Origin of the sequence: Streptomyces sp. BK79 (assembly GCF_044142145.1) — a bacterium.
Classification (GTDB): domain Bacteria; phylum Actinomycetota; class Actinomycetes; order Streptomycetales; family Streptomycetaceae; genus Streptomyces.
This window is the reverse complement of record NZ_JBHVOC010000018.1, coordinates 115,344-173,014: the sequence shown is the minus strand read 5'-3', so window position 1 is coordinate 173,014 and position 57,671 is coordinate 115,344. Positions and strand designations below refer to the sequence as shown.

Below are 57,671 nucleotides of genomic sequence, written 5' to 3'. Positions count from 1 at the left end.
GCGGGTAGCCGGGCCGGGAACGGACCCGGCAGGTCGCCGCGCGGTACCCGCCCCACCCCTTTTCACCGGTCAGCGCACTCCCCGGAGGTCCACCGCGTTGTCGGGCGTCAGCGCGGGTTCTGGAGGAAGGCGATGAGCGCGGCTGTCAGCTCGGCGGGCGCGTCTTCCTGGACGAGATGGCCCGCATCGGCGATTGGTTCGAGTCGCGCTCCCGGGATGCGGGCGGCCAGCTCCCGTCCTTTCGCCACGGGAATCCAGGTGTCGTCCTGGCCCCAGCACACCAGCGTCGGGATGGCGATCTCCCCGTACTTGTCCTGCACCTCGTCGGTGTAGCGCTGGTCGGCCTGGGCGATCTGCCGGTAGAAGGCCGGTTGGCCGAGGTCGCCGAGCCAGGGCCGGACGAGCCGGTCGAGGACTGCCGGGTGCAGGCCAGGGCTGCTGGCCGAAGTGATGTACTCGCGCACCAGGGCGTGATGCAGCGCGGGCGGCAGCTGCTCGAAGACCTCGGAATGCTCGCCGACAAGCCGGAAGAACGGGGACCCCCACGGCGCCAGCGCGACCGGATCGACCAGAGCGAGTGCGCGGTAGCGGGCCCCGTGCAGCAGGTGCGCCCGCAAGGCGACGGCACCGCCGAAGTCGTGGGCGACCACCAGGGGTTCCTCCAGGCCCCAGTGCGCCAGAATCTCGGTGAAGACCCTGCCCTGGGCAGCCAGGGAAACATCCTGGTCGGCGGACATCTCCGATACCCCGTACCCGGGCATGTCCCACACGAACACCTGGTGACGGCGGGCGAGTGAACGGGCGACAGCGCGCCAGACATACGAGGAGAAGGGTGTGCCGTGCAGGAGCACGACCGGATCCTGAGCGTTCTGGCCGAGGCTGCCCCAGCGGACGTCACCCGACGTGCTGCGGAACGTCTCGGCCAGCTGCCATTCACTCACGGGTGTGCTCCTCTCGGTTGTGCTCCCGGCCCAAGCCGCTGCCTCTCCTGATCCGTCAGCCTCCGACTACGACCGGCTCCGCCACCGCACCTCCACGCATCCGATCAGACGTGTCCTCACATCCAACCGGCCGCGAGGTGACTCACGCCACCGAACCGATGCGCCCCGCCGGCGACGACGGGCCGTCATGGTGGATCGGGGTGTGGGCGCCGGTCAAGGAGGCGCCCGTGCCGCCGCGGCGGGTCGCGACGATCTCGGCGGCGATGGACAGGGCCGTCTCCTCGGGCGTGCGGGCGCCGAGGTCGAGGCCGATGGGTGACCTGAGGCGGGACAGCTCCAGGTCGCTCACGCCGACCTCGCGCAGGCGCGCGTTGCGGTCCAGGTGGGTGCGGCGGGAGCCCATCGCGCCCACGTACGCCACCGGCAGGCGCAGCGCCAGCTTCAGCAGGGGTACGTCGAACTTGGCGTCGTGGGTCAGCACGCACAGCACCGTGCGCGCGTCGACCTCGGTGCGCCGCAGGTACTCGTGCGGCCACTCGACGACGATCTCGTCCGCCTCCGGGAAGCGGGTCGTGGTGGCGAAGACGGGGCGGGCGTCGCAGACGGTGACGCGGTAGCCGAGGAACTTGCCGGCGCGGACCAGGGCCGAGGCGAAGTCGATCGCGCCGAAGACGATCATGCGGGGGGCGGGGACGGAGGACTCGATCAGGAGGGTCAGCGGCGCCCCGCAGCGCGAGCCCTGCTCGCCGATCTCCAGGGTGCCGGTGCGGCCGGCGTCCAGGAACGCGCCCGCCTCGGCGGCCACCGTGCGGTCCAGCTCGGGGTGGGCGCCGAATCCGCCCTCGTGGGAGCCGTCCGGGCGGACCAGGAGCGCGCGGCCCGTCAGCTCGGCCGGACCGCTGACGATCCGTGCCACCGCCGCCGCCTTCCCGCGCGCGGCGGTGGCGAGCGCGGCGGCCAGCACCGGACGGGCGGGGTCGTCCGCCCGGACCGGCGTGACGAGGATGTCGATGACGCCGCCGCAGGTCAGGCCCACGGCGAAGGCGTCCTCGTCGCTGTAGCCGAAGCGTTCCAGGACGGTTTCGCCGTCCTCGAGCGCCTGCCGGCACAGCTCGTACACGGCCCCTTCCACACAGCCGCCCGAGACCGAGCCGATCGCCGTGCCGTCGGCGTCCACCGCGAGGGCGGCGCCGGGCAGCCGGGGCGCGCTGCCGCCGACGGCCACCACGGTGGCCACGGCGAAGTCGCGTCCCTGCCCGACCCACCGGTCCAGCTCTTCGGCGATGTCCAGCATCTCTCGGTCTCCTTGTACGGCCGTGGTGGAAGGGTTCCCGCAGCAGCGGCTAGTGCACGCCCAGCCAGCTCTCGATCGGGTTGAGGGCGAAGTAGACGATGAAGATCACCGTCAGGGCCCACATGAACGCGCCGATCTCCCGGGCCTTGCCCTGGGCCACCTTGATGGCGACGTAGGAGATGACGCCGGCGGCGACGCCCGCCGTGATGGAGTACGTGAACGGCATCAGGACGACGGTCAGGAAGACCGGGATCGCGGTGGCCCGGTCGGCCCAGTCCACGTGCCGGGCGTTCATCATCATCATCGCGCCGATGACGACCAGGGCGGCGGAGGCGACCTCCTGCGGCACGATCGCGGTGATCGGCGTGAAGAAGAGGCAGGCCGCGAAGAAGAGGCCGGTGACGACCGAGGCGAGGCCCGTGCGGGCGCCCTCCCCGACGCCGGTCGCGGACTCGACGAAGACGGTCTGGCCGGAGCCGCCCGCCACGCCGCCGATCGCGCCGCCGGCGCCGTCGACGAACAGCGCCTTCGACAGGCCCGGCATCCGGCCCTTGTCGTCGGCGAGCTTGGCCTCGGTGCCGACGCCGATGATGGTGGCCATCGCGTCGAAGAACCCGGCCAGCACCAGCGTGAAGACGATCATGCCGACCGTCATCGCGCCGACCTCGCCCCAGCCGCCGAACTCCAGCTCGCCGAAGAGCGAGAAGTCGGGCATCGACACCGCGCTGCCGTGCAGTTCGGGGGCTCCGTTGGCCCACTGCTTGGGGTCGATGACCCCGGTGGCGTTCAGCAGGGCCGCGACGATCGTGCCGGCGATGATGCCGATCAGGATCGCGCCGGGGGTGTTGCGCGCCTGGAGCATGAAGATCAGGAGCAGGGTGCCCGCGAAGAGCAGGACGGGCCAGCCGGCGAGTTCACCGGTGGGGCCGAGGGAGAGCGGGGTCGCCTTGCCCGGGTGGACGAAACCGCCCTTGACCAGGCCGATGATGGCGATGAACAGGCCGATGCCCATGGTGATGCCGTGCTTGAGGGCGAGCGGGATCGCGTTCATGATCATCTCGCGCAGCCCGGTGACCACGAGAAGCATGATCACCACGCCGTACATCACGCACATGCCCATGGCCTGCGGCCACGTCATCTGCGGGACGACCTGCCCCGCGATCACGCCGGACACCGAGAGTCCGGCGGCCAGGGCGAGGGGCACCTTGCCGACGAAGCCCATCAGGAGCGTGGTGACCGCCGCGGCGAGCGCCGTCGCGGTGATCAGGGCCTTCTGGCCCAGGGTGTCCCCCGCCGCGTCCTTGCCGGACAGGATGACGGGGTTGAGCAGGACGATGTACGCCATCGCCATGAAGGTGGTGATGCCGCCGCGCACCTCACGCGCGAAGGTCGATCCTCGGTGGCTGATGTGAAAGTACCGGTCGAGCCAAGACCGTCCGGCGGGGACGCGGGAACCCGCGCCCGCGTCCTCGGCGGTGGTCTTGGGCTCCACTGACTGCTGGGTCATGGTGCCGTCTCCCAAGGTTCACAGGGGCACCCGCGGGGGCCGCCGGGGCGGCTGCGGGATTTGGGATGTGCACGACCCGGGGGACGGCCCGAGACGAACGCATGGGTGGTGGTGCTGCAAGGACCGCGAGCGGTGCGGGACTTGGACTGTGCTCCGGGCGACGCGGAGTGTGTGACGTTCCGTGCGCCGCCCGGAGGGCCTTTCACGCCGTGCCGGTGAGGTGCTCCGGTCGTACCGGCGTGCGGTCGAGGGTCAGCCCGGTCGCGTTGCGGATGGCCGCGAGGACCGCCGGCGTCGACGACAGGGTGGGGGCCTCGCCGATGCCGCGCAGCCCGTACGGGGCGTGGTCGTCGGCGAGTTCGAGCACGTCGACCGGGATGGTCGGCGTGTCGAGGATCGTGGGCAGCAGGTAGTCCGTGAAGGACGGGTTCCTGACCTTGGCGGTCTTCGGGTCGACGACGATCTCCTCCATCACCGCGATGCCCATGCCCTGGAGGGTGCCGCCCTGGATCTGGCCGACCACGGAGAGCGGGTTGAGCGCCTTGCCGACGTCCTGCGCGCAGGCCAGCTCGACGACCTTGACCAGGCCGAGTTCGGTGTCGACCTCGACGACGGCGCGGTGCGCGGCGAAGGAGTACTGGACGTGGCCGTTGCCCTGGCCGGTGCGCAGGTCGAAGGCCTCGGTCGGCCGGTGCCGCCACTCCTCCTCGACCTCGACCGCCTCGCCCTCCAGGACGTCGACCAGGTCGCCGAGGACCTCGCCGCCGTCGGTGACGACCTTGCCGCCCTCCAGCAGGAGTTCGGCGGTCGCCCAGGCGGGGTGGTAGGAGCCGAACTTGCGGCGGCCGATCTCCAGGACCTTCTCGCGCACCAGCTCGCACGCGTTCTTCACGGCGCCGCCGGTGACGTACGTCTGCCGGGAGGCCGAGGTCGAGCCGGCCGAGCCCACCTGGGTGTCCGCCGGGTGGATGGTCACCTGGGTGACGCCCAGCTCGGTGCGGGCGATCTGCGCGTGGACGGTGACGCCGCCCTGGCCGACCTCCGCCATCGCTGTGTGCACGGTGGCGACGGGCTCTCCGTTGATGACCTCCATGCGCACCTTGGCGGTGGAGTAGTCGTCGAAGCCCTCGGAGAAGCCGACGTTCTTGATGCCGACCGCGTAGCCGACCCCGCGGACGACGCCCTCGCCGTGCGTGGTGTTGGACAGGCCGCCGGGCAGCTGCCGTACGTCGGAGCCCTCGCTGGACTCCCACTGGCGCTCGGGCGGCAGCGGCATCGCCTTGACGCGGCGCAGCAGTTCGGCGACCGGTGCCGGCGAGTCGACCGGCTGGCCGGTGGGCATGATCGTGCCCTGCTCCATGGCGTTGATCCGGCGGAACTCCACGGGGTCCATGCCGAGTTCCTTGGCGACCTTGTCCATCTGCGCCTCGTAGGCGAAGCACGCCTGGACCGCGCCGAAGCCGCGCATGGCGCCGCAGGGCGGGTTGTTGGAGTAGAGGGCGATGGCCTCGATGTCCACGTCGTCGATCACGTACGGGCCGACCGACAGCGAGGAGGCGTTGCCGACGACCGCCGGGGAGGCGGAGGCGTAGGCGCCGCCGTCCAGGACGATCCGGCACTTCATGTGCGTGAGCTTGCCGTCCTTGGTGGCGCCGTGCTCGTAGTACAGGCGCGCGGGGTGGCGGTGGACGTGGCCGAAGAAGGACTCGAAGCGGTTGTAGACGATCTTGACGGGCTTGCCGGTGCGCATCGCCAGCAGGCAGGCGTGGATCTGCATCGACAGGTCCTCGCGGCCGCCGAACGCGCCGCCGACGCCGGACAGCGTCATCCGCACCTTGTCCTCGGGCAGGCCGAGGACCGGGGCGATCTGCTTCAGGTCGGAGTGCAGCCACTGGGTGGCGACGTACAGTTCGACGCCGCCGTCCTCGGCGGGCACCGCGAGGCCGGACTCGGGGCCGAGGAAGGCCTGGTCCTGCATGCCGAAGTAGTACTCGCCCTTGACGATCACGTCGGCCCGCTTGGCGGCCTCGTCGGCGTCGCCGCGGACGATCGGCTGGCGGTGCACGATGTTGGGGTGCGGTACGTGGCCGATGTGGTGGTCGTCGCGGTTCTCGTGGACCAGGATCGCGTCGGGGGCGGTCGCGGACGCCTCGTCGGTGATGACGGGCAGCTCCCGGTACTCCACCTTGATCTTGGCGGCGGCGCGGCGCGCGGTCTCCGGGTGGTCGGCGGCGACGATGGCGACCGGCTCGCCGTGGTGGCGGACCTTGCCGTGGGCGAGGACGGGGGTGTCCTGGATCTCCAGGCCGTAGTGGCGCACGTCGGTGGGCAGGTCGTCGTAGGTCATGACGGCGTAGACGCCCGCGGTGGCGAGGGCCTCGCTCGTGTCGATGGAGACGATCTCGGCGTGCGCGACGGTGGAGCGCAGGATCTGGCCCCACAGCATGTCCTCGTGCCACATGTCGGACGAGTACGCGAACTCGCCGGTGACCTTGAGGGTGCCGTCCGGGCGGAGCGTGGACTCGCCGATGCCGCCCTTGGTCTGGGAACCCTGGGTGATTTTGGTGGGTGCGCCGTTGGCTGCCATGTCAGACCCCCTCGGACTGGCGGGCGGCCGCCAGGCGGACCGCGTCCATGATCTTCTCGTAGCCCGTGCAGCGGCACAGGTTGCCCGACAGCGCCTCGCGGATGTCCGCGTCGGACGGGTTCGGGTTGCGCTCCAGCATCTCGTCGGCGGCGACCAGCAGGCCCGGCGTGCAGAAGCCGCACTGGACGGCTCCGGCGTCGATGAACGCCTGCTGGATCGGGGCGAGTTCGGTGCCCTCGCCGGTCTGCGAGTCGGTGCCCTTGGCCTGCCAGCGCTTGGCCTGGTCGAGGGTGGTGCCCCGGCCCTCGCCCGTGTCGCCGCCCTTGCCGTGGCCGGCGCCGCTGCCGCAGGCGCCGGTGGCGCAGCCCTCGGCGCGCTCCTTGGCGAAGTCCGCGAGGCCTTCGACCGTGACGACCTCGCGGCCCTGCGCCTGGCCGGCGGCGACCAGACAGGCGCACACCGGGACGCCGTCCAGGCGGACCGTGCAGGAACCGCACTCGCCCTGTTCGCAGGCGTTCTTGGAGCCGGGCAGGCCCATCCGCTCGCGCAGCACGTACAGCAGGGACTCGCCCTCCCACACGTCGTCGGCTTCCTGCGGGCGTCCGTTGACAGTGAAGTTGACGCGCATTACGCCGCTCCCTCCGTGGTGTGGCGGGCGCCGCGGTACGACTCCCAGGTCCAGGTCAGTGTCCGGCGTGCCATGACGCCGACCGCGTGCCGGCGGTAGCTCGCGGTGCCCCGGACGTCGTCGATCGGGTTGCAGGCGGCGGCGCACAGGTCCGCGAACTGCTTGGCGACGGACGGGGTGACGATCTTCCCGTTGTCCCAGAAGCCGCCCTCCTCCAGCGCCGCGTTCAGGAACTCCTCGGCGGCCGTGGCCCGGATGGGGGTGGGCGCGGCCGAGCCGATGCCGGTGCGGACGGTACGGGTCTCGGGGTGCAGGGCGAGGCCGAAGGCGCACACGGCGATGACCATCGCGTTGCGGGTGCCGACCTTGGAGAACTGCTGCGGCCCGTCGGCCTTCTTGACGTGCACGGCGCGGATCAGCTCGTCCGGCTCCAGCGCGTTGCGCTTCACGCCCGTGTAGAACGCGTCGATCGGGATCATGCGCTTGCCGCGCACCGACTCGGCCTCGACCTGGGCCCCGGCGGCGAGCAGCGCCGGGTGGGCGTCGCCGGCCGGGGAGGCGGTGCCGAGGTTCCCGCCCACGCCGCCGCGGTTACGGATCTGCGGGGAGGCGACCGTGTGCGAGGCGAGGGCGAGACCCGGCAGCTCGGTGCTCAGGTTCTCCATGATCCTGGTGTAGGGCACGGAGGCACCGAGCCGTACGGAGTCCTCGCCGACCTCCCACTCGCCGAGGTCGCCGATGCGGTTCAGGTCCATGAGGTACTCGGGCCGGCGGTGGTCGAAGTTGATCTCGACCATCACATCGGTGCCACCCGCAATCGGCACAGCGGTGGGGTGCTCGGCCTTCGCGGCGAGCGCCTCCTCCCAGCTGGCGGGGCGAAGGAAGTCCATGACCGGCTCTCTTCTTCGTCTACTTGTGGGGCGTACAGATTGAGCCAATCCGTGTGCGGCGGTCCCGGCTCGTTCATGTGCTGTTCACGTGGAGTGACCTCAGTACACCGCCCGGTGCTCCACCAGGGTCAGTCGCAGAAACCATGAAGGAGTTGGCTGGCCAACGCGGGCATCTTGTAGATTCGTATGAAAGGAGGCCCTCAGTACCCTCCTGGTTTTCCTCCGGTCCCTCCGGCAATCGGGCGACACAGCCGCGTGACCTGGAACACTTCGAGACAAAGAACGGCGGCGACGAGAATGCGGCTGCGCGCACTGCTGGACACCGACGCGCTGGGCCTCAGGCTGCTCGGCGGCGAGGACGAGCTGGACCGCTCCGTGCGGGGCGTGATGACCACCGACCTGCGGGACCCCAGCCGCTACCTCTCCGGCGGGGAACTGGTCCTCACCGGCCTGGCCTGGCGCCGGGACGCCGCCGATTCCGAGCCGTTCGTGCGCCTGCTGGTGCAGGCCGGCGTGGCCGCCCTCGCCGCCGGTGAGGCGGAGCTGGGGAGCGTGCCGGAGGACCTGGTGGTGGCGTGCGCGCGGCACCGGCTGCCGCTGTTCGCGGTGCACGAGTCGGTGGCCTTCGCGACCATCACCGAGCACGTGGTGCGCCAGGTCTCCGGCGAGCGCGCGGGGGACCTCGCGGCCGTGGTGGACCGGCACCGCCGGATGATGACCTCCGGCCCGGCGGGCGGCGGCCCCGACGTGGTGCTGGACCTGCTCGGCTCCGACCTGGACCTGCGGGCCTGGGTGCTCTCCCCCACCGGACGGCCGGTCGCCGGCCCGAAGGACGCGGGGCCGGCGCTGGGTACCGAGGTGTGCGCGAAGCTCGCGGCGGAGCACCTCGCCGCCACCCGCGCGGGCCGGCGCGCGCCGCACCGGGTGACGCTGGGCGCGACGACGTACAGCCTCTTCCCGGTACGGGCCTCGGGGCACCGCCCGGTGGCCGGCGCGGCGCGGGTCCCGCAGCCCGCCCGGGACGTGCGCGAGACGGTGCTGTCCGACTGGCTGCTGGTCGTGGAGGCGGACGCCGGGGACTGGGCCGAGGAGCGGCTCGACCTGCTGTACGGCGTCACGCAGCTCATCGCGGTCGAGCGGGACCGCCGGGACGCGGCGCGCACGGTGCGGCGGCGGCTCGCGCAGGAGGTCCTGGAGCTGGTCCAGACGGGGGCCGCGCCCGCCGAGATCGCGGCCCGGCTGCGGGTCGCGGCGCCGGTGCTGCTGCCGGGCCTCGGCGCGGCCCCGCACTGGCAGGTGGTCGTGGCCCGCGTGGAGTGGGAGGACGGCGCGGACGGCGCGGCGCGGACCGGCCCGGTCGCCCAGTCCCTGCTGGAGGAGATCCTCGTCGACCCGCTCGCCACCGGCCCCGAGCACTCCGACCGCATCGCCGTGGCGCACGCGGGCGACGAGGCCGTCGCCCTGGTGCCGCTGCCGGCGGTCTCCAGCGAGCACGACGGCTCCGAGACCGGCATCCTCGCGGACGCGCTGCTGGAGTCGGTGCGGGAACCGCTGTCGGCGGGGCTGGACGGCGACGGGCGGGTCACGCTCGGCGTCAGCGCGGCCGTGCACTCGGCGGAGGGACTGCGCGGCGCGCTGGAGGAGGCCCGGCACGCGCGGCGGGTCGCCGCGGCCCGCCCCGGCCGGGTGTGCGCGGCCGGCCACCAGGAACTGGCCTCGCACGTCCTCCTCCTCCCCTTCGTCCCCGACGACGTCCGCCGGGCCTTCACCGCCCGGCTGCTGGACCCGCTGCGGGACTACGACCGCCGCCACCGCGCCGAGCTGATCCCGACCCTGGAGGCCTTCCTCGACAGCGACGGCTCCTGGACGCGCTGCGCCACCCGGCTCCACCTGCACGTCAACACGCTGCGCTACCGCGTCGGCCGGATCGAGCAGCTGACGGGACGTGACCTCTCGCGCCTGGAGGACAAGCTGGACTTCTTCCTGGCCCTGCGGATGAGCTGAGCCGGGCGGCGCGACGGCGTCCGCCGCCGCTCCCCGGCCCCCTCCCTCCTCCGGTCCCAAACCTGCGGACCGGGAAGTCCCCCACTTTGTGAAATCTTTCACCCATCCTCTTGGCCGGGCCGCCGGATCCGTGCTGAGATGCGGCCACCACTCGCGGGCTCGACGGCGTGCTAAGGGGAGGGCAACGTGGCGCATTCCGCCATGGCTGGTTCTGGTTGGGGAACGACCGAGGGTGACGATCCGCTCCAGACCGCCGTGTGGCGGTTGCGCTCACGCGCCTGCTGGGCCGACGCGGCGGCCCTGCTGGAGCCGGTGACCGCGGCGACCGCGTTGCAGCGGACCGCGCTGCTGGTCGAGCGGTGCCTGTACACGGAGCAGGGCTGGGCGGAGGCCGAGGACGCCCTGCGCACCGCCGAGGCGCTGGCCCACGGCGACGACGAGCGCGGGGCCGCCGCCTGTGAACGCGGGCAGCTCGCCTACGCCGCCACCGTGCACGGGGTGCGCGACCGGTCCGACGAGGCGCGGTCCGCGCTGGGCCGGGCGGCGGCGCTCATCCCGCCGGGGGCCCGGGGGCGGGCGCTGCTGGACTTCCGGCGCGGGCTGGTCGCGGAGAACCTGACCCGGTCGCCGCAGGCCGCCCGGGCCGCGTACCGGCGGGCGCACGCGGGGGCGGCCGCGCACGCCGACCCGCTGCTCCAGTCCTTCACCTGGCGGCACCTGGCCGGACTCGCCCTGCGTGAGGGGGAGTTGGCCGAGGCCCGGCACGGCTTCGCCGAGTCGCTGCGGATCCGCGAGGAACTGGGTTACCTCGTCGGTACGGCCCCGGCGCTGGTGTCGCTCGCGGACGCGGAGTCGGAACCGGAGGCGTCCCGGCTGCGAGAGGAGGCGCGACGGCTGTTCCGGCTGCTCGGCGGGGTGCCGACGTGGCTGGCGCGGCACCTGACACCGCCGGCACCGGACGCGGCGACCGCCTGAGCGACGTCACTGTCCGCTCCAGCGCGGTGCGGTGGCGGCCCACGCGGCGTCCCAGGCGGCGAGGTTGCGGCGTCGCAGCACGAGCCCGGTGACGCCGTGGGCGGCCAGACCGGTCAGGACCACGCCCAGGAAGGCGAGGAGCGCCCAGCCCATCGTGCGGCTGCGGATCTGCTCCGTGCTCAGCGGCGGCCCGGTGATCTCCCCCGCCGGGCCGACCCAGACCAGGACGGTGCTGCCCGCGGGCAGTCCGGGCTCGACGTCGCTCTCACCGGTCCGGGTCGCGCCGTCCGGGCCGGTGAACCGCACCTCGACCGGATACCGGGTCTTCCTCGCCTCGTCCGACCCGGGCTCCGGATGGCGCGGGGCGTCGTGGACGAGGACCGCGGCACGGTGCTCCCGGGTCCGCGCCTCGTGCTCGGCCGCGCTCCGGTAGTGCCGGTGGGCGGCGTCGCCGGCCGCGAACATGGCCGCCGGGGCCGCCGCCGACACGGCGAGCAGCAGCCCGAGCGCGATCCACGCCTCTGCCCGGTCGGTGCGCCGCCGCAGGGGGTTGCGCCGCCACCTCCAGAGCGGGACGTGCGGGTTCCCTCCGGGGGCGGGGCCGGGGGGCGGGGGCTGTGCCTGCGGGATCTGACCGGCCACGGTGTGCCTCCTTCCGGGCTCGGGGCAGCCGGAGCGGGGCCGTCGACGGGGGGCCGCGTCGACGGCGGGGTGGGGTGTGGTGGGACGGCGGGGTGGGGTGGGGCGGCGGGGTGGGGGGCGGGGTGGAGGGGCGGAGGGGAGCGGCGCGCCGCACCGGTGCCGGTGGCCGGGGGCGTCCCCCGAGCAGTGGCCGGCGTCCCCCGAGCAGTGAGGGTGGGCGTCCCGGTCAGTAGGGGTGGGCGTCCCGGTCAGTGGGGGTGGGTGTCCGGTGGGTCCGCACCCGCCGTCGGCGGGTGGCGGTGCGCCGCCCCCAGGAACGTGGCGGCGCCCCGGACCGCGGCCGTGTGCGGGGCCGGTACGGCGCGCAGCGGGGCGTGCAGGCTGTCGGTGAGGTGCCACAGGATCTCGGGGCGCAGGGCACCCCCGCCCGCCAGCAGCGGCCCCCTGCTCAGCGCGTCCACGGTGAGCGTCGTGCGGTCCTGCCGCAGCATCGAGGTCGTCATGTCGGCCACCGCCCCGGCGATCCGGGCCGGCGGGGTCGCGTCGTCGATGTCCCCCGTGCCCAGCGCGGTGCGGCGCGCGTCGAAGACGGCTCCGTCGACCAGCAGCACCACCTCGGTGAGGTGCGCGCCGATGTCCGTCACGAGCAACGGCCGGGACAGGTCCGCGCCCGCCGCCAGGGCCACGGCCCGTGCGCTGGGGACGGTCAGCACGCTGCGCGGGCGCAGCACCTCCACGGCCGTACGGGCCGCGGTCCGGAAGGCGAACCCGTCCAGCACCGGCGCGGTCACCACGACCAGGGGGCGGGTGAAGCGGGGCAGGCGGTGGCCGAGCAGCCGGTCGAGCATCCGGGCCGTGCCCTGGGTGTCCACGATGGTGCCGCGCCGGACGGGGTACACCGCGCCGGCGCCCGCGAAGGTCACCGTCGGCACGTCGAGGACCATCCCCCGCCCGGCGACCCAGGCGCGGGTCCGGGCGCTGCCCAGGTCGAGGGCGATGCCGCCGCCCCGCGGACACCGCGGGCACCGCTGCCACGGCCGGCGCCGGGCGGCCCGGGGCCGGCGGACCGCGGTCATCGGCCGGCCTCCCGCACCTGCTGGCAGCGGGCGCAGTAGCGGGCCTGCGGCACGATCGCCAGGCGCTCGCGGTCGATGGGGCGCCGGCACAGGTGGCAGCGGCCGTAGCGCCCCTCGGCCATGCGGTCGAGCGCCGCTTCCACGTCGGCGAGGACCATGCGCGCGGAGGCCGCGAGCCTGACCCGCACCTCGGTCCGCGCGGCGGAGAGCCGCCGGATCGGCTCCCCGGCGGGGGCGGGGGCGGTCGCGAGCCGCCGCAGTTGCTCCTCGCGGAAGAGCCGTTGCTCGCGCAGGCTCTCCTGGAGCGCGGCGAGGTCCTCGGGCGACAGGAGCGGATCGCGGTCGACGATGGTCTGATGGTTCACCACTTCACCCCTTGGGCAGGGCGGGAGACGGGGCCGGACGGACGGTGCTCAGGCGGCGGCGCGGCGCTGGCAGGCGACGCAGTACCGCGTGTAGGGGAGGATCTCGAGGCGCTCGCCCGGGACGGGCTTGCCGCAGCCCTGGCAGGTGCCGTAGGTGCCGGCCTCGATGCGGCCGAAGGCCTCCTCGATCTCCTTGAGCACCCGCTCGATGGCGGCCTTCTGGGCGACCGTCGGCTGGTCGTCCGCCTGGCCGCTCTCCGCCAGCGCCCGCAACTGGGTGACGCGGGTGTCGCGGGCGTGTGCGAGGCGCCCGCGGGCCTCGTGAGCGGTCAGCCGCTCGGGGCGGGGTTCGATGCGGGAGGTGTCGAGCGACACGGTGGCACCCTCCTCGGAAGGTTCGGCGAAGTCTGAGGTGCGGCGAAGGCCGCGGGTATGACGAACGCCGGGCCGCGTGGACCCGGTCATCCCCCACCCTGGCCGGAAGGCCGGCACAAACCCATCGGGCGCGGGCCCCATTTGCCCGGGGGCCGAGCATCCAGTCGGCGGTGCTCCGCGACGGCCGCATGGGTGTGCCGCGACCCGGAAATGGGGGTCGGCACCCATCGACCCGGCGGTGCCGCGCGGGGCACGCTGGTCGCTTGCTCGGTCGCGATACCTGGGCCGCAGCTCCCACCGAGGGTGCGCGCGATGGCCGACAGTGGAGGCGTACCAGTCGACGCGTCGCAGAAGGAGGCGTACCCCCGGTGTCCCTGTTCTGGCGGATCTTCGGGCTCAACGCGGTGGTGCTGGGCTTCGCCACGGCCCTGCTGCTGTGGGCCCCGGTGACCGTCTCCGTGCCGGTCCTGCTGACCGAGGCCGTCATCCTGGTCGGCGGCCTGGCCGTGATGCTGGTCGCCAACGGCGCCCTGCTGCGCTGGGGCCTGGCGCCGCTGGACCGGCTCACGAGGCTGATGACCACGGTCGACCTGCTGCGCCCCGGCCAGCGGCTGCCGGTGGCCGGCGGCGGTGAGGTCCCCGAGCTGATCCGCACCTTCAACGCCATGCTCGACCGGCTGGAGCACGAGCGGGCCACGAGCAGCGCCCGGGTCCTGTTCGCCCAGGAGGCGGAGCGGCGCCGTATCGCCCAGGAACTGCACGACGAGGTCGGCCAGAGCATGACCGCGATCCTGCTGGTGCTGGGCCGGGCCGCCGACGACGCCGACGAGCCGCTGCGCGACGAGCTCCAGCAGGCGCAGGAGATCACCCGGGAGAGCCTGGACGAGGTCCGGCGCCTGGTGCGGCGGCTGCGGCCCGGCGTGCTGGACGATCTGGGCCTGGTCAGCGCGCTGTCCTCGCTCACGCACGACTTCGCGACCCACACCGGGCTGCGGGTGCTGCGCCGTTTCGAGCCGGACCTGCCCGCCCTGGACGAGGAGACCGAGCTGGTCCTCTACCGCGTGGCGCAGGAGAGCCTGACCAACGCCGCCCGGCACGCGGACGCGTCGCGGGTGGAGGTGAGCCTGACCCGGGCCGACGGCGCGGTGGCGCTCACCGTCGCCGACGACGGCCGCGGCATCGAGGCGGCGTGCGAGGGCGCCGGCATCCGCGGCATGCGCGAGCGGGCGCTGCTCATCGGGGCCGCCCTCGACATCACCTCGGCGCCCGGCGCCGGCACCCGTACGCGGCTCACCGCGCCCGTCCCCAGGAAGCAGCCCTGACCATGCCCGACCCGTCCCTGCCCGACCCGTCCGTGCCCGCGCCGACCGTTCCCGCGGCGGCCCCCGGAGCGTCCGCGTCCGGCCCGCCGAGGATCCGCATCCTGCTCGCCGACGACCACGCGCTGGTACGGCGCGGAGTCCGGCTCATCCTCGACCGGGAGCCGGACCTCGAAGTGGTCGCCGAGGCCGGGGACGGCGCGGAGGCCATCGACATGGCGCGGGCCCACGCCGTCGACCTGGCGGTCCTGGACATCGCGATGCCCCGGCTGACCGGCCTCCAGGCCGCCCGGGAGCTGGCCGCGCTGAAGCCTGGGCTGCGCATCCTGATGCTGACGATGCACGACAACGAGCAGTACCTGTTCCAGGCGCTGAAGTCCGGGGCGTGCGGCTACGTCCTGAAGTCCGTCGCCGACCGCGACCTCGTCGCCGCCTGCCGGGCCGCGATGCGGGACGAGCCCTTCCTGTACCCGGGCGCGGTGACCGCGCTGATCCGCAACTACCTCGACCGGGTCCGGCACGGCGAGGAGAGCGCCGACCACATCCTCACGCCCCGCGAGGAGGAGGTCCTCAAACTCGTCGCCGAGGGCCACTCCTCGAAGGAGATCGCCGAGATCCTCTTCATCAGCGTCAAGACCGTCCAGCGGCACCGGGCCAACCTCCTGCACAAGCTCGGCCTGCGCGACCGCCTGGAACTGACCCGCTACGCCATCCGCGCCGGCCTCATCGAACCCTGACCGGCCCCGAACGACCCCTCCCACACCCACACCACCCGCGAAAGGGGACGGTGCATGCGCCCCGCACACCGCGCCGCCCCCGCACACCGCGCCGCCCCCGCCACGGCACGCCGGCTCGCGGCGACGGTCACCGCGCTGCTAGCCGTCCTGCTGACCCTGGCCCCGGCGGGTCCCGTGGCCGGCGGGGGCCTCGCCGCGGGCCTCGCCGTCCCGGGGCCCCTCACTCCCTCCACGGCGACGAAGCCGCCCCACCCGGCCACCGGGTTCCACGCCGACGACGGCTGTGTCACCCCCTGCGCCGCCCAGGCCCGGGCCCGGCACGACCACCTCGGGGAGCGTCCGGCACCACCGGACCGCCCCGCCACCGCCGCGCGCGCCGCCGGCCCCGTCCCGGCCGTCCTCGGGCGTACTCCGGCGGCGCCCGGCGCCGTACTCGTCTCCCCCGGCCGTACGAGCCACGACCACGGACGCGCGCCTCCGGCCCCCTCCGGCGCCTGAGCACGTCACGGGTCCGTACGCAGGCGTGTGGACCCGCCCTTTCCTCTTCTCTCGTCGCGGCCGCGCAGGCCGCTGCCGCGGCATGCCCGCCGGAGGCCCGTGTTGAACCGTCCCCGTCCCCATCCCCGTCCCCGTCCCCGTCCACCTCACCGGACTCGCCCCCGCCCTCGCGCCCGTCCCGGTGCCCGTGTTCGCGGGCTGCGCGTCCGCGCCCTGTTCGCCCTGGCCGTGATCGCCGGGGCCGTGGCCGTCGCCGTCACCGTCCCGGTGCGCCTCGGACTCGACCTGCGCGGCGGCACCCAGATCGTGCTGGAGACCAGGTCCACCGCCACCACCGAGGCCGACCGCGAGGCCACCGACCGCACCGTGGAGGTGCTGCGCGGCCGTATCGACGCGCTCGGCGTCGCCGAACCGACCATCGTCCGCTCCGGCGACCGGCGCGTCGTCGTCGAGCTGCCCGGCGTACAGGACCCGAAGAAGGCGGCCGACGTGCTGGGCCGCACCGCGCAGCTCACCGTCCACCCGGTGCTCGGCCCGGGCGGGGCCGGTGAGGAGGCGGCGGGGAACGACGCCGGCACCGCGTCCGGCACGGACGGCGAACGGGTGCTGCCGGACGAGTCCGGACAGCCGCTGCGGCTGGCGAAGGCCACGCTGACCGGTCAGGACGTCGAGGACGCCGACGCCCGCTTCGACCAGCAGGGCGGAGCCGGCTGGCACGTCACCGTCGACTTCGGGGACGCGGGCGGCGACCGCTGGGCCGAGGTGACCGGCGAAGCCGCCTGCCACCCGGCCGGCGACCCGCGGCGCCGGGTCGCCATCGTGCTGGACGACGCGATCATCTCCGCGCCCCAGGTCGACCCCTCGGTGGCCTGCGGTGCGGGCATCTCCGGCGGCTCCACGCAGATCACCGGCTCCTTCGACGACGCCGAGGCGCGCGAACTGGCGCTGCTCGTCAAGGGCGGCGCCCTGCCCGTACCGGTCGAGACCATCGAGCAGCGCACCATCGGCGCCACCCTGGGCGACGAGGCCATCTCGGCCGGCGCCTGGGCCGCCGTCATCGGAACCACGCTGACCGGGCTGTTCATCATCCTCGTCTACCGGCTCATGGGCGTCCTCGCGACCGTGGCCCTGCTCTGCTACGGCCTGATCTCCTACGCCCTCCTGGCCGCGATCGGGGCCACCCTGACGCTGCCGGGCCTGGCGGGCTTCGTCCTGGCCATCGGCATGGCGGTGGACGCCAACGTCCTCGTGTTCGAACGCGCCCGCGAGGAACAGGCCGCCCGTACCCGGCCGAGTACGCGTGCGTCGCTGACCGCCGGCTTCCGCGGTGCCCTCAGCGCGATCGCCGACTCCAACATCACCACGCTGATCGCCGCCGCCCTGCTGTTCCTCCTGGCCTCGGGCCCGGTGAAGGGCTTCGGCGTCACCCTGGGCATCGGCGTCCTCGCGTCCATGGTCAGCGCCCTGCTGATCACCCGGGTGCTCGCCGAGTTCGCCGCGAGCCGCCCGTCCGTCTTCCGCCGCCCGCGCCTCACCGGCATCTCGACCACCGGCCCGGTCCGTGACGCCCTGCTGCGCCGCGACCCGTTCCTGATGCGCCGGCCGCGCCGCTGGTTGGCCGCCTCCGCGGTCGTCCTGGTGGCGGCCGGTTCCGGCATCCTGGTCCGCGGCCTCGACTTCGGCATCGAGTTCACCGGCGGTCGGCTCGTCGAGTACTCCACGGCCGCCCCCGTCGACGCCGACCGGGCGCGGGAAGCCCTCGCCGACGCGGGGCTGCCCCGGGCCGTCGTTCAGTCCTCCGGCGACGGCGACCTCACGGTGCGCACCGAGCAGCTGACCGACACCCAGGCGGAGACCGTCACCCGGGCCGTCGGCGAGCTGGGCGGCGGGGCGGAGAAGGTCCGCGACGAGCTGATCGGCCCCAGCCTGGGCGAGGAGCTGCGCAAGGACGCCCTGATCGCCCTGGGTCTGGCCCTGGGCGCCCAGTTGCTGTACCTCGCCGTCCGGTTCCGGTTGCTGTTCGGCACCGCGGCGGTCGGCGCGCTCGCCCACGACGTGGTGATCCTGGTCGGGGTGTTCGCCTGGCTGGGCAAGCCGGTCGACGGGGTCTTCCTGGCCGCGCTGCTGACCGTGATCGGCTACTCGGTCAACGACTCGGTCGTCCTGTTCGACCGCGTCCGGGAGCTGCTCGGCGGTAAGGGCGGGAAGGACGGCGGGGACGGCGGGTCGTCGTTCGCCCGGCTCACCAACCGGGCGATCCTGCAGACCCTGCCCCGCACGGTCAACACGGGCATGGGCGCGGTGCTGATCCTCGCCTCCCTGGCCGTCCTCGCCGACGACTCGCTCACCGACTTCGCCCTCGCCCTGCTGATCGGCGTGGGGGTCGGCACGTACTCCTCGGTGTTCACCGCGTCGCCGCTGGCCATCGAGATGGCCGCACGCGGCGGCGGGTCCCGCCCCGCGCGCCGCACGGGCCGCACGGCGGAGCGGAAGGTGCCCGCGAGCCGGACGGAACCGCGGGAGGTGCCGTAGCCGGGCGGTGGTTCACACCCCGCCGAAGTGCTCCCCCACCAGGGCCCGCACCGCGTCCCGGTCGCCGGCGATCAGCGCGTCCAGCAGCGCCGTGTGCTCGTGCGCGTCGGCGATCAGGTCGGCCCGCCCCCGTACCGCGGGGGCGCCGGCCGGCGGCCACTGGGCGCGGCGGTGCAGGTCGCCGGCGATCCGGACGAGCTGCTCGTTGCCGCCCAGGGCGAGCATCGCGCGGTGGAAGGCGCGGTCGGCCTCGGCGTACGTCGCCGGGCAGCCCGAGGACGCGGCGCGGACGGTGGCCTCGGCGAGGGGGCGCAGCTGGGCCCAGCGCTCGGCGGGCACCGTCCGGGCCAGGCGCAGCAGCACCGGCACCTCGATCAGGGCCCGTACCTCGGCCAGCTCGGCCAGTTCCCGGTCGCCGCGCTCGACGACGCGGAAGCCGCGGTTGGGGACGACCTCGACGGCGCCCTCCTGGGCGAGCTGCTGCATGGCCTCCCGCACGGGGGTCGCGGAGACGCCGAACCGCTCGCCGAGCGCGGGCGCCGAGTAGACCTCGCCGGGCCGCAGCTCGCCCGCCACCAGGGCGGTGCGCAGGGCGTCGAGGACCTGCCCGCGCACGGAGGAGCGCTGGACGAGGGGGCGCGGGCGGGGCGGGGGAGGTTCGCTGTGGGTGTGCTCACCGCGCGCCGGGGCGCCGGCCGGCGCCCCGGCGCCTTGGGCCCTGCCCCGGTCCGCGGGCTCCCCCGCCCCCCGGCCCGGGACCCTGCCCCGGTCCGCGTCCGCGGCGCCGGGCTGGGCCGGAACCCGTGCGGGTGCGGGCGACGGGGCCGGTCCGGCGGCTCGGGTCCCTCCGATGCCCGTCCCGGCGGGACCCTGCGCGCTGGGCTTCACGGGTCCTCCTGCGGGACGTGTCGGTACTTGGGGCCATTACGGCGGCTTGTCGCCTGTCCGTCAAGCACGATAAGGGCACGGGCCGACAGTTCAAATCCCGGGGATCTTGGGTAAGGTAAGGCTTACCTCAAGCACCCCGTTGTTCGGACGTGGATCGGTGGTCCCCGCATGCCTGTCATCCGCTCGGCCTTCACGGACGCCTACGCGCGCCTGTCCGAGGTCCTCCCGGGACTGGGCGTCAGCGAGCTGGGCCCGGACGGCGAGGTCCCGAGCGGCGGCGGATGGGTCGCGGCCGGCGCGCTCGCCGCGGGCGGGACGGAGCTGGAGGCGTTCCTCGCCTGGGACGACGCCCAGGTGGTGCGGGACTACGGGCAGCGCGCCCGGCCGGACGTGGTCGCGAGCTTCGGCCTGCACCGGTACGCGTGGCCGGCCTGCCTGCTGATCACGGTGCCCTGGTTCCTGCACCGCCGGGTGCCCCGCTACCCCGTCACCCACGTCGCCTACGACCGCTCCGCCGCCGGCCTCCCCCTGGGCCGCATGGCCGTCCGGCCCGCCGGTTTCGCCTGCCTGCCCGGCGACCCGGCCGCCGCGCTGCCCGGCGCCCGCGTGGTCGCCGACGAGGAGGCGCTGCGGGCCGAGGTGCGGGCGGCCGTGGCCGAGCACCTGGAACCGGTCCTGGGCGGATTCGGGCCCCGCATGCGGCGGCGCGGGCGCGCCCTGTGGGGCATGGCGACCGACGAGGTCGTCGAGGGCCTGTGGTACGTCGCCCATCTGCTGGGCGAGCAGGAGCGGGGGCGCCGCGAGCTGGAGCTGCTGCTGCCGGGCGCGACCAAGCCGTACGTCGGCACGGCGGCGTTCCGCGAGCTGACCGGGCCGGACGGCGAACCGCTGCACACCCGGGACCGGGCGAGCTGCTGCATGTTCTACACCGTGCGCCCCGAGGACACGTGCGCCACCTGCCCGCGCACCTGTGACGCCGACCGCGTCGGCAGGCTGCTCGCCACGGCGGTCTGAGTCACCGTCACCCCACAAGTGGCGGGAACTTTCCTCGGAACCACTCGTACGGCTAGTCTTCATCGAACTCAACTCCCGCCCCTCGCACGGCGGTTCGAGCAGAACGCCGCCCCGGGCACCCCCTCGCAGTCCCTTGGCGGCCTCTTGCCCCGAAACGCCCGTGAGGGCCGCCGGGTTTGGGCCACCATGGCGGGCGTTACGCCCTATCCCACTGCAAGGGACCCCTGATGAGATTGACCGACATATCGCTGAACTGGCTGCTTCCGGGCGCCGTGCTGCTCCTGGGCATGCTGGCGGCGGTGGCGGTGCTCGCGCGCGGCAAGCGGCCCCCGGGCAAGGACGCGGGCTCGGAAGACTCGTGGGAGCGCATGGAGGAGCGCCGCAGACGCAAGGAGGCCCTGTACGGCACCTTCTCCTACGTCCTGCTCTTCTGCTGCGCGGCGGTCGCCGCGGCGCTCTCCTTCCACGGTCTGGTCGGCTTCGGCGAGCAGAACCTCGGCCTGAGCGGCGGCTGGCAGTACCTGGTCCCGTTCGGGCTGGACGGGGCGGCGATGTTCTGCTCCGTCCTCGCGGTGCGCGAGGCCAGCCACGGTGACGCGGCGCTCGGCTCCCGCATACTCGTGTGGACCTTCGCGTTCGCCGCGGCGTGGTTCAACTGGGTGCACGCGCCGCGCGGCATCGGTCACGCCGGTGCCCCGCACTTCTTCGCGGGCATGTCCCTGTCGGCGGCGGTGCTGTTCGACCGGGCGCTGAAGCAGACCCGCCGGGCCGCGCTGCGCGAGCAGGGCCTGGTGCCGCGCCCGCTGCCGCAGATCCGCATGGTCCGCTGGGTGCGCGCGCCCCGGGAGACGTACCGCGCCTGGTCGCTGATGCTCCTGGAGGGCGTGCGCAGCCTCGACGAGGCGGTCGAGGAGGTGCGCGACGACCGGCGCCAGAAGGAGGAGGCCAAGCAGCGGCGGCGCGAGCAGGAGCGGCTGGAGCGCGCCCAGCTGAAGGCGATCAGCCGGGGCCACGGACACCGGGGCTTCCCCGGCCGCGGCGGCCGGCCGGTCGAGGTCGAGGTGCAGCAGATGGAGCGCGGCTCCGAACGCGCCACCGCGGAGCCTGCCATATCGGCCCCGGAGCCCTTGCCCTCGAGCCGGCGCCCCTCGTTGCAGCCCGTCCGCGGCGCCGCTGATCCGATCACCGTCGACCTCACCGCGGAGGACGACACCCAGGCCCTGCCGCGACTGGACTCCCTGGAGCGCAAGCTCAAGGACCTGGAGCAGCAGTTCGGCTAGGGGCGTCCGGCCGGAACGCGTGAGGCGCCGGGTCCCGGCGCCTCACGCGGCCTCGGCGTCCGCGTCCAGTTCGAACCAGACCGACTTGCCGGCCTCGCACGGCCGCACCCCCCAGTCGTCGGCCAGGGACTGCACCAGGACCAGCCCCCTGCCGTTGGTGCTGTGCTCCGGGTCGGGGACCCGCGGCCGGGGCAGCCGGCCGACGTAGTCCCGTACCTCGACCCGCAACGCCTCGGGTCCGACCGTCGCGGTCAGGACGGCGCCCTCCTCGGTGTGCACGAGCGCGTTGGTGACGAGTTCGCTGGTGAGCAGCTCCGCGATCTCCGACCGTCCGGGCCCTCCCCAGTGCCGCAGCAGTTCCCGCAGGGCCCGCCGGGCCTCGGGCACCGCCCGCAGGTCCGCCCGTCCGAGCCGTCGCCTCAGCTGTGGTGTGGCGTGTCCCTTCATGTCCCCCGTCCGCGTGCTGATGATCCTTCCCCTCCCGTTCGAACACCTTCACGGGGGAAGCCTTGCCCGTTCGGGCGCCGGGCACTCATCCGATTGGGGGCCGATCGCCCGACCGGTCACGGCCGCGGCACGTTCCGCAGGTTCGAGCGGGCCATCTGGAGCATCCGCCCGACCCCGCCGTCCAGCACGATCTTGGAGGCGGACAGGGCGAACCCGGTGACCATGTCGGCGCTGATCTTCGGCGGGATGGACAGCGCGTTGGGGTCGGTGACGACGTCGACGAGGGCCGGTCCCTTGTGCTTGAAGGCGGCCTTCAGCGCCCCGGCCAGCTCCTTCGGCTTCTCCACCCGCACTCCGAAGGCCCCGCACGCCTCGGCGACGGCGGCGAAGTCCGGGTTGGTGTTGGCCACGCCGTGCGAGGGCAGGCCCGCGACCAGCATCTCCAGCTCGACCATGCCGAGCGAGGAGTTGTTGAACAGCACCACCTTCACCGGCAGGTCGTGCTGGACCAGGGTGAGGAAGTCGCCCATCAGCATGGTGAAGCCGCCGTCGCCGGACATCGAGACGACCTGCCGGCGCCGGTCGGTGAACTGGGCGCCGATCGCCATCGGCAGGGCGTTCGCCATCGAGCCGTGCGAGAAGGAACCGATGATGCGGCGGCGGCCGTTGGGCGAGATGTAGCGGGCGGCCCAGACGTTGCACATGCCGGTGTCGACGGTGAACACGGCGTCGTCGTCGGCCATCTCGTCGAGCACGGCGGCGACGTACTCGGGATGGATGGGCACGTGCTTGTCGACCTTGCGGGTGTACGCCTTGACCACGCCCGCCAGGGCGTCCGCGTGCTTCTTCAGCATCCGGTCGAGGAAGCGGCGGCTCTTCTTCTCCTTCACCCGCGGGATCAGGCAGCGCAGGGTCTCCTTCGCGTCGCCCCACACCGCGAGGTCCAGCTTGGAGCGCCGACCGAGGTGCTCGGGCCGGACGTCGATCTGGGCGATCTTCACGTCGTCGGGCAGGAAGGCGTTGTACGGGAAGTCCGTGCCGAGCAGGATCAGCAGGTCGCACTCGTGGGTGGCCTCGTAGGCGGCGCCGTATCCGAGCAGTCCGCTCATCCCGACGTCGTACGGGTTGTCGTACTGGATCCACTCCTTGCCCCGCAGGGCGTGCCCCACCGGGGACTTGATCTTCCCGGCGAACTCCATGACCTCGGCGTGCGCGCCCGCCGTGCCGGCGCCGCAGAAGAGGGTGACCTTGTCGGCGTCGTCGATCAGCCGCACCAGCCGGTCGATCTCCTCGTCGCCGGGCCGCACGGTCGGCCGGGAGGTGACGAGTGCCGTCTCGGCGGCCTTCTCCGGCGCCGGCTCGTCCGCGATGTCGCCGGGCAGGGAGACGACGCTGACGCCGCCCTGCCCGACGGCGTGCTGGATGGCGGTCTGGAGCAGCCGCGGCATCTGCTTCGGGCTGGAGATCAGCTCGCTGTAGTGGCTGCACTCGCGGAACAGCTGGTCGGGGTGGGTCTCCTGGAAGAAGCCGAGGCCGATCTCGCTGGACGGGATCTGCGAGGCGAGGGCGAGGACCGGGGCCATGGACCGGTGGGCGTCGTAGAGCCCGTTGATGAGGTGCAGGTTGCCGGGGCCGCAGGAGCCGGCGCACGCCGTCAGCTTCCCGGTGATCTGGGCCTCCGCGCCGGCGGCGAAGGCGGCGGTCTCCTCGTGCCGGACGTGCACCCAGTCGATGCCGGGGTGGCGGCGCACGGCGTCCACGACCGGGTTGAGGCTGTCGCCGACGACTCCGTAGAGGCGTTCGACGCCGGCGCGGGTGAGGATGTCGACGAACTGTTCCGCGACGTTCTGTTTGGCCATGGCTCCAGCTATGGCACACCTGGCGGCGTCACGCCTCCCATACGGCGGCGGCCGTGCGGTCGTCGGCGTAGCCCTTGACGCGGACGCCGCTGTCGACGAGGAACTCGCCGAGGCCGGGCGGGGCCGCGCCGGACCACCGCCGGGCGAGGTGTCCGCCCAGCGCGGGCTCGTTCCGCAAGGGCTCGGCGAGGCCCGCGGTGCACATCAGGAGCACATCACCCGGGCGGGCTACGGAGGCACGGAAGCGGAAGGGTTCGCGGGGCGGTCCCTCGTGGGGGCCGGGCGGGGTGGTGACGCCCAGGTCCATGGTGAGCCGGTCGCCGTCGGGCGCCCGGTCCGGCGCGGCGCCCCGCGCCGCGCCCGGCGTCGACCCGAACCCGGCCACGGGCGCGCCGGTCACGTCACCGGCACCGGGCTCGATGTCCTGCCAGACACCGTCCCGCAGCCGCAGCAGCCCGCCCGCACCGACGCCGAAGAACACCCGCGTGCGGCAGGCCGGGTCGGCGGGCAGCAGCAGACAGCGCAGGGTCGCCGCGTACTCGTCGGGGGCCAGGCCCTGTTCGGCGGCGCGGGCGCGGAGCCGGCCGAGGCTGCGGTCGGTGAGGCGGTGCAGGCCGGACTTCAGATCGCCGCGCCGGGCGGCCCTCAGGTCCTCGGCGAGCCGCGCGTGACTGCGGCCCACGGCCCGGCCGATCCACTGGCACGCCTCGGCCGCCGCGCGGTGCGCGCCGGTGCTCGCGCGGGCGCCGGTCGCCATCGCGACCAGCACCAGCGCCCGCTCCCCCGCGCCGAAGCGGGCGACGAGCAGCGCGTCGCGGCGCGGGTCGCCCCGGTAGCGCGCGGAGTCCCCGCGTACGGAGACGGCCCGCAGCGTGCAGGTCCCGTACCGGGCGCCGTCCAGGACGGTGTCCGCCACCAGCCCGTCCAGCTCGTCCGGGTCGGCGGGCGGCAGCGCGGTGGGCTCGGCGTCGTAGGTGGGCGGTCCGGAGCCGACGTAGTCGCGCGCGGAGCGCGAGGGGCCACCGGTGCCGTCCCCGGCGGGCTCGGGAGACAGCGAGGGGAGGAACGGGGGCGGCAGCGGGGGCAGCCCGGGAACGGCCCCGGGCGGCGGGAACGCCGGGGCGGGCGGCTCCGTGAGGTCGGCGTCCCCGGTCCCCGACGCCGTACGCCCCCGGGGCCCGCCCGCACGCCCGGCGGGTTCCGCCGCGGGCCACGGGCGCCCGGCCTCAGGCCGCCGGGGCTCCTCCGCAGGGGGCCGCGGAGAGCGGGGCTGCTCCGGAGGCGCGGGTTCCGCCGGAGGCTGGGGCTCCGAAGGCGCGGGTTCCACCGGAGGCGGGGGTTCCGGAGGCGGGGTCACGTCGTCCGCCGGTTGCGGTTCCGGCCGCCGCGGTCCGGGCGGGAAGCCCACCGGTGCGGCGGCGGGGGCGGCGGGCGGTGGTCCGGCGGTGCGGGGGCCCGGGACGCCCGGGGGCTCCGCCGTCGTCCACCACGGGGCGCGGTCACCGGCATCGGAGGACCGGGGCGGCTTCGGCTCGTCCCGGCGGTCCGGGTCCGGCCGGCGGCCGACCGTCCCCGCCGCCGAGGCGAAGCGGTCGTCCAGGGAATCGGGCGCGGCCGTGGGGCCGGTGTCGTCGGTGGAGTCGTCGTACAGCTGCCCCCACCAGTCGTCGTCCTGACCGGTGGGACTTCCCCCCTGCTGACTCATGCTCCCGATTGTCCACCGAGGGAGCCGTGGGGAAACGGGGCATCCGGAAAATCCCGGCGCACCGGCGTGCGCCGGGCGGCGTGTCGGGGGACGTGTCGAACGGTGGTGCGACGTGGGGTCGCCGAGCGGCTCCACCCCCCACGGGAGAACCGCCCGGCGACGCCACCTTGGCAGAGTGACCAGCGGTACGGCGATGATGTGCGACGGCGGGTTTACGCCGTGGCCGTTTCCCGCCACGGACGCCGCGGCGTGGTGGTGAGGTTCGTTCTCGGGGAGGGGAGACGCCTGATGCTGGGAGTTCTGGGGCTGGAGGAGACGCACGAGTCGGCATACCGGGCACTGGTGTCCGTGGGCGCGGCCGACGTGCCCGACCTGGCCCGCCGGCTGGCACTCGGCGAGCAGGACACGGAGCGCGCGCTGCGCCGGCTGGAGCAGAACGGGCTCGCCGCCCAGTCCTCGGCCCGGCCCGGCCGCTGGGTCGCCGCGCCGCCGGGGGTGGCGCTGGGCGCGCTGCTCACCCAGCAGCGGCACGAGCTGGAGCGGGCCGAGCTGGCGGCGGCGCTGCTGGCCGAGGAGTACCGGGCGGCGGCGGCCGAGCCCGCGGTGCACGACCTGGTCGAGGTGGTGACCGGCGCCGCGGCGGTCGCCCAGCGCTTCCTCCAGCTCCAGCTGGGCGCCGCCGAGGAGGTGTGCGCGCTGGTCACCGGCAACCCCGTCGCCGTCACCGGGATGGAGAACGACGCCGAGGAGCAGGCCACCGGACGCGGGGTCCGCTACCGCGTGGTGGTCGAGCGCGCGGTGCTGGACCTGCCGACCGGCATCACCGAGCTGACCGCCGCGCTGGGCCGCGACGAACAGGTACGGGTCGTGGACCGGGTGCCGACCAAGCTGGTCGTCGCCGACCGGTCCCTCGCCCTGGTGCCGCTGACGGCCCACTCCTCGGAGCCGGCCGCGCTGGTCGTGCACGCCAGCGGCCTGCTGGAGCTGCTGTCGGGCCTGTTCGAGGCGGTGTGGCGGGACGCCCTCCCGCTGCGCCTCGGCGCGTCCGGCGTGACCGAGCACGGCCCGGACGGGCCGGACGACACCGACCTGGAGATCCTCTCCCTGCTGCTGGCCGGCCTGACCGACGCGAGCGTCGCCAAGCAGCTCGACCTCGGCCTGCGGACCGTCCAGCGCCGGGTGAAGCGCCTGATGGAACTGACCGGGGTCACCACCCGGCTGCAGCTCGGCTGGCACGCGTACGAACGCGCGTGGGTGGCCCGGGAGCGCTGAGGGCGGCGCTCCCGGCACCGGCCGCCCGCCCGGCATCTGCGGACCGCGCCCGTCTCCTGCACCCTGGACAGATGGGAGCGTGGAACCTCCTGCTGTCCGGCCTGGTCATCCTCCTCGGGCTGTGCGGCGTACTGTTCCCCGGCATGCCCGGATCCTGGCTGGTGTGGGCCGGTGTCCTGTGGTGGGCGCTGGAGGATCCGCGGCCGCTCGCGTGGGCCGTGCTCGTCGGCGCCACCGTCGTCCTGCTGCTGTCCCTGGCGGTGCGCTGGGCGCTGCCGCCGCGGCCCCCGCGTACGGACGAGGCCACCCGCCGGCTCACGGCGTACGCGGGCGCGGGCGCCTTCCTCGGCTTCGTCCTGGTGCCGGTGCTCGGCGCGATCCCCGGCTTCATGGGCGGCATCTACCTCGCCGAGCGGCTGCGGCTGGGCGGGCACGGCGAGGCGATGACGTCGCTGCGGACGGCGATGCGCTCGGGCGGCTCCCGTGTGCTGACCGAGCTGTTCGCCTGCCTGCTGATCACCGGGGCGTGGCTCGGGGCCGTGCTGGCGGGCTGATCCGGGCGCCCTCCAGGGCGAGCAGGCGCGTCTTGCGGTCGAGGCCGCCCGCGTACCCCGTCAGGGAACCGTCGGCGCCGATCACCCGGTGGCAGGGGCGCAGGATCAGCAGCGGGTTGGCGCCGATCGCCCCGCCGACGGCGCGTACCGCGGGCCGGGAGGCGCCGACGCGCGCGGCGATCTCGCCGTACGTCGTGGTCGCCCCGTACGGGACGTCGTCCAGGGCGGCCCACACGCGCTCCCGGAAGGCGGTGCCCTCGGCGCGCAGTGGCAGCCGGAACTCCGTCAGCTCCCCGGCGAAGTAGGCGGCGAGCTGCTCCCCGGCCGCCCGGAAGGGCCCGGCGTCGTGCCGCCAGCCGTCCTGGACGCTCCGGCCGCCCTTCTGCCCGGGCACGGACAGGGAGGTGAGCGCCCCGTCCGGTCCGGCGGTGAGGAGCAGCCGCCCCACGGGGCTGTCCACCTCGGTCCAGTAGGTGGAGGCGGTCGTGGCCGTCGCGGCGGTCGTGATCGTGGTCGTCGTCGGGGTGGTCGCGGTCATCGGTCGTTCTCCCACTCTCCTGCTGCGCGCAGGTGGTTCAGGGCGTACGAGCGCCAGGGGCGCCAGGTGTCGGGCACGGCGCGCCCGGGCGGGGCGACGTCCGGGTCGCCGAGGGCGCGGGTGCGGACGGCGGCGGCCGTCGCCGCGTCCACGCCGGGCACGGCGAGCAGCGCGCGCTCGGCGTCGTCCCGGTCGGCGCCCGGGTCGAGGCGGACCGCTCCGTCGGCGAGAGCGGCGGCGAGCGCGCCCAGGGGGCCGTCCGGTGCGGCGCCGGCGAGGGCGGCCGGTTCGGGGAAGAGGTGGGTGAGGGCGCCGCAGGGCGCGTCCAGCGTCTTCCCGTACCGCTGGACCAGCCGCTCCGCCCCGGCCCGTCCGGTCAGGGCCCGTACGGCGAGTTCCTCGGGGTCGGCGGTGCCCGGTGAGCGCAGCCCGGGGCGGGCGGCGACCAGCGGGGCGAGCCGGGGGTCGGCGCCGAGCCGCTCGTCGACGGCGTACGGGTCGGCGTCCAGGTCGAACAGGCGGCGCAGCCGTTGCACGGCGGTGGTCAGGTCGCGGAGGTCGGTGAGGTGGAGGCGGGCGTCGAGCCAGCCGCCGCCGCTGCCCGCCCGGCCGGTCCGTTCGTGGACGGCGACGATCCCGGTGCCGTACGGCAGGCGCAGGGTGCGCCGGTAGAGGCGGCGGCCCGGGGGCCCGGTCACCTCCTCGACTCCCGTGACGGCCTCCCGCTGGAGCAGGTCGAAGACGGGGCCGGCCAGGTAGGGGCCACGGTGGGCGAGCCGCAGCGGGATGCCGGCGGACGGGGTGGCCGCGTGCCGGGTGGCCGCCCGGTCGCGGGCGGGGGCGGCGGCGCGCAGGGCGCTGGGGGTGGCGGCGTACACGGCCCGGATCGTGTCGTTGAACTGCCGCACGCTGGCGAATCCCGAGGCGAACGCGATCTCGGTGACGGGCAGGCCGGTGGTCTGGAGCAGGACGCGGGCGGTGTGCGCCCGCTGGGCGCGGGCCAGGGCCACGGGCCCGGCGCCGAGTTCCGCGGTGAGCTGCCGCTGCACCTGGCGGGCGCTGTAGCCGAGGCGGCCGGCGAGCCCGGTGACGCCCTCGCGGTCGACGACGCCGTCACCGATCAGCCGCATGGCCCGGCCGACGACGTCGGCGCGGACGTTCCAGTCGGCCGAGCCCGGTACGGCGTCGGGGCGGCACCGCCGGCAGGCCCGGAAGCCCGAGCCCTGCGCGGCGGCGGCCGTCGGGAAGAACCGCACGTTGTGCCGCTTGGGCGTGACGGCGGGGCAGCTGGGCCGGCAGTAGATGCCGGTCGTCTCGACGGCGAAGAAGAACACGCCGTCGAAGCGGGCGTCCCGGCTGCGCACGGCCTCGTACCTGCTGTCCTCGCGCACCGCGGTCGCGGTCAGGGTCTCGGTCACAGGGTCCAGTCTCCGCCGGACCGGCGGACCGGTCCGGCGGAAATCGGACATCACGTCGGGCCGTGACGAAGCCCGCACCGCGAGGGCTACCGCAGGCGCCCCCGCTTGGCCTCCATCGCCGCCTTGCCGACGGCGCCCCGGCGCTTGAACTCCTTGCGGAGCTCGGCGCGCGCCCGGGCGTCGGTCTTGGCGACGATGCGCTGGTTCTCCCGCATGAGCTTGCGGTAGCTCTCCAGCCGCCGCTCGGGCAGCTCCCCGGTGTCGATGGCGGCGAGCACGGCGCAGCCCGGCTCGCTCTCGTGGGCGCAGTCGTGGAACCGGCAGTCGCGGCCCAGTTCCTCGATCTCGGCGAACACCTGGCCGACCCCGGTGCTCGCGTCCCAGAGCCCGACGCCCCGCAGCCCGGGGGTGTCGATCAGCACTCCCCCGCCGGGCATGGCGAGGAGGTTGCGGGTGGTGGTGGTGTGCCGGCCCTTGCCGTCGACGTCCCGGATGGCCTGGACGTCCATGACGTCCGCGCCGAGCAGGGCGTTGGCGAGGGTGGACTTGCCGGCGCCGGACTGCCCCAGCAACACCGCCGTACCGCCGGCGACGACGGCGGCGAGGACGTCGAGCCCCTCCCCGAGCGCGGCGCTGACGGGCAGCACCGGCACGCCGGGCGCGCTGGTCTCCACGTCCTGGACGAGGTGGCCGAGGGTCGCCGGGTCGGGCACGAGGTCGGCCTTGGTGAGGACGACCAGGGGCTGCGCCCCGGATTCCCAGGAGAGTGCCGACCTATGCAGCAGGGCCTCACCGCTCGAACTGGACATGGCCAGCGCCAGGAACCGTTCGATCCGCCCGAGGTCGAGCTCGACCGCGAGCGACACACAGATGACGACGTGATCGATGTTAGTGGCCAGCACCTGGCCTTCGGAACGCTTGGACGACGTCGACCGTACGAAGGCCGTCCGGCGAGGGAGGATCGTGCGGGCGTACCGCGGATGACCGCCCTCGGGATCGACGGCGACCCAGTCCCCCGTGCACACGACCTTCATCGGGTCGCGGGGAACGACGAACTCAGTGTCAGCACGGACAGTGCCGGCCAGGGTGACAACATCGCAGAGCCCACGGTCGACCCGAACGACACGGCCGGGCACGAATCCCTGCTCGGCATACGGAGCGAACTCGGCCTCCCAGCCCGCGTCCCAGCCGTACGGCTGGAGCGGATGCGGGGTGGACGGGCTCAGGAGAGATGAGGAAGACAAGGGGTGACCCTTCACAAGGGTGGCCCCGGCACCGCGCACGGGCGCGGAAGAAGGAGTGAGGTCAGCCGGCGGCCACAGAGGTGGACTTGACGAACTTCCGGATGCGGGCAACGCCCGTCGCGACGACAGCCATCGGTCGCACCTCCTTGATCACGCCGGACCAGCGACAACTCGTTGAGTTGTCGCGCGAACACGGACGACCCTAAGGGCAATAGGGAACCTGAACCAACGAATTACTGAGTGTCCGGTCCGGTAGCCGGTGTCTGGTTCCGCCAGTCCGAGGTGGTTTCGACCGTAGTGCTCAAGCGCGGAACGCCCCCGTCCGCTGCCCGGTGCAATCGCACCGCCCGCAGGACGGGTGAGCAGGGATTGGGCCGGGGACGGGTCTGTTTTTGAGCAAGAGGGGGCTGTCAGCGTACGAGGTGGCGACCGCGGCACGGTGGACACCAACCGCCGTTCGGGCCGGGACGACCCGACCACGGACGTCTCCACGCTACTGACGGGAGTCACCTTGAGACAGCGCTTGATCGCCCTGCTCCTCGCTCTGGCGGGCACACTGGGGCTGGCGGTGGGCACCGCGCTACCGGCGCACGCCATCATCGGCGGCGCCCTGTCCGCGCACCTCGACGGTGAGGTGCAGATCTTCACCCGCGACCCGGACGACGGATCGTTCGGCTACTCGTGCGTGGGCACCCTCATCGACACCCGGTGGGTGCTCACCGCCAGACACTGTCTGATCGACGAGAACGACGACGAACTCGACGAGGCCGGCGTCTACATCATGGCCGGCAGTCGCACCCTGCGCGCCGGGACGCGACACGACGTCGCGAGCATCCGGCGCCACGCGGACCAGGACGCGGCGCTACTGGAACTGACCAGTGCGGGCCGCGCCGACCAGGTGGTCAAGTACTCCACCGACGTACCGCCGGTCAACGAGAACGTGTCCTTCCGGGGCTGGGGACCGACCTCCACCACCCCCGGGGCACCCACCGAGTCCCGGCTGCTGCGGGTGGCGACCGCGCGGGTGAGCGACAACGACACCCACATCCCCGAGGTCGGCCCGGGCGACACCGCGATGATCCTCTCCAGCGTCGGACTGGGGCTGTCGGCCCTGGGTGACTCGGGCGCCGGGGTCTACTGGCAGGGCACCATCCACGGCATCGTCACCGGTGGCGACGAGAGCACGTACAGCGACGCCCTCAAGACCGCTCCGATCGCCGGCTGGATCGAGTCGGAGAGCGGGGTGGCACCGGCCAGTGTTCCGGCGACCGACCTGCGGGTGCTGCCGCTGGGCGACTCGATCACGTACGGCACCGGCAGTTCGACCAGCTCCAGTTACCGGGCCGCGCTGTACGACGCCCTGAAGGGCTCCGGGCACACCGTCGATTTCGTCGGCACCCAGAACTCCGGCAGTCTGGCCGACACCGACAACGAAGGGCACCCCGGCTGGGTCATCGACCAGATAGCCGGGATCACGGACACCGTGCTGTCCAGCTACCGCCCCAACGTGGTGACCCTGGACATCGGCACCAACGACATGAACCTGCCGTCCGAGCCGGAGACCGCGCCCGACCGGCTCGGCTCCCTGATCGACCGGATCCTCGACAAGCTCCCCGGCGTCACCGTGGTGGTCGCGACCGTCGGTCCGGCGTCCAACACGGCCGTGCGGGCCCGGATGGACACGTACAACGAGAAACTCGCCGAGGTCGTCGAGAACCGGCGGAACGCGGGCAAGCACGTCCTGGTGGCGGACATGAGCGCGCTGACGACCGCCGACCTCTCGGACGGACTGCACCCCAACGACACCGGCTACGGCAAGATGGCCGATGTCTTCCACGGTGAGATCCGGCGCGCGGTGCTCGCGGGCTGGGTGGGCGCCCCGCAGCCGCCGACCGGGGGCACCGGCTGCACGGTGCCGGGCGGCTGGCTGCCGCAGGGCCAGATCGCCTCGGGGGTCGGGGCGACCGCAGCGCAGATCCGGTTCGCCGACATCAACGGCGACGGCCGCGACGACTACCTCGTCCTGGACGAGGAGGGCGCGGTGCGCGCCTGGCTCAACAACGGCGGCGACAGCGACGGCACGGCGGGCTGGATCGAACGCGGCCAGATCGCCTCCGGCGTCGGCGCCAACCCCGCCGAGGTCCAGTTCGCCGACGTCAACGGGGACGGCCGGGACGACTACCTCGTCGTCACGGACGGCGGCGCGGTGCGCGCCTGGCTGAACAACGGCGGCGACAGCGGCGACACGCCGGGCTGGATCGAACGCGGCCAGATCGCCTCCGGCGTCGGATCGGGGCAACTGCCCATCGTCTTCGCCGACATCGACGGCGACGCCAAGGACGACTACCTGGTCCTCCAGGAGGACGGATCGGTGCTGGCCTGGCTGAACAACGGCGGGGACACCGGCGGCACGGCCGGCTGGATCGAACGCGGCCGGATCGCCTCCGGCGTCGGGGCGCCCTCGTCGCAGGTCGAGTTCGCCGACGCCAACGGCGACGGCCGCGACGACTACCTCGTCGTGGACGAGGAGGGCGCGGTGCGCGCCTGGCTCAACAACGGCGGCGACAGCGGCGACACGCCGGGCTGGATCGAACGCGGCCAGATCGCCTCCGGCGTCGGTGTCGACGGCGCCCACGTCCGGTTCGCCGACATGAACGCCGACGACTACCGGGACGACTACCTGACGGTCTCCGACACGGGCGCGGTCTCGGCCTGGCTGAACAACTGCGGGGACCCGGCATAGCCGGAAATCTCCCGAGCGACGCGAGTCCGACCGCCGCCTCCCATGAGGCGGCGGTCCTGTCGTCGCCGCGCGCCGCCGCCGTCGTCGTCCGGGGTGGTGTCACCGAGCCGTGCCGGTGTTCCCGGCCGGCATCGTGCCGCCGGACAGGCCGAGCAGTGCCCGGTGTCCCTCCTCCGCTGTCAGTCAGTCACGTCCGGCTCCCCGTGCGCCTGCTCCTCCGTTCCCTCCGCGGGAAGGGTCTGCCGCAGGTCGGCCGACTCCACCACCATGGACACCGGCGACGAAGGGCTGAGGAAGAGCAGGTCGCAGTCCTTCGGAATACGTTCGAGGAGCTCCGGAACGGCGACCACCTCGTACTCTCCGACCTGCTCCTTGTCGTGCTCGGTCTCGGCGCTGGTGACCGCCACGGCCCGCCCGCCCTCTTCGGAGACGACGCTGATGGACAGCTCTCCCCCGGGCTCCAGGTACACGGCCAGCTCCGCGTCCCGGAACGCCTCCAGCACCGCTTCCGCCGGGCCGTACCCGGTGGCCGCGAGCTGCACGGCCGCGTCGATCGCCCCGATCGGCTCCAGCCAGCCCAGGGCTCGCGGCGACGGACGGTAGTCCTCGTTCTCCTCCCAGTCCACGATGATGCCGTTCTCGTCGGTGCGCCACTGACCACTCGACGTCCAGTCGGGCGGTTGTCCCTCGCCCGACCAGGTGGAGTCGTAGAAGCCGATGTAGTGGTCGGGCGCCATCCGCGCCGCTTCGACCACCTGGACGGGCGGCACGGGCATGGGGAGCGGCCCTATGAAGTTCTCCATGGGCACACTGTCGTACGCCGCTCCCTCCGCGGTCTCTTCCGCCGCGATGTCTTCCGTCTCCGGGGGCGTTCCGTTCTCCGGCATGCTGCGCCTTCTCCTCGGGGTGTTTCCGGTGCCGCACTCGTGCGGTGGACCTGTCTGTCTCTTTGTCGGTGACCCACCGTGTGCTCGACGGTGGTCGCCGTGCCCGTCACGCTCACTCTCCTCGCGCGGAGAGGAACGGGCGATGCCAGCCGTCGGACCACAGCCGGATCACGGGTGCCTCCACATCACCGAAGCCGTGTTCCGTTCCGTCTGCTGCGTGCGCTCCCTCTGCTCCGTCCTCTTCGGTCAGGACGAGGCGGATGCCCAGCTGCCGGGCCGCCAGCAGCGCCCTGGCATAGGTCGCTTCGGGTGTCCGAGGTCCGTGGAGGAGCAGGCGGAGCTGTTGCACAGGGCTCAGGCCGAGGTCCGCGGGGGTCATCGCGCTGCCCGACAGCGCGAGCCGCATCTGCCGGCCGGGGTCCAGAACGATACCCGCGTCGCGCAGGTCGTTCTCCGTGACGACAGTCCCGTCATCGGCCGGGAGAAGCCCGCTCACCGCTTGTGCTCCGTCGCCGTTGCTGTCATCGGTGAGCTGTCCGATCAGCCAGGAGTCGAAGCCCGCGGCCACCGCGTCCGCGTCCGTGGTGTCGACGGCGGTCAGCCACGGGACGTCACCGGGTACGTCATCCGGCCGCCGCGACGGGCGGCTGCGCAACGCGTCGGCCAACGCGATGGCGAGGTCCTTCCCGTCACCCGTCACCACGGGGCGCGGAAGACCGGCTCCGCTCTGCGCCGGGAGCGGTGCCCTGCCGGACGCGAAGGTGGGTGAGGTGGGTGACTGCGTGGCGATGCTCGGTGGGACGGTGCCCGGGGCGGAAGCGCTCGGTGCGGCAGAATTCGTGGGGCGGGCCGTGACCCAGTTCTCCGGTCGGCCGGTCGGCCGGATGGCGAGTATGTGGCCCGTGCCCGTGGGCATCGGTTCCACCAGGCCCGTGTAGGCGAAGACAGGGCGACCCGTCGACTGCATCACGGCGATCGGCAGCTTGCCGGCTCCCGCCCCGGCACCAGAGATGCCCAGCACCACCGGGGACGTGGTGGGTAGCCCGAGTTGGACGATGTCCCGGCGCACGAGTTCGGCCATTTCCAGGTGATTGACCGATTGCGCTGTTCCGTCGGGGAGGTGCAGCACCACGGCGGCATCCTGACGGGCCTCCGCCAGCACCACGTAGGGAGTGCCCCAGCCGCCTCTCGCCGCCCACGGTGATTCCGTGAAACTCCCGCTTTCGTGCGAACCGTCGGCAGCCGGGGCAAGTATGTGCAGTCGCTCGCTTTCCATGGCCTGAACGCCGGCTGCTGTCCAGTTACGGACGGTGCCCTGACCTGACGCGCCAGTGACCTTCGCCAGGGTCTGCTCGCTCAAGGCGCCTCGGATCTCCAGGTCGTACGCGGCCAGTTCCACGGCCTTGGTGATGTCGCGGCCCGACGCGGCGGCCCTGGCCGTCAGCAGCAGCAGACGCTTCGACACCTCGGCGAGCTTCCTCGTGTCATTCAGGTCAGGCGCCTCGGGCAGGTGCAGCACGACCAGCGCCCGTATGCGTTGCGGGAACGGCAGGCTCTCCAGGTACGACCTTGCCTTGACCAGGCTCCAGAAGGCGTGCGTGACGTCTCTGCGGCGCACCGGCTCCGACAGGTCTCCGCCGATGTATCTGCGCACGACGGGGGTGAGGTCGGACCGGGTCTGGCCCTGCTCGGGTATGAACTGGGGAGCGCATGCGGCAAGGGTGGGAAGCGGCCACGCCGTGAGAACGGTGGCGTCCGGGAAGGCGGCAGCGTTCTTCGCGGCATGAAGGGCCGCCTCGTACTGCGCGGTACTCGGTTCGACGCTGGGTGCCAGCCGGGCATGCGCCCGGGCCACGGACGCCCACAGATCCAGCGTGAACGGGGTCACTTCCCGCAGGAGGGCGTCGTTCGCCCGCAGCCGCTCCAGCGCTCCCGCACCCGCCAGCAGCCGCCCGTGGACGCTCCGCGGATCGTAGGCGCCACCGTGGTCGTACGCGTCCCGCTCCACCTGCGGTCCGAAGACCGCGCGCAGAGCGCGCACCAGCCGCAGCACTGTCGACCTCACCTCGGAGGGCATCGGCCCTGACCCCTGCCACACACCCGCCGGGACCGCCATCTCCGCCAGCTGAGCCGGCATCGGCTCGGGGATGAACATGACCGTTCGTCCGCTCCTGCCGTTCGACTCCAGAGTGACCGTACGCTGTGCCGTAGAGCTCTCTTCGTCGAGGAAATAACCCACTGGCCTGGTATTCGCCCAGGCGGTACGCCGTGTGCGGTTCGCCGTCTCCTGAGCGACGGCCGGGAAGACGGGATCAAGCGGATCCGCCACGTGGGACGGAGGAGACCCCGGGAAGAGAGGGGAGGACGACGTCCCGCGAAGCTGATCCGTCGCAGCGCCAGCCCAGCAGACACTCAACCAGATGTGATCGTCAGGTGCCAGCTCTCGGATGCTGCGCCGTCTGCTCAGCCATCCGCCGTACTCCCGGCCGTTCAGCACCACGTCGGTACCGGACTTCAGACGCAGCAAGGCGTGGCCGGGCAGTCCGTGGTTGTTCATCTGGTACTTCACCGACGCCACCATCTCCGACGGCAATGCCCTGGCCCCTGCCAGGGGAAGGCTGGAACGCCAGGCCCTCACGCGCACGTCACCGGGCTCAGCCGTATTCACGGCTTCGAGAAGCGCGTTGTCGTCGTCCTGGCTCACACTGCCGTGCGCCCTGTGCGACGCGCTGACCGCGGGGCGAACCATCACGTCGGCGTCATCGACCACCGCGTTGTGAGTGGTTGTGAACGACCCGCCCGCTTGCGTCCGGGACACACCAGCCGCAGCGGGCTCGGTGGCGAACCACTTACCCACTACGGGCCGCTCGGACTGATGTACGCCTTCGGACGCCCGGTCGACCAGGGTTATGACATGCCCACTCGGCTGCGGGTCCACCCGCGCCTCACCGTAGGTGGACCACACGGTCCGCCCCGTCGCGTCCGCGATCGAACGCGGCCACACCCGGTCCTGGGCTCCCACCCCCGGCACCACCAGCACCACCGGTACCGACGACGGATACTCGGCGAGCTCGGGATCGTTGACCACCCACGCCGCGGCCTCACCCACCGGAACGGAGACCAGCCGGCCGTCCGCCCCAGGCAGCATCACATGTCCGCTGTTGCCGTCCGCGACCACCACCCAGGCATCACTCGGCCAGGGAGCCGCACTTTCCTCACGTCCGGATCGGCCCCCCGCCGCCCGGCGGACACGGGTCCTGTCCACCACCAATGAGCCGATGTGACTTCCGTTCCAACTCCGGCCGGTGAAGCGGCCGTTGCCGGACCTGATCAGTGTTTCCGGTGCGTACGCCGGATGACGTACCTCCGATGAGTCCTCGGCGCTTGCGGCGCCGGACAACACCAGCGGCTGAGAGGTGACGTTCGGCGCGGAACCACTCGGCGCGGCAGGAGGAGTGGGGCCGAACCGCAGCCAGCTCTCCGGTCGGCCGGTCGGCAGCGTGGCGATGGTGTGACTGCTGCCCGTCCGCCGCAGTTCGAGCGGGCCGGTGTAGGCGAAAACGAGCCGTCCGGTGGACTGTGCCAGGGCAGCCGGCAGCAGTCGGGGACCGGCGCCCGCTCCGGAGATGCCGAGCACCACCGGGGACGTGCGAGGAAGACGGAGTTGCACGAGATCCCGGCGCACCAGTTCAGCCAGTTCCTGCGGGAGAGCCCACGCGGTGAATCCGTCGCGAAGGCGCAGCCTGATGCCTCGCGGGCCCGGCTCGGCCAGCACCAGGTAGGGAGTGGTCCGCGTGTGTCCGGCCGCCCAGGGAGCTTCCGAGAGGACGGCGCTCGCCGAAGGGCCGTCGGATGCCGAAGTGAGCAGTTGGTCGGGGTCGACTTCTCGTACGTCGATGTCCGTCCAGTTCCGTACGGTGCGCTGGTTCGGTGTGCCGGTGACCCCTGTCAGGGTCTGTCCGTCGTCCAGGGCGCCTCGCCGCACCAGGTCATACGCGAACACCTGCATGGTGTCGGTGAGGTCGCGGCCCGCTGCCGCGGCCTGAGCCATCAGCACCGCCAGGCTCCCCGCGAGGGCGGGCGCTTCCTGCGCGGTGGGAACCTGGGGCAGGTGCAGCGCGTACAGCAGCGCGCCACGTCGTTGCGGGGGCAGGCTCTCCAGCTGCGCCCTGGCCTTGACCAGGCTCCAGAAGGCGTGTGCCACGTCCCTGCGGTGCGGGGGGGCCGACGGACGACCGCCGACGATCTGCCGGACGTTGGCCGTGAACCGGTCGCTGTCAGGATCGAATCCGGGAGCGTGACCGGCGAGCAGGGGGAGTGACCACGTCGAGAGCACCGTGGCGCCCGGCTGGTGCACGGCTCGCATCGCGTGCTCCAGGGCCGCCGCGTACTGGGCGCGGGTCGGCTCGGCGGCCGGTGCCAGTCCGGCGTGCGCACGGGCGACGAACGCCCAGAGATCCAGTGTGAAGGGGGTCACCTTGTGCAGCAGGGTGTCATTCGCCCGCAGCTGTTCGAGCGCTGCCACACCCCTGAGCAGTCCGCCGTGGACACCGTGCGCGTTGTAGGCGCCCTGCGGGTGGTAAGCGTCTTGTTCCACCTCCGGCCCGAAGACCGCGCGCAGAGCCCGTACCAGCCGCAACGCTGTCGCAGTCGTCCTGGACGGCACCGGTCCCGGTTCTCGCCACAGACCTGCTCGGACCGCCAGGTCGGCCAACTGCTCGGGCAGGGGCTCCGGTTTGAACATGACCACTCGGCCACGCGTGCCGTTCGGTTCCGTGTAATCGACTTGCTCGACGTCCGCCTGGCCAGGGGTGAACCGCAAACCTGTCGCCCTGGTGTGTGCCCAGGTGGTACGTCGAGTCAGGTTCGCGGTCTCCTGGCCGACGGCGGGGAACACCGGATCGAGAGGGTCCGCGACGTGCGGAACCGCCGATGCTTGTGACAGCTCCCATGGGGGCGTATCCGTCGCGGTAGCACTCCAGCACACGCTCAGCCAGATGTGATCACGACTGCCGAGATCCTGGATGCCGCGTCGTCTGCTCAGCCATCCGGCGAACTCCCGGCCACTGAGACGCACCTCGGCACCGGAGTTCAGGCGAAGGGCGGTGTGGCCGGGCAGCCCGTGATTGGTCATCCGATACTTCACCGACGCCACCATCTCCGGTGGCAGTTCCGTCGTTCCCGTCTTGGTCTCGGCCGGCATGCGCAGGTGCGTCAGTACCCTGATGTCCTTGGGCAGCTCCCCAGACGGCAGTTCAAGACGCGCATGGTCGTCTCGCATGCTGAGAGCGCCGTGCACCTCGTTCGAGACGCCGACCGCGGGGCGAACCCACACCTCGGCGTCGTCGACCACGACGTTGCTCACAGTCCTGAACGATCCGCCCGGCTGTGCCAGAGGTGCGCCCGGTGCCGCGGGGACAGTGGCGAACCACGCGCCCACCACCGGCTGTTGCCTGGGCACGGCACCTGCCGGTGCCCTGTCGACCAGGGTGATGACATGTCTGTTCCGCAGCCGCCGTACCCGGGCCTCACCGTAGGTGGACCACACGGTACGGCCCGTGGCGTCCGCGATCGAACGCTGCCACACCTGGTCCTGTGCTCCCACCCCCGGTACCACCAGCACCACCGGTACCGAAGACGGATACTCGGCGAGCTCGGGGTCATTGACCACCCACGCCGCGGCGTCACTCACCGGGACCGGAACCAGCCGGCCGTCCGCCCGGGGCAGTGACACATGACTGTCGCTGCCGTCCGCGACCACCACCCAGGCATCACTCGGCCAGGGAGCCGCGCTCTCCTCGTGCGGAGTCCGTCCCCTCGCCACCCGGTGGACATATGTCTTGTCCCCGACCAGCGTGTCGATGCGCTCGGCCGACCAGTTCCGCCCCCGCGGCCAGCCATCGTCCGACGTGATCAGCGTCGACGGCGCGTGCGCCCGATGCACCTCTGCCTGCTCCGAGGTCCCGGGCCCACCCGAGAAGGCCCGCCGGGCGCGGGAACTCTGTGGTGCGGCCAGATCGGATGCGAGAGGTCCCCTGTGCCAGACCCAGTCGGCCGGCCTGTCCGTGGGGACCTGGGAGAGCGTGCTGGGGGCGCCTGCGAAGGCCAATGCCGCGCGGTTGGCCACGACATCGCGACCGGTCCCGTTCGCGATGTCACTCATCAGGCCGCCGCCCCAGGAACCGGCCCCTGAGATACCCAGAACCACCGGAGCCGTGGGAGGCAGCTGGAGATGCATGTGGTCAAGGCGCACCAGTTCCGCCAGTTCCTTGCGGGAGACGACCAGTGCGACATCACCCGGAAGGTTGATCTGGACACCGGTCGGGTGCGGCTCCGCCAGGACCACGTAGGGGGCGGTGTACTGCGCGTCGGCCGCCCACGGCGCCTTCTTCACGCCCGCGACGTACAGCGCTCCCTTGGAATTCCGTGCGAGTTCCTGGAACTGCGCATCGTTGAACTGCTGCAGCCTGGCGCGCGTCCAGTTGCGGACGTTGAGTGCCCGTGAACCGGCCACCGGGAGCATGGTCGCCCTGGACAGGGCGCCTCTGCGCACCAAGTCGTGAACACCTACCGCCACCGGATCGGTGATGTCCCGGCCCGCGGCGGCGGACGCCGCAAGCAGGAGACGCCACTGCTTCACATGTGCTTCGGTCGGGGGAACAGTCAGGTGCAGAGCGCCGGCCGCAAGTGACTTGTGTTCCGCCACCCCGAACCTCCGCATATGGGCCGTCGCCTTGACAGAGCTCCAGAACGCATGTGTGAAGTCCCTGCTCTCCAGCGACGCTGTAGGCGCAAGGCCCAGTACTTCACGGACCCGTTCCGCCCGTTTGCCCGCGTCGGCGAAAGCGTTCAGACTTTCATCGATCCAAGGAATCGGCCAAGTCGCCAACAGAGCAGGGCGTTCGCTCTGGTTCACCACCTTCGCCGCATGACGCAGAACAGAGCGATAGTGCTCGGCCTCCGGTTCTGCGGTCGGGTGCAGCCCTGAATGCGCGCGGGCCGTGTGAGCGAGCAGATCCAGTGTGAACGGAGTCAGCCGGCTCAGTTCGGGATCGTTGGCCCGCATTCGTTCCAGAGCCCCCACGCCGCGGAGCCGCCGAGCGTACGTACCGTCGGGCAAATGGGCATCGTCCTCCACTTCCACCCCGAATACCGCACGCAGTGCTCTCGCCAGTCGCAGCGCCGTCGCGCCCACCCCGGCGGGCACGGTGGTGCCCGCCGGCCACAGACCCGCCGCGACCGCCAGAGCCCCCAGCTGGTCAGCCGACGGTTCCGGCTTGAACTTGACCAGTCGGCCTCGGGTACCGTCCGCCGCCGCGATATGTGTGAGTGGTGTCAGAACGTTTCCGTCGACAGTGTTGAAATCGAACCCCGTCGGCCTGGTACCTCCCCACACGATGCGTTTGACCGCGTTGGCGACTTCCTGGCCGAGCGCGGGCAGCACCGGATCGAGTGGATCTGCGACAAAAAGATACTCGGATGGTGCCGCTTGCCCGATTGAAGGAGGCAATTTCCTGTCCGTGGCACTGGCGGACCAGCAAACGTTCAGCCAGACCTGCGCCTCGTCATCGAGTTCTCGAACGGCACGCTGCCGCCCCAGCCACTGCGCATATTCCCGGCCGCTCAGCGCAACCGTTCTACCGGACCTCAGGTGCAGTTGAGCCGCTCCGGGCAGCCCGTGGTTACTCATGCGATAGCGTGCCGCCGCAATCATCTCGCGAGGAAGGAGCTCGGTGTTCATCTCCGCACCTGACGGATGCTGGTGCGTCACCTTGGCGATTTCCCTGGGCATGAGCATCGTCGCGGATTCGTTGCCTCGGGAATCGTCTTCCATACTGACGCCGCCGAACATCCGGTGCACGGTGTTCACCGCGGGACGGACATTCACTTCGGAATCAGGGATCTGCTCCCCGTCCAGGGTCCGGAAACCGGCGGCGGGGGCGGATCGAAGTGCACCGGGCGCGGGATCGGCCACCAGCCACGCACCCAGCGGAGGCCCCTCCCCCACCGGCGTCCCCGCCGGGACTTGGCCCACCAGGGCGGCAACATGCCGACGCCTGTCACCCAGAGCTGAGATGCCACGCCGCCGCGGCAGACGGAACGCCCGCGCCTCGCCGTACGTCGCCCATACCCGACGGCCTGTACCGTCCGCGATGTCACGCACCAGTGCCATCTGCCGGCCGCCCACACCGGGCACGACCAGGACGACATCAGCTTCCGGCGGATACTGCATCAGGCCGGGGTCGTTCAGCACCCACGCCGCGGCCTGCTCGACCGGAACCCTCGTCAGCCGTCCGTCCGGTCCGGGGAACATCACATGACCGGCATCCCCGTCCGCCACCACGGCCCAGGCGTCGCTGCCCCACGGTGCGGGGTGGTCCGAGACCAGCCTGGGCTCGTGCTGACCCACCTGCTGGTAGACGTGCGTCACCGACATGTCCAGCTCGTCGATGTCCGCACCTGTCCAGTTCCGCCCCCGGGAGCGGCCGTCCTGGACGATCCGTGTCTTCTTCGCGTACGCCGGATGCGTTGACCGTCCGCTCAGGTGGTGCTCCGGGCCGGGGTAGGAGGTTCCGTCCCAGCGGTCTGTGCCGGGCCCTGACTGGGTTTCGTCCGGTTCGTATGTCTCGCTCCGGCCGCCGGGGCGGTGCAGGACCAGCCCGCCCGGCGTGCCGTCGGGCGCCTCCAGCATGTGCAGCCTGGCCGGCCGGTCGCCCTGCGGCGGGGTGGCGGCGGCGCTCCACCGCGGTTGCACGACCGTCAGGCCGGTGGCGGCGGCCAGTCGGCGTCCGACGTCCGTGTTCATGGGTCCGCACGCCAGCAGGACGAGGAGCGTGTCGGACGACAGCTTGGCCACCTCGGACCAGTTCCGGGCGATCCGGACGATGCCGTCCGCTCCGAGCGGCAGGGGCGTACCGTCCTGCCCGATCACTTCGACACCGTCGCGCGTACCGTGGCCCGCCAGGTAGAAGCGGGGCCGGCCCGGGAAGGGCAGTGACCGCAGGTCGCTGTCGAGGCGCCCGTCGGAGGTCCTGCGCCACTCGACGTAGGCAGTGGCGTCGCCGACCTGGCTCAGCGCGGGCTCGCGGTGCTTCCAGTCGCCGGGGGCGAAGGACGCCTTGCCGATGGTCTTGCCCTTGGCATCGTGGATGTCGTGGAAGAGGGCGCGCGCGGACCAGTCGGGGTCGCCGCCGGCGGGTTCCGGCAGGGGGCCGGAGAAGGGCAGCGCGGCACCCGGGTCACCGATGGCGTTCTGCGCCACCAGGTGGGCGGCCGAGCCCAGTTCCATGCGGACGACGACCGGCTTCGGCAGCCCCACCACCACTTCGCCCGTCCGGTCGGTGATCCCCGCCAGGTGCCCGAGGCGGTGGCGCAGTCCCGCTTTCAGCAGCACCTGCGCGTCGAACCGCACCAGCACGGAGGGACCGGTGATCCGGACCCGCGGAGCGTGGCCGCTTCCGGGGGTGAAGACGGTGTCCGCGCCGCGCCCGAGGACGACGGCACCGGAGGCGGTGTGGTTCTGCAGGTCCGCCTCGCGGTACTGGTACCAGGCCGCACCGCCGGAGGGCGGACCGCCGCCGGCCGCGTCGGTCAGGGTGCTCGCGGCAGAGGTCTCGCTCAGGCGGGGGACGCCCGGAGCGTCACCGACGACCACGTCGAAGAGCATGCGGTCACCCACACCGAGGACCTCACCGCCGGTGAGGCGCGCGTGGATCGAGACGTTCAGATCCTGTCCGTCGAGGAAGCCGTCGGTGAACGCGGCCGGGATACGTCCTCCGGTGGCGACGAGCATGGGCAGTGCGGAGCGGAGCCATTCGGTGGACAGCGCGCCTTCGAGCAGCGAGGCGGCGGGGGTGCCCGTCGTGCCGAAGGCGGCGGAGGCACCGAGGCCGTCGACAAGCCTCTCCAGAGCGGCACGCACCTGCGGCGCGCCCTGGAAACTGTGGACCTGTGCCTCCATCGGAAGCGCCGTGCCGGCGGCGCGCCACTGCTCCGGCGCCATCGACGGTGCCGAGAGGGCACGGTCGTGACGGGCGGGCGCCGAGGCCGCTCCGCTGCCGGCGAGCGCCCGCAGATCGGCCTCCAGCACACGGTGCAGCGCATAGCGGTCGTCGTCGCCACGCGGCGGAGGTCCGAGCCGGACCCGGGCGGCCGGGGCGTCGTCACGGTGGGCGCCGGGCTCATACAGCTCCAGGGCGACATCGAGCGGGAAGCGTACGCGCACGGTCGCGGCGTTGGCGTCGGCACTGACCGTCACACCGGTCCCGTACTTCCCCTGGCGGCCATTGACGGCGGCGCGCGTCCCCTGACCGGCCAGGGCCACCGGTGCGCTGATGCCGGAGCTGGAGTCGCCACTCGGGCTCAGGCGCAAGGCCGGCAGGAGCGACACGTTGCCCCCCTGGTTCCTTCCCCTGGTCCGTGTTGTCTGCCGGGTGAAGTTCGCGCTGGTCGTGATGTCGCTGCCGCGCCGCTCGGCGGGGCGGTCGTGGAAGACACCGGTGCCGCGGGTGACGGTCAGGCGCGCGACGTACGCGAGGGTGCCGTCGCGCTGCCGCAGTTCGACCGGCACACCGCCGTCCAGTGCTCCGGCCAGCAGACCGCGGCTGCCGAGACCGCTCAGTACTGTCATGAGCCGGGACGTGTTGCGCTGCCGGTCCTCCACCAGGCGGTGCGGCAGGAGCTTGTCGGCGTGGTCCTGACCGCGCAGGCGTCCGAGTTCCGCACGCAGAGCGGGCAGCAGTCTGCGGAAGTCCGGCACCCGCTCGGTCACGCCGAGGGGCAGCGGGCCCGCCCCTTCGAGACGCAGGCCGGACAGGGGATCGGCGGACTGCGGTGCCGTGCGGGCCGGTGCCGTGGGGCCCTGCGTGGTGAGGCCGAGGCGGTGTGCCTCATTCTCGGTGAGCCAGGCGAGGACCGCCCCCGGTATCCGGCGTCCGCCGGAGCTGACCCGTGGAGTGCCGCCCCGTACCGACACCTCGGCCACCATGAGCAGTTCCAGGTCGGCCTGGACCAGCACCATGGGTTCACCTGCCGACATGGTGTGCTTGGACTCGACCGCTCCTTCGGTGCCGAAGGACGATCCCTGGGACCAGCTCCAGGACCGGCTTGCGCCGACGCCTCCCAGCAGGCGCACGGGCGAACCCGAGTTGCCACTGCCGATGAGTCCGAGTTGCGTGCCGATCGTCAGGCTCTGGCCCGCGCTGCCGGTCGCGCCGCGCCGTACGGTGTAGGTCCGCGACAACGGTGGTCCGTCGGCCACGTGCACCACGGTCGGGGTACTGACGTTCACCCTGGCACCGACGGCGCCGAGCAGCCCGGACCAGCGCCGGTCGAACCGCAACTCGTCCACCAGCCACACCTGGTCGGGGCCGGCCTGGAAGCTCGTGGCCAGTCCGTCCGGTCCGAACGCGGCCTCGATCATCGAGGCGGGATCGAGTCCCGGCACACCGAGCGCGTCGTCGCCGTCGCCCGCGGCCTGGACCAGCAGGTCCAGTGCGAGACTCCTGAGGTGTTCCCCGGCGCCGTGGTCCTCCACCATCAGCCAGTCCCGGAGGTCGGACGCGCCGGCCGAGGGGCGTGCCCACTCGGGGTCGTACAGGGCGCCGATACCGTCCGCCGGGGGGACGTCGAGCGGCTCGGGGCCGCCCACCGGGCGCGGCCCGCCGACCGGTGACACGGCCGGTGACCCCATTGGTGACCCGGCCGGTGGCGTGGTCGGTTCCGGCCGGTCAGCGGTCAGTGTCAGTGCCGCCGGCGAGGTCAGCAGCGCGGGTACCGGTTCGATGGACAGCGTGGACAGCGAGGTGGCGGTGGAGGTCTCGTGGCCGCCCGTCTCCGGCGCACCCGCCAGCAAAGTGGTGACCGCGGGCGTGTGCCGGCCCGGCGTCCCCGGAGTCGTCAGGCGCCGCCACTGACTGCTCCGGCTGACCGAGGTGATCTCCACCTCGAAGGCCACTCGCACATCGAACACACTGGTCGGCGTGTGCCCGTCGTTGTCGGTCTCCCCGGTGACCCGCAGGGCGGTGCCGCCGGCCCGGGTGGCGGAGAACTCCGCGCTCGCCGTGCCGAGCAGGCTGAAGGACCCGCGCATCGGCCTCGCGTTGAAGCGTCCGTACAGCGAAGCCCCCGCACTGGTCGCGGCCTCGCTGTCGGTGCCCGCGCGCGTCGTGTGGCCGTACCTCGTCTTCCAGCCGCCTACGTCGCCCCGGTATGCGGGTCCCTCCGTGAGCCGTCCCCTGACCCTGACGACGACGGTCTCCGTGGAGGCCGGATGCTTGCGGACCAGCCGGACCGGAACACCGGTGGTGAACAGCGCCCTCCTGCGGTTCTGCAGACCGGCCGGAGACAGCGCGGTGTACAGGGCCCGCTCGTTGTTCCGCATCCTGGACTCGTCCGCCGGGGAGGTCCACCGGCGGGAAGCGCCCGCCCGGTCCGCGGCGGGGAGCCCCGGCAGGAAACCGGCCAGTCGTGCGTCCTGGGTGAAGTGCCGGTGGACGGCGTCCAGGAGCCCCGCCGTGTCCAGGCCCTGGAGTGCCGTGCTGGTGCCCAACGGCCCACGGGGCAGGATGCGTTCGAAACCGGGGTGCGTGGTCAGCGGGCCCGGCGCGACACCGTCGGGCAGGGGGAGCCCCAGTTCGGCGGCCTCCTCGGCGCGCAGATAGAGCCATACCTGGGCGTCCGCGCCAGCTGTCCGGCCGCGTCCGGTACGCGCCGCGGGCGGGTGTCCTCCGGTGCTCTGCACCTCGACGCGGACCCGGGCCTGGTACTGCACCATGTCACCGGCGAGATCCGAGCTGTTCTTCGTCGCCGTGCCGGCCAGCACCGACAGCGAGCGGTTCCTTCCCCCGCTGAGGCCCGGCTGGAGGAAGACGCGGGCGCGCGGGCCCAGCGCCAGGGCGTCGATCCCGATTCCCGGACCCACCGCGATGTCCCACGCGGTGCCCCCGCCGACCTTGGTGGAGCGCTGGCCGGTCGTCGTCCGGGTCGTACGCAGCCTGGGGTGGGTCGGCTCCCCGGTCTGCCCCGGCTGTCCGGCCACGTCCGCAGCCGGCGGTGCCTGAGCGTCGGAGGGCGCGGCGGAATCCTCGTAGTTGCGGGGTACGGGCGCCAGTTCGGTGATCGTGGCCCTCATGCGGTAGCCGCCGGCGGTGTCGCCGTGCGCGCTCATCAGCTCACCCGAGGGAACCCAGCCGGCGAGCAGACGCGGCAGGTTGCGCAGCAGACCCTCGGACGACGCGGCTTCGAAGGCCAGCGTCCGGCCGGGCGCGCCCGGGGCCGTCAGGGCGGCGGGCAGGTGGGACCGGATGGCGTCGAAGATGCCCCCGCCGCCCTGGTAGGGCCGTCCGGCGTCGGCCGTCAGCATCACCAGCGAGACGGCGGCCGCGATACGGCGGCCGGTGTCCGCGCCGATGGGGGTGAAAGCGGTCGGCCGGGACCGCAGTCCCTCCGGCACCAGGTCCTCGACGGGGACCCGCAGCGCCACCGTCCCCTGCCCGCGCAGCGTCCGCGCGTGCCCGGATCCGGACTTCGCCACCCGCAACGACCAGATGAACCGGCGGGGTACCTCGACCGTGCCCGGCTGGGTGGCCACACCGCGGCCGTCCTTGACATCGTCCTGGACCGCCACCGTCACCGACCGCTGCCCGATCGCGAGGTTCGCCTGCAGCGCGGCGCCCGCCATGAGTCCCGGCTGGGGGGTCGGCACCAGGAACGTGCCGCCGCCGCGCAGCGCCCAGCCACTGCTCCAGGTCGACGAATGACCGGCGGCGGCCGTCGAGGACCGCTCGTTGACGGTGCGGGTCGCGACCTGCCGCGCCGTGTCCACGGAGACGACCAGCGGCCGGGGCTCCCCGGGGTCCCGGGTGATCGCCAGCGTGACGTCGTACCAGCCGCCGCCGCCGCGTACCTGGAAGACCCGTCCGTGCCCGAGGAACGTGTCGGGCGCCCCCGCCAGCTCCGCCATCAGCTCCGTGGCCCGACCACCCGAGGTGAGCGCGCCGATCTGCTCGGCGACCCAGTCGGTACCCGTGAGCCCGTACAGGGTCGTCCGGCCACCGGCCCGCATGTCCTCCACGTAGGCGGGGAGCCGCCACCGCCTCGTCTCCACGGGAGCGACGGATGGCACCGTGTCCACCGTCGCGTCCGCAGGCGTGCCCACCGTCGGGTCCACGGGCGGGTCCGTCGCGGCCGTGTCCTGGTCCGGCTCCGCTCCGTCCGGCACCAGCGTCCCCGGCGGACCGGGCGGCACGGCGGCCGGGAATACGGACTCGATCGTGCGAACGGGTGTCTCGGGGCGTTGCCCGGTCACGGACGCGAAGTGGTCGGCGATCTTGGCGCGCACCTGGTCCACCAGGCCGGGAACCATCTCCAGCATCGTCGTCTCGGCCTCGGCGAGCCATGCCTCCCGGTCGGGTCCGTCCCCAAATCCGGCGGTCTCCTCGACGAGTTCACCCAGTTCGGTGTCCAGCAGCAGCCGGGGGAAGCCGGCTTCCGGGTTCCGCAGCCCGTACCGGACCGCCGCCTCGATCTCGGCCACCAGTGGATCTGGGCCGTCCGCGGCCGGCCGCAGGAAGCGCCGTCGCAGCAACCGGGCGTCGGGCGAGCCGGGTTCGCCGGACGGCAGGAGGAAGGGGGAGCTCGACCGGGCGGAACGGGCCGTGGCCAGGACCGCCGCGCGCTGCGTATACGAGAAGGGGTCGGTGGCGCTGTCGGAACCGGACCGGGACCACTCGGGCAGCGGCCGGCCGGCGGCCATCACCACGGCGATCCGGTGCGCGCCGCCGTCGGGGCCCGGCTGCACGGACACCTGCCAGGGGTAGGCGTAGGCGGTGCGGCCCGTGCGCTCGGTCACCGTCCGGTGTACGGGTGCCTCCTCCCGCCCGGCGCCGGGCACCGCCAGCACCACCGGCCGCTTCACGTCGGCGGCCAGCAGTACGGGGTCGGCGGTCAGCAGCGCGGCGATCTCCGCACCGGAGACACCCACCACCTCACCGCCGGGGAGCACGAGCACCGGCCGGCCCGCCACGGTGGGTGCCCACACCACGTACGCCGGGGCGGCGTCCGGCTCGTCGGCCCACGGGGCGAGGACCGCCGGTCCTCCGTCGACCGTGCCATCCTCGGCGACCAGCCAGGTGTCCACGGTGGTCGCGTCGAGCGCGCCGAGGGGGGTGCCGGTGAAGTTCCGACCCCCGCCGCGGGCCCCGGTGATCGCGGTGGCGTCCGTCAGGGCGCCGCGCACCTCCAGGTCGAACGCGGCCAGCACGTCGGTGTCGGTGACGTCCCGGCCGGCCGCCTCGGCCTGTGCGACCCGGTCCCACAACCGCATCGCCTCGCCCATGTCCGGTGGCCTGGAGGCGTCCAGGTGCAGCACCTGTGTCGCCAGTTCCTGGCGTGCCGCCGGATCCGCCGGCAGTATCTCGGCCGCCCGGGTCAGGGCCCACATGGCCCGGGCCGTCTCCCGCTCACCGACCGGGTCCCGGTCCGCCAGCCGCAGTACGGTCCGCGTCAGCCGGGTGCGCTCCACGGGCCGGCTCATCCGGCCCAGCGCCGCGTGCACACCGGGCAGCGGCAGCGCGTCCAGCAGCCGGGTGCCGGGCCGCGTGGTCCGCGTCTCCCGCGCCCAGTCCAGTACTTGCGCGTACGCGTCGGGTCCCGGCGTGGCGTCGGGGCCGAGCCCGGCCCGGGCCCGCGCCGCGCGCTGCCACAGGTGCATGGTCAGCGGTGCCGTCTCGCGCAACCGCCGGTCGTTGGACCGCAGCATCTCCAGCGCCCCGATGCCCCGCAGCAACCGGTCGTAGGCGTCGGCGCCGACATCCGCCGCCACCGTGCTCCCGAAGGCGGTGCGCAGCGCCCGCACCAGGCGGAGCGTCAGGGACCGCACCGGCTCCGGCACCCTCGTGGTCCCGGGCGCGACGAGTCCGGCCCGCGCCGCCAGGGCGTCCAGCTCCGCTCCCGCCGGTTCCGGCTCGAAGCGCACCAGCCGGGCCGGAGCACCGGTCATCGTGGTCATCTGGTAGGGCGAACGGTCGAACCACTCCCCCGTCATCCGGGTGGCGCCCCAGGCGACCCGCCCGGTCGCGTTCGCTATCGCCGCGGCCACCGGCGGATGCAGCGGATCGAGCACGTCGAAGACGTACGGGTCCGGCGCCGCCGCGTGCGAGGGCGCCCCCAGCTCGTCGGTGGCCGCACCGCTCCAGCACGCGTCGATCCACAGCTGGTGCCCCGGGCCCAGTTCCCGTATCTCCCGGCGTCGCGCGTGTTCGGCCGCCGCGGCGGCGGCCGGCACCGTCACCGTCCCGCCCGCGCGCAGCGGGTAGACCGCCAGGCCCGGGGCGCCGTGGAACTGCGAGCGGTAGCGCACCGCCGCGGTCATCTCCCTGGGCAGCGGATCGCCCCCCACCACGTCCAGCGACGCCGGATGCACCCGCAGCATGTCTCCGCCCGCCAGTTCGGCGAGCGTCGTCCGCGACAGTCTCTCCCGGGTGCGGTTGTCGTCGCCGATCAGCACCCGGCCGACCCTCTCCCCGTCGGCCACCAGCGTCCGGGAGTGCAGTTCCTCGTCCCGCACCACCTGCCCGTCGAACGCCTCCACCTCGCCGGGCAGCACCGCCGCGGCGTCCGGGCCACCGGGGTCCACGGGCACCCAGACGCCCAACGGGCGCCGCTGCGGCAGCGGCACGGTCGGCTCGTGGTCCAGCATGGCCGGCCCCCGTCGGCCGTCCTCCGCGTCGCGTACCAGCCGTCCGTCTCCCGCCGGGGCCCAGACCCGGCGGCCGGTACGGTCCGCCACCGCGCGCGGCAGCACCAGGTCCTGCGCCCCCGCGTACGGCACCGCCAGCACCACCGGCACGTCGGCGGGCAGGACCGCCAGCGCCGGGTCGGCCGCCACCCATTCGGCGAACTCAGGTGCCCCGAGCCGCTCCGGACGCCCCTGCGGGCCGGGCCTCAGCACATGGTCGTGACCGCCCTGCGCCGCCCACACGTACGGAGCCGGCGCGTCCCGCTCGGCCCACGGTGAGTCGGCTTCGTCCACCAGGTCGAGCCGTCCGTCCTCGCCCTGCTCGTAGACCCGCACCTCCGAGGTCTCGATCTCGCCGCCGGCCCCGTCGAGCCCGCCGGTCCAGTCGCGGCCCTGGGCCCGTCCGCCGGCCGGACCCAGCACCGACGACGCGTCGAACAGGAACCGGGGCGCCGGTGTGGTGGGCGATGCCAGTGGGTCCGTGCCGGCCGTCCATGCTCGCGCCTGTGACGCCGGGGGAGCCGGCGAATCGCCCAGGACGACCTGTGCCAACGACGTGGCCGCGTCGTCCACGTCCCGCGCACCGTCGTGCGACGCCTCGCTCGCGACGTCCGACGAGGCGTCGGAACCGGAGTCGGAGTCAGCGGTGTCGGTGGGCAGGACCGGGCTCCAGAATTCCTCCTGGTCCGTCGGGATCTCGCTGATGAAGTGGATGCCGTGCAGGTTCGTCAGCATCACCTGGCCGGTGTAGACGAAGGTGGGGCGGCCGGTTCGCTGGGCGATGGCGAGTGGCAACGGGTGTCCCAGCACGTCCGCCCCTGACGGGACCAGCACCACTGGTGAGTTCTCCGGGAGTCGGAACTGCCTGCGGTCGCGCTGGATGAGGTCGACCACTTCGTCGAGAGGGACGTCGAGTGCGGGCTGGCCGGGCAGCTCCAGTACGACGTGCTCCTGCCGTACGTCGGCGAGGACCAGGTAGGGCTGGCCGATGGCGTCGTCGGACCATGGCGCCTGAACGATGTCCCCCGGGCCCAGCCGGCCGTCCGCTCGCCACTGGAGTCGATGCAGGTTCCAGCCGTTGATCTCTCCTATCTCGGTGCCGGTCCAGTTGCGGACGCTGCGGACGTCGCTGCCGAACACCGGTACCGAGGTCCGCTCCGACAGCGCTCCCCTCAGTTCCAGGTCGTAGGAGGCGACCGCGACGGGGTCGGTGATGTCCCGGCCGGCCGCCGCCGCCCGCGCCAGCAGAAGCTGCAGGTCCTGCACGTGGGACAGGGGTGACGTGTCCGCGGCGGCGGGCAGGTGCAGGACGCGCGCGGCCAGCTCGGACCGCTCGTCGTCGTCGAGTTCTCCCAGGTGGGCCTGAGCGTTGGCCAGGCTCCAGAAGGCATGTGTGACATCCGCGTCCCGCGGCGCGGCCGGTGAGCTGTCGCCCACCACCGCGTCGACCAGCATGGTACGCGTCGGTTCCGCGGCGAACAGCTCAGTCGTGACCCCGAGCCAGGGCAGTGACCAGGTCGTCGACACAGTGGCCCCGGGGTACTGGATGACGACCTGTTCGGCGTGCCCCAGCGCGACACGATAGGCCGGTCCGTCCGCTTCGGCGCCCGGCAGCAGGCCCGCGTCGGCACGGGTCACCATGTGCCACAGATCGAGTGTGAACGGCGTGACGGCGCTCAGGCCCTCGTCACCGGCTCGCAGCCGCTCCAGCGCGCCGATGCCGGACAGCAGGCGCGCGTAGTCACCGTCCTGCCGCACATCCGGCCCGAACATCGCGCGCAGCGCCCGCACCAGGCGCAGCGCCACCCCGCGCACATCGGCCGGCGCGGGCCCTTGTCCGGTGAACAGACCCGCCTGACGTGCCATGTCATCCAGCTCGACGCCGGCCGGCTCCGGGACGAACTTCACCAGCCGGCTCCTGGTACCGCCATCGGGCGTGGCGAGCTGGACGAACGGCCACCAATCCCGGTGGGAGCCGTTGTCGAGGAGGGCGTAACCCATCGTCCTGCTGCTCGACCAGGTGACCCGCCCGGTCGCGTTCGCCGTTGCCTGGCCCACAGCGGGGAACCGCGGATCGAGCGGATCCCGGACATGGGGCGTGGGCCCGTTCTCGGCGGAGCGGCCGAGGTGGTCCTCCGCCGCCGCGCCCCAGCAGGCGGTCAGCCATATCTGGGCCGCCGGGTCGAGTTCCCGCACGCTCCGCCGCCGGCTCAGCCACTCGCCGTACTCCCGGCCGCTCACCGACACCGCGTCACCGGACCGGAGGTGGAGGACCGCCACTCCCGGGCGTCCGTGGTTCACCATCCGGTACCGCACCGCTGCCGCCATCTCGTGCGGTACCGGTTCGGCCGCGATCTCGGTGCCGACCAGCGGACGCCGGTGATTGATCTGCCGGATGTCCCCGGGCAGGAACGCCGTGCCTTCTTCCGCGCGCCTGCTGTCGTCCGCCGTGCTGATGTCGCCGATCGTCCGGTGATCGGCACCGACCACCGGACGTGAACTGACCGCGGTGTCGGGGACGCGTTCACCGCTGAGGGTGGTGAGGAACCCGGCCTCGTCCGACTGCTCCGGCGACACCCCCGGTGCCGTCACGAACCACGCACCCAGGGGACGCTGCTTCTCGAACGGGGCGTCCGCCGGGTCACGGTCGACAAGAGCGATGGCGCTCCGCCCGCCCACCGGCTGTATGCGGGCCTCGCCGTAGGTGGACCACACCCGGCGTCCCGTCGCGTCCGCGACCGCCCGCGGCAGCGTCCTGTCCTGGCCGCCCGCACCCGGGACGACCAGCACCACATCGACATCCGGCGACAGGCCGGCCAGCTCCGGATCGGCCTTCACCCACGCGGCGACCGACTCGGCCTCGAACGGCCGTGTACGCCCGTTCCCCACCGGCACCAGTACGTGGTCGGCATCCGTGTCGGCCACCACCACCCACGGCGCGCGTTCACCCCGTCCGGGCCATGGAGCTTCCCGCACGGACACCGGCTCGGGCGGCTGCCCCGCGACCTGTCGGACGACCGCCGCGTTCCGGACGTCCAGTGGACCCGGCGTCCCGCCCGTCCAGTCACGGCCGCCGGCCCGGCCGTCCGGCAGGGTGATCAACGTCGTGGCACCGTACCGGGCATCATCCGGTGATGCCGCCGTGGCCAGGGCTTGCTGCGTCTGGCCCGTAGGGTCTTCCGCCGCTTCCGGCCCCATCGAGTACGGCTGTCGTACGACGGGACTCCGCGTGGCGGCCTGCTGCCCGAACTCCGTGGCCGCCCCGTGCCACACCCATGCGCCGGGTCGGCCCGCCTTGAGGGGCACGAGGACGTGGCCACGCCCCGTGTCCACGAGTGAGAGCTGGCCGGTGTAGCCGACGGCATCACGCCCGGTCGCCCGCACCATCTGGCGCAGCAGCGTACTTCCCTGGTCGCCTGCCTCCGAGGTGCCCATGACCAGCGGTGCCGAGGCGGGGAGACCGAGGTGGGCGGAGTCCAGCCGTACCAGTTCGGCCAGTTCCCTGTGGGAGATCACCGGCTCGGTCCCGTCAGGGAGGCGCAGCTTCACTCCGTTCGGATCCGAATGCGTCAGGACCACGTAGGGGGTGGTTCTGCTGGGGTTGGCCTTCCATGGCGCCGGGGTGGGGGCAGCGGCCGCGACAGCGCCGTCGGCCTGCCGCGTCGCCTCCTGGACGACCTGGTCGTCGAACGCCCTGATGCCGAGGCGTGTCCAGTTCCGGACACTGGCCGTCCCCGTCCCGGCGACGGTCACGAGGGTCGCGTCGGACAACGCCCCCTTGCGAACCAGGTCGTAGGCGCCCACCGCCGCGGGGTCGGTGATGTCGCGGCCCGCGGCCCCGGCCGCCGCCAGCAGCAGGTGCAGTCGCGACATGTCCTCCGCGGTCGGGGCGGCGGACAGGTGGAGACCGTGTACGGCCAGCGCCGCTCGGTCCGCCGGTTCGAGACTCCACATGTGGGCCGTCGCCCCGACCGAGTTCCAGAACGCGCGTGCGATCTGTCTGCCGGCGGTGCCATCGGATGCTTCACCGGCGAGGATCCCACTGACCCACCTCTGCCGTGTAGCGGCGTCGGTGAACGCGCTGAGGCTGGGGTTCAGCCAGGGAATCGTCCATGTTCCGCTCAGCTCGGAGTACGGATCCTCGGACATTTTCCAGGCCGCGTGGTACAGGACCGCCTGGTACTGCGCGGTACTGACTTCGGCGTGGGGCCGCAAGGCGAAATGGGCTCGGGCCGCGTGCCTCCACAGGTCCAGCGTGAACGGGGTCACCTCCCGGAGGAGGGCGTCGTTCGCCCGCAACCGCTCCAGGGCTCCCGCGCCCCGGAGCAGCCTCGCATAGACACCGTTCCTTTCTCCCTTGTCGTTCTCCACGTCCACGCCGAAGACCGTGCGCAGAGCCCTTACCAACCGCAACGCTGCCGCAGTCGCCGCCTCGGGGACTCCTTCGGAAGCCGGCCACAGACCCGCCGCGGCTGCCAGAGCCGACAGCTCGCCCGGCGACGGCTCCGGCTGGAATCTGACCATCCGTCCCGGCTCACCGTCGGCGGACGTCACGACGACGGCCGATTTCGCCGGAGTGCCGGGCCCCATGCCCGAGATCGCCGTCACTCGGTCGGCGCCCCAGGTGACGCGTCCGGTCAGATTGGCGACGTCCTGACCGACAGCCTGGATCACGGGGTCGAGCGGGTCCGCGACATGGAAGTACGGGGACGGCGGTGACTGGGAGAAGGAGGCAGGCAGGGACCTGTCGCTCGATCTTCCCGACCAGCAGACGTTCAGCCAGATCTGGTCATGGGGTGCCAGCGTACGTATGGCCGGCCGTCGGCTCAGCCATCCGGCGTACTCCCGGCCGCTCAGCGGCACCGTGCCACCGGCCTTCGCATGGAGCCCCACCATTCCCGGCCGTCCATGGTGGTTCACGCGGTATCCGACCGACGCCACCATATCGCCGGGGAACCTGGTGTTGAGCAGCGGTTTCAGCCGGTGCTCATGCGAGATGGAGGGGATGTCCGCAGGCAGGAGAGACGTTACCTGCTCCTGGAACCGGTTGTCGTTGTCCATGCTGATGAGGCCGACCACGCGGTTCCCGGTCCCGATGACGGGACGTTCGCTCATCTCGGTGTCAGCGAGGACCCGGCCGTCCAGGGCCCGAACGGTCCAGGCCGGTCCGCCTCCGAGTCCGGGCGGCGCGGGTTCGGTGACGAACCATGCGCCCAGCGGCGGCAGCTGCACAGGACGTGCGTCCGCCGGTGTCCGGTCGATGAGGCCGATGGTGTGCCGGTTCCCCTGGAGCAGGGCACGGGCCTCGCCGTAGGTGGACCACACCCGGCGTCCCGTCGCGTCCGCGACCGCCCGCGGCAGCGTCCTGTCCTGGCCGCCCGCACCCGGGACGACCAGCACCACATCGACATCCGGCGACAGGCCGGCCAGCTCCGGATCGGCCTTCACCCACGCGGCGACCGACTCGGCCTCGAACGGCCGTGTACGCCCGTTCCCCACCGGGATCATGACCTGGTGGGCATCCCCGTCGGCCACCACCACCCATGGCGCATGGTTGCTCCACCCCTGCCACGGAGCCGCCGTCTGTGACACCAACTCGGGCCGCTGCCCGGCGACCTGCCGGACGACCAGGGTTCTCTGGACGTCCAGCGGGCTCAGTGCCGCACCTGTCCAGTTGCGCCCCTGGGTCCGTCCGTCCGGCAGGGTGATCAATGTCGCGGAGTGGAAGGCGGCATCGACCATCGCGTCCGGGTCCGGCCGCCGCCTCGACGGTGCCAGTGGGTCCGCGCCCCTGGTGTGTCCTCGGGCCCCTCCGGTCGTCCCTGCCGGGCCGCTCATGGAGGGCGTCCAGGTGCGGCCAGGTGTCTGCGTCACGCCCTGTGGCGTCGGACCGAGCCGCGAAGGGGTGCTGGAGGAAGCGGACAGGAACCGCGCCAGCGGCATGCCGTTGACGCCGTGCCGGCCGGCCTGTTCCAGGAGGGAGCGCAGCGCCTCGGGGTAAGGAGGCATCGGACGGCCGTGTCCCCCGTAGAACTGCTGCACTATGTCCGTCAGGGCTCGCCACGTGAGCGGTGTGCTTTCCCCGCTGTTCCCGCGCAGGCGCTGGAGCGCGGCGAAGCCGCGCATGGCCTGGCCGTAGAAGTCGGCCTGGCTGCCGGGCTCGTCGATCGTCGGGCCGTACACCCGGCGCAGTGCGCGCGTCCAACGGCGCACGTGTTCCAGGCGGTCCGCGGTACTCGGGTCGAGACCCACGTGGTCGGCCCACTGGGCCAACTGGCTGTCGGGCATCTCCGGACGGAATCGGATGACGTCCTCACGGTCCTCGTCGAGGGGGCCGTGGACGAGGATGCGGTCAGGCGAGTCCGGGTTCCCGGGCTCCCCCAGCTCGAAGGAGGATTCGCCCCCGTATCCGTAGGCGGTCAGTCCGGTGGCGTTGGAGACATGCTGGGCGGCGGGAACGTGGACCAACGGGTCCTGGTGCCGACTGATGATTCCGCTCTCGCAGATGTCGACCAGTACGACTCGTCTGCCGCGCAGGCTGGGACGCCGTGCGACGAAGCGGCCCAGTTCCCTGCCCGGCACGTCCTTGTCCGTGTACGTCTTGCTCCTGTTCCAGGAGGTCGCGCCCGCGGTGGCCCTGGCGAAGTTCATCTCCACACCGTTGGCGTGCACCCGGCCATGGCCACCGATGATGTACGGGTTGCGCAATTCCCT

Annotated in this window: 31 protein-coding genes (2 of these 31 cut by a window edge); 12 read left to right on the top strand and 19 right to left on the bottom strand. The window is 73.1% G+C overall.

The window, feature by feature from the left end; translation table 11 throughout:
- A protein-coding gene (locus ACFIF2_RS23260; RefSeq protein ID WP_395575141.1) for an endonuclease/exonuclease/phosphatase family protein crosses the window boundary here: on the top strand, positions 1–8 show its 3' end. Its footprint begins 856 nt before the window's first position; 8 of the gene's 864 nt are visible here — the last part of the coding sequence; the start codon falls outside the window, past its left edge; it ends in the stop codon at positions 6–8.
- A 99-nt stretch (positions 9–107) separates the two neighbouring features.
- On the opposite strand, the gene ACFIF2_RS23255 is transcribed toward ACFIF2_RS23260, so the two are convergent.
- The 6 genes from ACFIF2_RS23255 to ACFIF2_RS23230 form a co-directional block, all read right to left on the bottom strand.
- The gene (locus tag ACFIF2_RS23255) at positions 108–941 is read right to left on the bottom strand and encodes an alpha/beta fold hydrolase (protein WP_395575140.1); all 834 of its coding nucleotides are present in this window, start codon (positions 939–941) and stop codon (positions 108–110) included.
- 142 nt (positions 942–1,083) lie between these two features.
- Positions 1,084–2,235, bottom strand: coding sequence for an XdhC family protein (locus ACFIF2_RS23250; RefSeq protein WP_395575139.1), 1,152 nt, complete (start codon positions 2,233–2,235; stop codon positions 1,084–1,086).
- Positions 2,236–2,284: 49 nt separating this feature from the next.
- Positions 2,285–3,742, bottom strand: coding sequence for an NCS2 family permease (locus ACFIF2_RS23245; protein ID WP_395575138.1), 1,458 nt, complete (start codon positions 3,740–3,742; stop codon positions 2,285–2,287).
- A 202-nt stretch (positions 3,743–3,944) separates the two neighbouring features.
- Entirely contained in the window at positions 3,945–6,329 is a 2,385-nt protein-coding gene (locus ACFIF2_RS23240) for a xanthine dehydrogenase family protein molybdopterin-binding subunit (protein WP_395575137.1), read from the bottom strand.
- A gap of 1 nt (position 6,330) precedes the next feature.
- Positions 6,331–6,957 (bottom strand): (2Fe-2S)-binding protein, encoded by a 627-nt coding sequence (locus tag ACFIF2_RS23235; protein ID WP_395575136.1) that lies wholly within the window; start codon positions 6,955–6,957, stop codon positions 6,331–6,333.
- On the bottom strand, positions 6,957–7,847 hold the full coding sequence (locus ACFIF2_RS23230) for an FAD binding domain-containing protein (RefSeq protein ID WP_395575135.1): 891 nt from the start codon (positions 7,845–7,847) through the stop codon (positions 6,957–6,959). The genes ACFIF2_RS23235 and ACFIF2_RS23230 overlap by 1 nt, the downstream gene beginning before the upstream one ends.
- 297 nt (positions 7,848–8,144) lie before the next feature.
- On the opposite strand from ACFIF2_RS23230, the gene ACFIF2_RS23225 reads away from it, so the two are divergent.
- The gene (locus tag ACFIF2_RS23225) at positions 8,145–9,851 is read left to right on the top strand and encodes a PucR family transcriptional regulator (protein WP_395575134.1); all 1,707 of its coding nucleotides are present in this window, start codon (positions 8,145–8,147) and stop codon (positions 9,849–9,851) included.
- A 186-nt stretch (positions 9,852–10,037) separates the two neighbouring features.
- The gene (locus ACFIF2_RS23220) at positions 10,038–10,826 is read left to right on the top strand and encodes a hypothetical protein (RefSeq protein ID WP_395575133.1); all 789 of its coding nucleotides are present in this window, start codon (positions 10,038–10,040) and stop codon (positions 10,824–10,826) included.
- A gap of 6 nt (positions 10,827–10,832) precedes the next feature.
- Here ACFIF2_RS23220 and ACFIF2_RS23215 read toward each other — a convergent pair whose 3' ends face one another.
- From ACFIF2_RS23215 to ACFIF2_RS23200, 4 genes are all read right to left on the bottom strand, one after another.
- Positions 10,833–11,468: a hypothetical protein gene (locus ACFIF2_RS23215; protein ID WP_395575132.1), complete on the bottom strand. Its 636-nt coding sequence runs from the start codon at positions 11,466–11,468 to the stop codon at positions 10,833–10,835.
- A gap of 248 nt (positions 11,469–11,716) precedes the next feature.
- The gene (locus ACFIF2_RS23210) at positions 11,717–12,544 is read right to left on the bottom strand and encodes a rod shape-determining protein (protein ID WP_395575131.1); all 828 of its coding nucleotides are present in this window, start codon (positions 12,542–12,544) and stop codon (positions 11,717–11,719) included.
- Positions 12,541–12,912 (bottom strand): TraR/DksA family transcriptional regulator, encoded by a 372-nt coding sequence (locus ACFIF2_RS23205; protein ID WP_395575130.1) that lies wholly within the window; start codon positions 12,910–12,912, stop codon positions 12,541–12,543. The genes ACFIF2_RS23210 and ACFIF2_RS23205 overlap by 4 nt, the downstream gene beginning before the upstream one ends.
- Before the next feature lie 45 nt (positions 12,913–12,957).
- Positions 12,958–13,284 carry a TraR/DksA C4-type zinc finger protein gene (locus ACFIF2_RS23200; RefSeq protein WP_395575129.1) on the bottom strand — a complete coding sequence of 109 codons (327 nt, stop codon included), beginning with the start codon at positions 13,282–13,284 and terminating at the stop codon, positions 12,958–12,960.
- A 368-nt stretch (positions 13,285–13,652) separates the two neighbouring features.
- On the opposite strand from ACFIF2_RS23200, the gene ACFIF2_RS23195 reads away from it, so the two are divergent.
- The 4 genes from ACFIF2_RS23195 (at position 13,653) to secD (ending at position 18,370) form a co-directional block, all read left to right on the top strand.
- Entirely contained in the window at positions 13,653–14,606 is a 954-nt protein-coding gene (locus ACFIF2_RS23195; RefSeq protein ID WP_395575128.1) for a HAMP domain-containing sensor histidine kinase, read from the top strand.
- A 2-nt stretch (positions 14,607–14,608) separates the two neighbouring features.
- Positions 14,609–15,340, top strand: a complete 732-nt coding sequence (locus ACFIF2_RS23190; RefSeq protein WP_395575127.1) for a response regulator — start codon at positions 14,609–14,611, stop codon at positions 15,338–15,340.
- 54 nt (positions 15,341–15,394) lie between these two features.
- Positions 15,395–15,838 (top strand): hypothetical protein, encoded by a 444-nt coding sequence (locus ACFIF2_RS23185; RefSeq protein ID WP_395575126.1) that lies wholly within the window; start codon positions 15,395–15,397, stop codon positions 15,836–15,838.
- Positions 15,839–16,036: 198 nt separating this feature from the next.
- On the top strand, positions 16,037–18,370 hold the full coding sequence (gene secD / locus ACFIF2_RS23180; protein ID WP_395575160.1) for a protein translocase subunit SecD: 2,334 nt from the start codon (positions 16,037–16,039) through the stop codon (positions 18,368–18,370).
- 12 nt (positions 18,371–18,382) lie between these two features.
- Here secD and ACFIF2_RS23175 read toward each other — a convergent pair whose 3' ends face one another.
- The gene (locus tag ACFIF2_RS23175) at positions 18,383–19,258 is read right to left on the bottom strand and encodes a GntR family transcriptional regulator (protein ID WP_395575125.1); all 876 of its coding nucleotides are present in this window, start codon (positions 19,256–19,258) and stop codon (positions 18,383–18,385) included.
- 168 nt (positions 19,259–19,426) lie between these two features.
- On the opposite strand from ACFIF2_RS23175, the gene ACFIF2_RS23170 reads away from it, so the two are divergent.
- A complete protein-coding gene (locus ACFIF2_RS23170) occupies positions 19,427–20,272 on the top strand; it encodes a (2Fe-2S)-binding protein (RefSeq protein ID WP_395575124.1) in 846 nt (281 codons plus the stop codon).
- 227 nt (positions 20,273–20,499) lie between these two features.
- Positions 20,500–21,552, top strand: a complete 1,053-nt coding sequence (locus ACFIF2_RS23165; RefSeq protein ID WP_395575123.1) for a DUF2637 domain-containing protein — start codon at positions 20,500–20,502, stop codon at positions 21,550–21,552.
- Between the two features lie 42 nt (positions 21,553–21,594).
- Here ACFIF2_RS23165 and ACFIF2_RS23160 read toward each other — a convergent pair whose 3' ends face one another.
- The 3 genes from ACFIF2_RS23160 to ACFIF2_RS23150 form a co-directional block, all read right to left on the bottom strand.
- Positions 21,595–21,999, bottom strand: coding sequence for an ATP-binding protein (locus tag ACFIF2_RS23160; RefSeq protein ID WP_395575122.1), 405 nt, complete (start codon positions 21,997–21,999; stop codon positions 21,595–21,597).
- A gap of 116 nt (positions 22,000–22,115) precedes the next feature.
- Positions 22,116–23,858: a pyruvate dehydrogenase gene (locus ACFIF2_RS23155; protein ID WP_395575121.1), complete on the bottom strand. Its 1,743-nt coding sequence runs from the start codon at positions 23,856–23,858 to the stop codon at positions 22,116–22,118.
- A gap of 28 nt (positions 23,859–23,886) precedes the next feature.
- Positions 23,887–25,563, bottom strand: a complete 1,677-nt coding sequence (locus ACFIF2_RS23150; RefSeq protein ID WP_395575120.1) for a protein phosphatase 2C domain-containing protein — start codon at positions 25,561–25,563, stop codon at positions 23,887–23,889.
- 288 nt (positions 25,564–25,851) lie between these two features.
- Between ACFIF2_RS23150 and ACFIF2_RS23145 the strand changes: the two genes are divergently transcribed.
- Complete coding sequence (locus ACFIF2_RS23145) at positions 25,852–26,835, top strand: helix-turn-helix domain-containing protein (protein ID WP_395575119.1); 984 nt, start codon at positions 25,852–25,854, stop codon at positions 26,833–26,835.
- A 71-nt stretch (positions 26,836–26,906) separates the two neighbouring features.
- Complete coding sequence (locus ACFIF2_RS23140; RefSeq protein ID WP_395575118.1) at positions 26,907–27,389, top strand: DUF456 domain-containing protein; 483 nt, start codon at positions 26,907–26,909, stop codon at positions 27,387–27,389.
- On the opposite strand, the gene ACFIF2_RS23135 is transcribed toward ACFIF2_RS23140, so the two are convergent.
- From ACFIF2_RS23135 to rsgA, 3 genes are read right to left on the bottom strand one after another with little or no spacing between them, the layout of a single operon-like run.
- Positions 27,352–27,927, bottom strand: coding sequence for a methylated-DNA--[protein]-cysteine S-methyltransferase (locus ACFIF2_RS23135; RefSeq protein ID WP_395575117.1), 576 nt, complete (start codon positions 27,925–27,927; stop codon positions 27,352–27,354). The two genes, ACFIF2_RS23140 and ACFIF2_RS23135, sit on opposite strands and share 38 nt — an antisense overlap.
- Positions 27,924–29,396, bottom strand: coding sequence for an AlkA N-terminal domain-containing protein (locus ACFIF2_RS23130; RefSeq protein WP_395575116.1), 1,473 nt, complete (start codon positions 29,394–29,396; stop codon positions 27,924–27,926). The genes ACFIF2_RS23135 and ACFIF2_RS23130 overlap by 4 nt, the downstream gene beginning before the upstream one ends.
- A gap of 35 nt (positions 29,397–29,431) precedes the next feature.
- Positions 29,432–30,589 (bottom strand): ribosome small subunit-dependent GTPase A, encoded by a 1,158-nt coding sequence (rsgA, locus tag ACFIF2_RS23125; RefSeq protein ID WP_395575115.1) that lies wholly within the window; start codon positions 30,587–30,589, stop codon positions 29,432–29,434.
- Positions 30,590–31,100: 511 nt separating this feature from the next.
- On the opposite strand from rsgA, the gene ACFIF2_RS23120 reads away from it, so the two are divergent.
- Positions 31,101–33,332, top strand: coding sequence for an FG-GAP-like repeat-containing protein (locus tag ACFIF2_RS23120; protein ID WP_395575114.1), 2,232 nt, complete (start codon positions 31,101–31,103; stop codon positions 33,330–33,332).
- 179 nt (positions 33,333–33,511) lie between these two features.
- On the opposite strand, the gene ACFIF2_RS23115 is transcribed toward ACFIF2_RS23120, so the two are convergent.
- Positions 33,512–34,219 (bottom strand): type VII secretion system-associated protein, encoded by a 708-nt coding sequence (locus tag ACFIF2_RS23115; protein WP_395575113.1) that lies wholly within the window; start codon positions 34,217–34,219, stop codon positions 33,512–33,514.
- Positions 34,220–34,331: 112 nt separating this feature from the next.
- On the bottom strand, positions 34,332–57,671 hold the 3' portion of the coding sequence (locus tag ACFIF2_RS23110; RefSeq protein WP_395575112.1) for a lonely Cys domain-containing protein. 4,557 nt of this gene lie beyond the right edge of the window; 23,340 of the gene's 27,897 nt are visible here — the last part of the coding sequence; its start codon lies off the right edge, out of view; the stop codon is at positions 34,332–34,334.

Bases quoted from the DNA above. Each gene is read 5' to 3' on its own strand.
- ACFIF2_RS23250 (WP_395575139.1), bottom strand. From the start codon at position 2,235: ATGCTGGACATCGCCGAAGAGCTGGACCGGTGGGTCGGGCAGGGACGC.
- ACFIF2_RS23245 (WP_395575138.1), bottom strand. From the start codon at position 3,742: ATGACCCAGCAGTCAGTGGAGCCCAAGACCACCGCCGAGGACGCGGGC.
- ACFIF2_RS23240 (WP_395575137.1), bottom strand. From the start codon at position 6,329: ATGGCAGCCAACGGCGCACCCACCAAAATCACCCAGGGTTCCCAGACC.
- ACFIF2_RS23235 (WP_395575136.1), bottom strand. From the start codon at position 6,957: ATGCGCGTCAACTTCACTGTCAACGGACGCCCGCAGGAAGCCGACGAC.
- ACFIF2_RS23230 (WP_395575135.1), bottom strand. From the start codon at position 7,847: ATGGACTTCCTTCGCCCCGCCAGCTGGGAGGAGGCGCTCGCCGCGAAG.
- ACFIF2_RS23225 (WP_395575134.1), top strand. From the start codon at position 8,145: ATGCGGCTGCGCGCACTGCTGGACACCGACGCGCTGGGCCTCAGGCTG.
- ACFIF2_RS23210 (WP_395575131.1), bottom strand. From the start codon at position 12,544: ATGACCGCGGTCCGCCGGCCCCGGGCCGCCCGGCGCCGGCCGTGGCAG.
- ACFIF2_RS23190 (WP_395575127.1), top strand. From the start codon at position 14,609: ATGCCCGACCCGTCCCTGCCCGACCCGTCCGTGCCCGCGCCGACCGTT.
- ACFIF2_RS23185 (WP_395575126.1), top strand. From the start codon at position 15,395: ATGCGCCCCGCACACCGCGCCGCCCCCGCACACCGCGCCGCCCCCGCC.
- ACFIF2_RS23170 (WP_395575124.1), top strand. From the start codon at position 19,427: ATGCCTGTCATCCGCTCGGCCTTCACGGACGCCTACGCGCGCCTGTCC.
- ACFIF2_RS23165 (WP_395575123.1), top strand. From the start codon at position 20,500: ATGAGATTGACCGACATATCGCTGAACTGGCTGCTTCCGGGCGCCGTG.
- ACFIF2_RS23160 (WP_395575122.1), bottom strand. From the start codon at position 21,999: ATGAAGGGACACGCCACACCACAGCTGAGGCGACGGCTCGGACGGGCG.
- ACFIF2_RS23155 (WP_395575121.1), bottom strand. From the start codon at position 23,858: ATGGCCAAACAGAACGTCGCGGAACAGTTCGTCGACATCCTCACCCGC.
- ACFIF2_RS23150 (WP_395575120.1), bottom strand. From the start codon at position 25,563: ATGAGTCAGCAGGGGGGAAGTCCCACCGGTCAGGACGACGACTGGTGG.
- ACFIF2_RS23145 (WP_395575119.1), top strand. From the start codon at position 25,852: ATGCTGGGAGTTCTGGGGCTGGAGGAGACGCACGAGTCGGCATACCGG.
- ACFIF2_RS23140 (WP_395575118.1), top strand. From the start codon at position 26,907: ATGGGAGCGTGGAACCTCCTGCTGTCCGGCCTGGTCATCCTCCTCGGG.
- ACFIF2_RS23135 (WP_395575117.1), bottom strand. From the start codon at position 27,927: ATGACCGCGACCACCCCGACGACGACCACGATCACGACCGCCGCGACG.
- ACFIF2_RS23130 (WP_395575116.1), bottom strand. From the start codon at position 29,396: ATGTCCGATTTCCGCCGGACCGGTCCGCCGGTCCGGCGGAGACTGGAC.
- ACFIF2_RS23115 (WP_395575113.1), bottom strand. From the start codon at position 34,219: ATGCCGGAGAACGGAACGCCCCCGGAGACGGAAGACATCGCGGCGGAA.